Raw genomic sequence first — 56,565 nt, forward strand, 5'->3', positions numbered from 1 at the left:
TCGCATCTTGCTGGACCTGCATCTGGAAGCGTGACGCCGCCCCGACCTTGAACCGGGACGATTGAAGACCGGGCAGGGTCAGGTGAGACGCCGCTCCAGCAAGGGGCGGATATGAAGACGCGCGCCAAGTCTGGCGCCCAGCAGATACAGGCCGGCGACCTTGCGCTGAATGAACACGGCCATGGGGTGTGGCGTGCGCGCATAGCCTAGCGCGCGCAACCTGAAGCCGCCTTCGCGCAAGGGCGTGACCAGCGCGGAGGCGTCAAAGTCAAAAGCCTCGCTTCTGAACAGTGGCGCGAGGGCCAGATCCGTCATCTCCAGCAGCAGGGCGCGTTGATCCGGGGGCGTCGTCTCTGACAGGTAGCCAAGATCGGTCAGGGCCCGTTCACGCTCCGCAGCATCCGCCTCAAGCCCTGCGATCAGCAGTCGCCGCCCAGCCTGACGAACCGTATCGGGGATGTCCTGAACGGCCCCGAAATCCAGAAGGCCGATCCGGCCCGTCTCGGGTTGATACCGATAATTGGCGAAGTTGGGATCACTCTGGATCGCGCCGAACTCGAAGACTTCCCGCAAGACCAGTTCGGCAAGGTCCGCGATTATCCGGTTGCGGATGTCCGGGGCGGCGTCAGCGGCGGTTTCAATCGGCGCGCCAGCCACATACGTCATAGCCAGCACATCGGTTGTGGTCAGGTCCTCGTCCAGAACCGGCATGACGAACGCGTCCGAATCCGCGAGCCATTCGGCGTAGCGGGTCATCATCCGCCCCTCGCGCGTGTAGTCGGCCTCATCGCGCAGCTGGCGCTTCACTTCATCCAGCATGGGCTGGAGGTCGAGCCCGCGCGGCGCCAGGCCGGACAGCGCAATCAGGCTCGCGAGATTGTCCACATCGCTGTCTATGCTGTTGCGCACGCCCGGATACTGAACCTTGATCGCCAGTTCCTGTTCGTTTCTGGTGCGGGCGCGGTGGACCTGACCGATCGAGGCGGCCGCCATGGGGCGAGAGTCGAAGCGCTCAAACCGGCTCAGCCAGTCGGGGCCCCAATTGCGGGTCAGAACGCGCTTGAGCTGATGGGGCGGCATGGGCTGGGCGCTGTCCCGCAATCGCGCCAGGACTTCGGTCAATTCGCGCGGCAGCAGATCGCCGGCATCCATGGACAGCATCTGGCCCATCTTCATGGCGGCGCCGCGCAGATGCGCCAGCTCATCCGCCATGCGTCGCGCGTTCGACGGGGTCAGGATGAGGCGGGAAGGGTCAAGGGTTTCGCCGCGCGCCAGGGCCTGAATCGAATTGCCGAGGGCTTCGCTCGCGGTCCCGGCCGCCAGTCGTCCGAACCGGCCCAGCCGGCTTAGCCGCCCCCTTGGCACGGCTCTGCCCCGATTGTCGCGTCTGTCAGTCATGCTTCATCCTCTTTGGAGGAGGAAGCTAGATCATGGAGCGCTCAAGTCCCGGTCAGGCGCTGAACCTGATAACGGGATCGCCCGCCTGGACCTGTCCGATCTGTGCCGCCGCGTCATGGCCATGTCGGCGGAAGGTCTCCAGGACTGTTGGGGCGGCGTCCGGCGTGCAGGCCACCAGCAGACCGCCGCTGGTCTGCGGGTCGCAGAGCATGTCGCGATCTGCGTCCGTCCAGTTCTCAGGACAGTGCACATGAAGTTGAACGGCGCTCCAGTTGCGCCCGGAGGCGCCGGTTCGCACGCCCTCGGCCAAGAGGCGGCGGGCCCCGTCGAAAACGGGCAGTGCTGTGCGATCCACCTTCGCCGAAACGCGCGAGCCGCGGCACATTTCCGACAAATGTCCGAGCAGCCCGAAGCCTGTGACATCGGTGATTGCATGAACGCCGTCGAGCTCGGCGAGATCCGCGCCGGGCGTGTTGAGCCGCGTCGTGGAGGCGATCATCGCCTCGTAATCAGACGCATCCAGCAGGCCGCGCTTCTGGGCGGCGCTGAACACGCCGATCCCAAGGGACTTGCCCAGGATCAGGACGTCGCCGGGTTGAGCGCCGGCATTGGTGAGGATCCGGTCGGGATGGGCCAGACCCAATGCCACAAGGCCATAAAAGGGCTCTGCGGCGTCAATGGAGTGTCCGCCCGCCACCGGCGCGCCGACGCTTTCGGCCACGGTGCGACCGCCGTCCAGAATCAGACGGATGGTTTCGGGCGACAGCACGTTGATCGGCATGCCCAGCACCGCCAGGCAGAAAATGGGCTTGGCGCCCATCGCGTAGATGTCGGACAGGGCGTTGGTCGCGGCGATGCGACCGAAGTCGAAAGGGTCATCCACAACCGGCGCAAAGAAGTCCGTCGTGGCGACGAGCGCGGTTTCGTCATTGACCCGGTAGACCGCCGCATCATCCCGCGTGGCGGCGTCCACAAGCAAGGCGGGATTGAGCGGCAGCGGCGGGCTGTCCGCCAGGATGCGGTCGAGAAAGGCCGGGTCGAGCTTGCAACCGCAGCCGCCGCCGCGCGCGAGACTGGTCAGGGATGGCGCAGGAGCGGAAGAGGCGTCAGACATGGGTCGCATCCGTTAGGTTCGATTCTGGCTTAAACGGCACTATAAGGCGCGCATGATACGTTACGAGACCCTGGCCGATGTCAGTGCAGCGCGGCTTCAGCGCCATGACATGATCATTGATGTGCGCTCCCCGTCCGAATTCGCGCTGGATCACCTGCCGGGCGCTGTCAACCTTCCCGTGCTGGACGATCGTGAACGGGCCGAGATCGGCACGACCTATGTGCAGGTCTCGGCGTTCGAGGCGCGCCGCGCCGGCGCGGCGCTGGTGGCGCGGAATGCGGCTCATCACTTGCAGACCGCCCTTGCAGACAAACCCAAACGCTTTCGACCACTGGTCTATTGCTGGCGCGGGGGAATGCGCTCGAACTCCATGGCGACGATCCTGGCGGCTGTGGGCTGGCCAGTCGCCGTGCTGGAAGGCGGATACCAGACCTGGCGACGCGCAGTCATCGCCGGCCTTGATGCAGCTTGTCCCGCGCTCGACTTGATGCTCATCGACGGTCAGACAGGGAGCGCGAAGACAGCGCTGCTTCAGGTGTTGCGCGAGAAGGGGGCGCAGATACTCGACCTCGAAGGGCTGGCCCGGCATCGCGGCTCGGCTTTTGGGGGCTTCCGGGATGCTCCACAACCCAGTCAGAAGGCTTTCGAGACGGACCTGTGGCGGGAGGTCGAACGCCTGGATCCAGCGCGTCCGGTCTATGTCGAAGCGGAATCCGCCCGTATCGGAGCAATCCGGCTTCCCGCGACCCTCTGGACGCGCATGAAGCGATCGCCGCGCCTCGAGATTGTCGCGCCTCTGGAGGAACGGGCTCGTTTTCTGGCGAAGACTTACGCTGATATCGTTGAGGATCCTGAGCGCGCTTCCGAGGCGCTGGACCTTATCAGCCCGTTTCATCCGCGCGACCGTATCGCGCACTGGCGCGAGCTGGCGCAAGAGGGGCGCCCTGAAACCCTGGCCATGGATCTCATGCAGGCTCATTACGACCCCGCCTATGACCGCTCCCGCCTCAAGCGCATGAAACAGAGCGTCGCAACTCTGCAGACAGAGCGGCTGGACGCCGGGGCGCTGGATGACCTTGCCGACAGGATCCTGTCACTCACCGACGCGCCCTAGACCGAGAGGACCCGGTCGAAGAAGGCGAGGGTGCGCGACCAGGCGAGGGCGGCCTGTTCCGGGTCGAAGCGCGCCGTGGTGTCATTGTGGAAGCCGTGCTGGGCGCCTTCATACATGAAGAGCTCATAGGGCGCGCCGGCCTCATTGAGCGCATCACGCCAGTCAGGCCACCCGGCATTGACCCGATCATCCAGTTCCGCGAGATGGATCTGGAGCGGCGCGCGAACCGCTTGCGCGTCCGCCGGATCGGGCCAGCCGCCGTAATAGGGCACTGCCCCGGCCAGCCAGTCGAGGCGCACCGCAAGTTCATTCGCGACTGCGCCGCCATAACAGAAGCCCACGGCGGCCACGCGACCTGTACAGGCGGGATGGTCCCGCAGGACCTGCGCTGCGGCGATGAAGTCCTCCAGCATTTCACCCCTGTCGCGCTGGCGCTGAAGGGTGCGGCCCTCATCATCCGTGCCGGGATAACCGCCCAGCGGATGCAAGGCGTCGGGTGCGAAAGCGACATATCCCGCCAGCGCCGCGCGTCGGGCGACATCGCGGATATGCGGATTCAGGCCGCGATTTTCATGAATGACCAGGACGCCGCCGCGAGGAGCTGCCTCGCCCGCCGGGCGGACCAGATAGCCGCTCATCTCGCCCGCGCCCTCCGGCGAGGCGTAGAGCAAGTCCGCCTCGATCAGGCGCGGATCGCCCGTTTCAGTCTGTTGGGCGTTGGCGTAATCGGGCAGGAGCGCGCCCGCCAGCGCGCTGACGGTCAGCCCGCCTATGGCGTAAGTCCTCAACCCCTCCAGGAAGTCACGTCGCGATAGATCGCCATGGGCGTAAGCGTCGTAGAGCTTGAACGCGCCTGGTGCGATCTGAGGATCCGACCGTTTCATCCATTCTCTCCCCGTGATGTCGACCATCAAAGCTAGCGCATCAGTTTCGGGCAGCAAGCTGAACCGTTTCATCCGGCCAGCGGCGTGAAAGCGTCAGATGACGTCGGCTTCACTTGCTCTCTGCGGTGCGCAACGTACTCTACGCGATAACAAAACGGGGAGAGAACCATGTCCATTAACTCAAGACTGCTGATGCACTCCGCCCTGCTGGCGCTGGCGACCGGTCTGGCCGTGAATGCGACGGCAGCCGCGCAAAACGCACCGATCGTTCAACCGGGTGCGCCGGGAGAGGATGTGCGTGCGATCAGCGCGGAAGAGGCGGTCGAGATCGCAGCCAACCGCTTCTCGGTCGACGATGTCCGCTTCATGCAGGACATGATTGTGCACCACTACCAGGCCGTGGAGATGGCGGAGCTGGTGTCAGACCGGACCAGCACAGAGGAGATCGTCGCGGTCGCCGGGCGCATCAACGCCAGCCAGGCTGACGAGATCGCCTTCATGCAGAACTGGTTGAACGAGCGGGGCCAGCATGCGCCGGACCCGGCCAGCGCCGACCATTCCATGGATCATGAAGGCGGGCATGAGGGCCATCATGGCGCGCATGCGACCATGCAGGGCATGGCGACGCCCGAGCAGATGGCGGAACTGGCGGCCTCCAATGGCGGCGACTTCGACGCGCTGTTCCTTGAACTGATGATCGCCCATCATGAGGGCGCGGTGGACATGGTCGATGCGCTCCTGCGTCAGCGTGGTTCGGCCTACGACCCGGTGCTCTATGATTTCGTCAATGATGTCCGCAGCGAGCAGGCTGCTGAAATCCGCCGGATGAACACGGTCCTGTCCTCCTTGTCCGAGGATCCCCGGAACGGACTCGCAGCAGGCTTCCGGGATGCCGGGCAGGCCATTTCCAATCTCGAACTTCTGGCCAGCCTGCCCAAGCCGACAGGGTTCTTTGATTCTGAGAACCCGGCCGGACTGCCGCCTGAAATCCAGCCGGAAGACACCGATGAAGAGGTGGAGCGCCGGTTCGGCCAACGTGCGCCCTTCCTGAGCTTTTCCAATACGGACATGGCGTTTGCCGGCGATCTGCTCGCCGTGGGCAATTACCATGGCTTCAACCTCTACCGGCTCGGGGATGAGTCGCCGGAGCTGATCAGCTCGGTCGTGTGTCCGGGGGGGCAGGGGGATGTCTCCATTGTGGGCGATCTCCTGCTGATGTCCGTGCAGGATACGCGCGCCCGCGTGGATTGCGGCCGTCAGGGCGTGAGCGAGGAAGTGAGCGAGGAGCGTTTCCGCGGCCTTCGGATCTTTGACATCAGCAATCCTCTGGCCCCGCGCCAGGTGGGCCAGGTGCAGACCTGCCGCGGCTCTCACACGCATTCGGTCGTCTCCAGCAATGAAGAGCGGATCGTCGTCTACAATTCCGGCACGAGCTCCATCCGCTCCGAAGAGGAGCTGGCGGGTTGCGTTGAAGGGCTGCCTGGAGATGAGGACACGGCGCTGTTCAGCATTGATGTCATCGAGATCCCGCTCGCCGATCCGTCCCAGTCGCGCATCGTCGACAGCCCGCGCGTGTTCGCCGATGATGAAACGGGCCGTATCGCCGGACTGTGGAGCGGCGGCGATCATGGCGAAGGCACCCAGCGGACCAGCCGCACGGACCAGTGCCATGACATCACGGTTTTCCCGTCCCTGAACCTCGCCGCAGGCGCATGCTCGGGCAATGGCATCATTCTCGACATCAGCGATCCGCGCGCGCCGCGCCGCATTGACGCCGTGATCGATCAGGGCTTCGCCTACTGGCACTCCGCCACGTTCAGCAATGACGGCACGAAAGTGCTGTTCACGGATGAATGGGGCGGCGGCGGCCGTCCGCGCTGCCGGGCTCAGGATCCCGCCGACTGGGGCGCAGACGCGATCTACACGATCAATGACGGCCAGCTGGAATTCGGGGGCTATTACAAGCTGCCTTCCGCCCAGTCCGAGGAAGAGAACTGCGTCGCCCATAACGGCTCGATCATTCCGGTGCCGGGCCGCGATGTCTTCGTTCAGGCCTGGTACCAGGGCGGACTGTCGATTCTGGACTTCACCGATCCCGCAAACGCCTACGAGATCGCCTATTTCGATCGCGGTCCGATCGATCCCGACGTGATGGTGCTGGGCGGGTACTGGTCCACCTACTGGTATGACGGCCGGATTTACGGCACCGAGATCGTGCGCGGGCTCGATGTGTTCGAGCTCATGCCCAGCGATTATCTGAGCGAGAACGAAATCGCGGCGGCGCGTCTGGCCGATCAGGGGCAGACCTTCAATCCGCAGCAGCAATATCCGGTGAGCTGGCCCGAGCACCCTGTGGTCGGTCTGGCGTATCTGGATCAGCTGATGCGCGATGAGGCCCTGCCGGCGGAGCAGGCTGAAGCGCTTTACGCCGCGCTTGGTCAGGCCGCAGATGCGGTGGATGCCGGCGAGGACAACGCCGCTCTCTCGCGCGAGTTGCGTCAGCTGCGTCGCGACCTTTCGGGCGTGTCTGTGCAGGGGGAAGCGTCTGTGCGTCGCCTGTCCGCGCTGCAGGATGTCATCGAAGGCGTGTCGGCGTCGCTGCGCTAGAGCGTTCTTCCGGACTCAACGGATGGAGCCGGGCCGCAAATGGCCCGGCTCTTTTTTACTATCAGCTCAAGAGCTTGGCGAATTGTCTTGAAAGACGCGTTTCTGGGATACGTCTGAGCTGGGGACGAGGTAGGCGCGCACTGCGCTCGGCGAGGCCAGAAGGCTGGCGGAGACGATGGGATTCGAACCCACGATACCCTTTTGAGGTATACTCCCTTAGCAGGGGAGCGCCTTCGACCACTCGGCCACGTCTCCACTAACCGGTGTAGCCGCGCTTGCGCCTGCCGATCAAGTCGCTCGGGCGTCTGAGCTGCAGTTTATACTGCAAACGGATGGGAATAAGCGCGGATGGCTTTGCGTTCAGGACAGGGCTCGCCTATTTCAGCGTCATGAACGATATCGTGCTTGATGCTCTCGCCTCGGTGGCCGATCCGGCCAGCGGCGCGCCCCTGAACCGGTCCGGTCGCATTGATGGCGCGGATCTGCGCGACGGCGTCGCGACGCTCGTGCTCAAGCCGGGCGCGGATGGCGAGGATACAGGCGCCTTGCGCGCGGCGATCCAGGCGGCCCTGACCGCCCATCCGGAGATCGAGCGCGCTCGCGTCATCATCGAGGCGGCGCTGAACACGAAGGCCAAGGCTGCAAAACCCGACACTGCGGGAACGGGCGCGCGCGGCAAACCGCCCGCCAAGGCGATCATTGCCGTTGCATCCGGCAAGGGCGGGGTGGGCAAATCCACGACAGCGGCCAATCTGGCGGCGGCGTGCGTGAAGATGGGCTTGTCCGTCGGGTTGATGGACGCTGACGTCTATGGCCCGTCTGCACCGCGAATCTTTGGCTTGAATGACATCTCGGGCCTTCAGAAGTCCGAACACGGCATCGAGCCGCTGGAAGCGCATGGCGTGAAACTCGTCTCCATGGGATTTTTGGTCGGTGAGCGTGACCCGGTGGTCTGGCGCGGCCCGATGGTGACCGGCGCGATCCGTCAGTTCCTCAACGAGGTGAACTGGGGTGATCTGGATGTGCTGATCATCGACATGCCGCCGGGCACGGGCGACGCCCAGCTCGCCATCGCTCAGGGCGCGCTCATCTCGGGCGTCGTGATCGTCTCCACCCCTCAGACCCTGGCGCTGGATGATGCGCGCAAGGCGGTGTCGCTGTTTGATCGCACCGCGATTCCGATCCTGGGCATCGTCGAGAACATGAGCTTTTTCCTCTGCCCGTCCTGTGGCGAGGGGACCGAGATCTTCGGCCGGGGTGGCGCCCGCGCCGAGGCCGAGCTTCTGGGCGTGCCCTTCCTGGGCGAGATCCCGCTCCATCCCGAATTGCGTCAGGCCAGCGATGAGGGCCGACTGGTGGGCTCCGGTGACGGACCTGTCGCCAAGGCGTTCCAGCGGGCCGCCGCCGGCATGCTGCACGCGCTTGAAAGCGCGCATCGTCCCGCACCAGAAATCGTGTTCGAGGACTAGAGCTCCACGACCGGGACGAAAGCGCCGAAAATCATGCGCTTGCCGTCGAACGGCATTTCGCCCAGCGCCTGCATGCGCGGGTCTTCCATGATCTTGCCCCAGCCCACATCGCGCGTGGTCTTGTCGGGCCAGATCATCCAGGAAAAGACGACGCTTTCGCCTAGCTGCAGTTTGACGGCCTTTGGAAAGGATGTCAGTTCGCCGTCCGGCACCTCATCCGCCCAGCACTCCACAAGGGTTTCAAGCCCGTATTCCTTGAAAATCTCGCCTGATCGTCTGGAGAACTCGACATAGGCGTCCTTGTTGGCGTCGGGTACGGCGGTCACTGTTCCTTCGACATAGGCCATCGGCGTTTCCCCCTGCTGGACCGGGCGTCAGAGTATCATCCTTCTTCCGATCCCGGAGACGCAGAATGGCGCGCGCTTGAAAAACAGACGCGGGGCTTGTGCCAAGGCTCAAACTTGTCAGAATTGATAATTGATAGCGGGCGGACATGTCTCGCCCGGCGCTACTCTGAGAGAATGAACATGGAAAACTGGTCCCCCGAACAGGTCGACGCCGCCCTCAAAGCCGGTGAAATCATCCTGGTGGATGTGCGCGAGCCGGGTGAGTACGAGAACGAACGTATCCCGGGCGCGCTCCTCTTGCCGCTCTCCACCTTCGATCCGGCCGCCTTGCCGACAGGACAGGGCCGCAAGGTGGTCTTGCATTGCGCAGCGGGGGGGCGCTCTGGCAAGGCACTGCAGGCGTGCGCCGCCGCGGGTGCGGATGTCACGGCGCATATGGCGGGCGGCATGGGCGCCTGGAAGGCCGCCGGTCTGGGCTATTATCGGGTCGAACCGTCAACCGGCCAGATGGTGCTGCAAGCCTGATCCATTCAGGCGCTGAATGCAAAAAGGGCGCGCAAGTCATTGCGCGCCCTTTTTTATTTCGGATTCAGGCGTCGGTTATTCCGCGAGGAAGCCCTCGACGAGGGCCGCCGTCTCCACGGGCCATTCCTCCATCGGCACATGGCCGGTGTTCTGCATCAGCACGAGGCGGGAACTGGGAATGGCCGCGTCAAAGCGCGGGCCGTGAGTCGCCGGGATCATGGCGTCGCTGTCCCCCCAGAGGATCAAGGTGGGCGCAGAGATGCGGGCGAGATCCGGATTGGGGTCTGGCAGGGTGAACTGTTCGATCCGCTCGATCAGCGCCTGACCATTGCCTTCAACCCGCATCATGGCGCGAATGCGCTCAAGCTGTTCCGGCGTCACCCTCGAGGGATCCGCGTACAGTGTCGAGGTTGCGTATTGCACGCCCGCTTCCGGTGCGAGGGTCAGATAGGCGCGCATGGCGTCGGGGATGGGCGCAGGTTCGTCGCCCACGCCCAGATTGGGGTAACCGCCCGGGTCCATGAGAACCAGATGCGTGACGCGGTCCGGGTGGTCCGCCGCATAGCGCCAAGCGATCAGGCCGCCGAGCGAATTTCCGCCGAGGGCGAAGCTTTCCGGGGCGATGTCGTCGAGCAGGGCGCTGACCTGGGCAACCGTATCCGGCACCGCATAGGCCTTGTCATCGCGCGGCCCGGTCAAACCGTGTCCAGGCAGGTCAAACCGGATGATCCGGTAACGGTCATCAAGCTCGGCCGCCATCGCGTCCCAGCTTTCCAGCGAGTGGCTGAAGCCGTGAATGAGAACGAGGGCCGGGGCGTTCTCCGGACCTGTTTCGCGCACGCGCCAGTCCTCACCCGCAATGGTGACGAACCGGTCCGCCTCCGTCATCCATTGAGACTGAACCGCTCCGGCGTCCAGCGGACGCAGGGTCCAGGCGAAGAATGCGATCACCAGGACCGCCAGCAGGATCACCCCGCCCAGAATACGCAGCAACATGGTCGTTATCCTCTAAGGCGTTCAGTCGAGACGGTTCAGGAAGGCCTTGATCGGTTCCAGCGCTTCAGGCTCGGTCAGCAAGGGCGCATGCCCCACATCGGGTACTTGCGCCAGCTCCATATCGCCATGGCGGCGTGACATTTCTTCAACGCAGTCCATCGCCAGAAGGTCGCTGATCGCGCCTCTGACCAGGAGCAGGGGGATGCCTTCTAGGCCTTCAAAGAAGGGCCAGAGGTCCGGCGGCGCCACATCGCCGTCCTTGACCGGTTTTGAGATGTTCGCGTCGTAGTCGAGAACGATTTCGCCGGTGTCCAGCGCCCGGCAGGTGCGCTTGGCGAAGGCGATCCAGAAGTCCGCGCCGGTCTCTCTGGGGAAGGCCACGCCATTGATCGCGCGCAGGGCCTCACCCGCTTCATCCCAGTTGGCGAATTTGCCCGCGCCGCCCACATAACCCTGGATGCGTTTGAGACCGGCAGGATCAAGTTCAGGGCCGATATCGTTCATGACGACGCCGGTCAGAAGTTTCGGACGCAGGGTGGAGAGAATCATCGTCATCAGTCCGCCCATCGAGGTCCCGATGGAGATGACCTGACTCCAGCCCAGCTCGTCCAGAACGCCGATGACGTCCTCGACGTATTTTGCGGGATTATAGTTCTCGATCTGGCTGTCATAGTCAGACCGGCCACGCCCTCGCACATCAAGTGCGATCACGCTGCGTCCTGATTCGGCGACAATCGGGGCGAGATCTTCAAAATCGCGGCTGTTGCGAGTCAGCCCGTGCAGGCACAGGACCGGCGTCTTGCCGCTGTCGCCCTGGGCGGGATAGCGCCGGTAATAGGTGCGTATGCCGTCAGGGGCGGTGTAGAAGTGCTCGGAGAACGGGGTCATCGGACAGTCTCTGTCGCTTGGGTCTTGCTGGACTGGCGTTGCGCCATGCGTTTGAAGCCGGCCGCGAGGAATTCTGGCATGCGCTCCGTAACGGCTTCCAGATCACTGGATTTGCACAGCCCGCCGGACAGCGCATCGATCCGTCCGGTGTCTGCAAAGGTCAGCACCAGCGCGCCGGACAGGAAGTGATAACTCCAGAACAATTCCTCTTCGGGCGCATCGGGCAGGGCGCGGCGCACCGCATCAAGAAAGCGCCTTACGATCGGGTCAAAGTATTTGGACATGATCGCAACGCCCCATTCGGGAGAGTTGGTGACCTGCCCGACCAGGGCGAAATAGCTTTTCCATCCGGGGCCGCCATTGGCGCTGCGATCCAGCAGGGGATGGGTGAAGGCGTGAATGATCGCTTCCAGCGTCGGGCCTTCGGGACCGGCATTGGCTTCGCAGGCGGCCAGTTCGGCCAAGCGAATCTCATTGAGCTCTTCCGCCCGACGCAGCAGGACAGCGTCAAACAGCTCGCGCTTGCCGCCGAAATAATAGGCGACGAGCGCGGGGTCGCTATCCGCCTGGCGGGCGATGGCGCGTACTGTGACGCCATGAAAGCCCTTTTCAGCAAAGAGACTTTCAGCAGCGTCGAGCAAGCGGGTGCGTGTACGCTCGCCCCGGCGCGTTCCTCCGGCGTCGGTCATTTTCCGGTCCTCCCTTGGGCTCCCTTTTAGAGCCCAAAGCCTTCAATTGGCCAGCCATAGCCTGTGTCTATCAGGTCTCAGCGGCCTTGTTGTTTATGACGGAAGTCCTAATCGCTATTGACTTTTCATTCAACGTTGAATTTACCTCATGCGAAAGCTCATAGAAGCTTCCGTTCACAGGGAGGGATTACCCCATGACTATGAAACGCACCATTCTGAGTGCGGCCGCACTGCTCGTCTCTGCGTCCGCCCTGCCGTTCGCCGCGTCCGCCGTGGCGCAAGACGCCGGCACATCCGCGGACACGGTTCGCGATGTCGTCACCGTGACGGCCCGCCGTCGCGAGGAAAGCCTGAAGGACGTCCCGGTGGCCGTGTCCGCCCTGTCAGCGGACCAGCTCGACCAGATCGGGGCCCAAGACATCACCACCTTGCAGGCGATCACCCCGAACGCCACCGTGCAGGTCGCTCGCGGCTCGAACTCCACCCTGATCAGCTTCATCCGCGGCGTGGGTCAGCAGGATCCGCTCTGGGGCTTTGAGCCGGGCGTGGGTCTGTACATCGACGACGTCTATGTGGCGCGTCCTCAAGGCGCCGTGCTCGACATCTTCGACATCGAGCGTATCGAGGTTCTGCGCGGCCCGCAGGGCACGCTCTACGGCCGCAACACCATTGGCGGCGCGATCAAGTATGTCACAGCCCGCATGGATGGCGACCCGACGCTGATGGCGCGCGTGTCCGGCGGCTCCTATAATCAGCTCGACTACATGGTGTCGGCATCCACGCCGCTGTCAGACACTTTCGCTGTTGGCGGCGCCTATGCGCGCTACACCCGTGACGGTTACGGCGAGAACCTGACCACGGGTCAGGATCACTACAACAAGGATGTCACGGCTTTCCGCCTCAGCGCGGAATGGACCCCGACAGACGATCTGTTCTTCCGCCTTGCGTATGACCGCGTCGAGGATGATTCCAATCCGCGTCATGGTTCGCGGATCCTGCCGGGGGCTCTGCCGGGCTCCACGCCGCTGGACGACATCTATGACACCCGCGCCGGACTTGTGGGCGAGAACTCGGTCTCGACCGAAGGCCTGTCCCTGACGGCGGAGTGGAATTTCAGCGACACGCTGACCTTCAAGTCGATCACCGCCTATCGCGAGGGCGATACCGACACCATCATCGATTTTGACAACACGCCGACCCCGGTTCTGGACATCCCGGCCTATTACGCCGACGACCAGTTCACCCAGGAATTCCAGCTGGCCTATGAAGGCGAGCGGATGCAGGGCGTTGTCGGCGTCTACTATCTCGACAGCACGGCCGAGGGCGCGTTCGACACCGTGGCGGGCCTTCTGGGCATCACCATCGGGACCGGCGGCAGCGTGGACACCGAGAGCTACGCCATCTTCGGCGACTTCAGCTATGACGTGACCGATCGTCTGCGCGTCTCGCTGGGCGCTCGCTACACTGAAGACAAGAAGACCGGCGACGTCTTCCGCGCCAACTATTTGGGCGTCGGCCGCACGCCGCTGACCGGCGGTCCGGCGGCGACCCCGATCCTGCTGCGCACCGATTACACCAGCGAGCGCAGCTTCGATCAGTTCACCCCGCGCCTGTCGGTCTCCTATGATCTCAATGATCAACTGACCGGCTACGCCTCCTACAGCCAGGGCTTCAAGTCCGGCGGTTTCGACATGCGCGGCGACGCCATCCTGACGCCGGACACCGTGAACGGCTATGAGCCGGAAACCGTGGACAGCTTCGAGCTGGGCCTGAAGGGCGAGAATATCGGCGGCGTGCTGAACTTCAGTTCCGCCCTGTTCTGGTCTGACTATCAGGATCAGCAGGTGACCACCCAGGTCCCGACCGCGACCGGCATCGCCAGCTTCGTGGACAATGTGGGCCAGTCCACCATCTACGGCGCCGAGCTGGAAGGGTCGCTCTTCCTGACGGAAAACCTGACCGCCAACTTTGCTCTGGGTTGGCTGCAGGCGGAGTTCGATGAATTCCTGCGTTATGACCTCGTGGCTCAAGCCTATGTGGACATTTCCGACCAGGTCGTGTTCCAGAATTCGCCCGAATGGAGCGGCTATCTGGGGCTGACCTACACCGCGGAAGCCTTCGGGGGCGACCTGGCGGTTACGCCGTCGATCTCCTACCGTGACAGCTACAGCCAGTTCGAATTCCCGAACCCGCTGCTGGATGAAGACGGCTACACTCTGGTGGACCTGTCCGCCGTCTGGAGCGCGCCGAACGAACATTGGGAAATCGGTCTTCATGGCCGCAACCTGACCGATGAGGAGTATCGCATCGGCGGTTACAACTTCCCGGGCGCCATCTTCGACGACTCGGTTGTGGCCTTCTATGGCCCGCCGCGGACCTTCACCGCGACCCTGACCTACCGCTATTAATCGCGTGTGACGAGGAAACGCCGCCAACCTTGCCGGGTTGGCGGCGTTTTTTCTTTGCCTTTTGAAGGTTTACGCCTTCAGTATGTGGTCAGCGCCGCCAAGGCGGAGCACAACACAAAAGACCAGGGGAGAGATATGTCGACTCAAACCGAGGCGAAGCCCGGAGCTCCACTCGCGCCGCCCAGCAAGGGGTATGGCGCCTGGGTCCTGGCCATGCTGTTCATCGTCTACGCGTTCAACTTCCTGGACCGTCAGATCATTTCCATTCTGGCCATTCCGATCCAGCAGGAGCTGGATCTGTCGGACCGACAGCTCGGATTGCTTGGCGGCATCGCTTTTGCGCTTCTTTATTCGACGCTGGGCGTACCGATCGCCTGGCTGGCGGACCGCACCAAGCGCACCTGGATCATCACAATCTCCCTGGCGATCTGGTCTGGCTTTACCGCCATCTGCGGGCTGGCCACCAATTTCGTCCAGCTGTTCCTCGCTCGCGTCGGCGTTGGCGTGGGGGAGGCGGGGGGTGTCGCTCCGTCCTACTCGCTGATCGCGGATTATTTCCCGCCGCAAAGCCGGGCGCGAGCGCTGGCCATCTATTCGCTGGGCATCCCCATCGGGTCCGCCTTCGGCGTCGTCGCCGGAGCCCAGATCGCAGGCGGCGCGGTGAGCGAGAATCTCGACTGGCGGGCGGCCTTCATCATCGTGGGCGTGCTCGGCCTGGTGATTGCGCCGATCTTCAAGCTGACCGTGCGCGAGCCCAAGCGGGGTGGTCTTGATGCGCCCCAGCGGCCGGCCGTGGACGCCAATCTGGCGGAGAACGAAGCCGTCGCCGGTGAGCCTGCGGTCACACAGGACAAGCCGGGCATCTTCAAGGTGCTGTCGGTCCTGGCGAAGAAGCCGAGCTTCTGGTTCCTAACCCTGGGCGCGTCCTGCAGCTCGATGATGGGCTATGGCGTCTTCTTCTGGGTGCCCAGCTTCTTCCGTCGCAGCTTCTTCTCCGATCTCGGTCTTCAGGATGCGATCATCCAGTCAGGCTGGCTGTTCGGCGCCATCCTGTTCGTCGGCGGCTCTCTGGGGATCATTCTCGGCGGCGTGCTGGGCGACTTGATGGGCAAGGGCTCCAAGCGCATGTACGCGATCGTTCCGGCGGTGGCCTTCTTTGTCACCTATCCGTTCTACATTGCGGGCGTGCTGGCGCCGTCGCCGTTGATGGCGGTCCTTCTGTTCATGATCCCGACGGGGCTGGGCCTGGCCTGGCTTGGCCCGACGCTGTCGGCCTTCCAGCATCTGGTGCCGCCCAACATGCGCGCCATGGCCTCGGCCGTGTTCCTGCTGATCAACAACCTGCTGGGTATCGGCGTCGGGGTTTACGCCCTCGGTGAGCTTTCGACTCTTCTGACGCCGAGCTTCGGTGAAGAGGCCCTGCGCTATTCGATCATGATCGGCGCGACCCTTTATCTTGTGGCCGGCGCCCTGTTCCTGATCGGGTCGCGGACCATCGCCAAGGACTGGGAAGAGGCCTAGCCGGAGTGCCCCGTCCTGAAACGAAAAACGCCCCGGCCATCGGCCGGGGCGTTGTCGTCGGAACTGTCCGCCAGGATCAGGCTGCTTCGGCCGTCATGGACATCGTCTTGATGAACAGGCTGCGCGCATCGGCGCGCGCGTCATCGCCATCCGCGGCGAACAGATCACCCTTGAGCGCCAGAACGGCGTCGGATTTGGGATCAGCGGTCTCCGCGATCTCTGCGACCAGCGCCACAGCTTCGCCCAGCGCACACATGGGAGCGCCGGCGCGCAGGAAATCCGCGATCAACAGGCGCGCATCCTGATCATTGCGCAGCCGCTCGATGCTGGCCGCGCCCGCAGGCAGCACCAGACCAGTAAACGCGCTTGCAGCCTTTTCGCCCGGTTGGGCGTCGACCACGAAATTCATTTCGTCACCGCCCTGGGGGCGGCCAGTGATCAGGCCTTTTTTCGGGCTGATCATGATCGTCCGGTATCCGGCGCGTTCCGCGGAGCCGGCGATGTCAGTCAGGTCACCCGCGTCAAATCCGTCAACAGCGAGAACCGCGATGTCGCCGGAGGCGCCAAGGTGATTGAGATCGATTCGGTTTTGACGTGCATTGGGTTTGGAAAAAGCCACATGTCCTCCTGCCGCTGTCAGCGGCGCTAAATGAACGAAATAGGGATCGAGAGTATTAGATAGGAAGTCGGTGCTGTGGGTCAAGCTGATATGCAGGAAAGCGCATATATCGGGAATTTATAATGTGCCTTTGCTTTCGATGTTAATCGGGATCTGACTTTTCCGAATAAGGGCTTTTTACGGGGTATAACTGGCAATTTGCCAATATCATTATTGATTTCGTGGCGACCTATATTGATAAGAAGGGCTCTTGATTGAGCTGGGGCGTTCGGTCGCGTCGTGGGCCTTGCCTTGGCGTGATTAAAGCGGCATCGCGTTCACCCAAGTCTCAAGGGAACCAGCATGACGGAAATCGTGATCCGAACCGCCTCGTCAAGACAGGCGGATATCGCGCGACGCGCGCGGAGCATGGGTGTGGATCAGGCTTTTGTGTCTGATCTGGTTGAGGCGTTCTATGCGCGCGTCCGCCAGCATGACGTGCTCGGGCCGGTGTTTGAAGCGGCGATCGGTGAGGACTGGGCCCCGCATCTGATCACGATGAAGCAGTTCTGGGGCTCGATCGCCCTGAATGAAGCGTCCTATGGCGGGCGGCCCATCCCCGCTCATCACAAGCATCTCGACAAGATCAGGCCGGAGCACTTCGCCATCTGGCTCACACTGTTTTCCGAAACGCTTGAGGATCTCGCTCCATCCTCCGAAGCGGCGGCCTTCTTCCTGGAGCGTGCAGAGCGAATAGGTGAGAACTTTCAAAAGATTCTCTTCAAGTAGCGAAATCTGCACCCGCACCATTGTTTTATCACGCTAACACGCTATAACGTCCTCCGAACTCTGGAGGCGAGCGATGGCTGAATCTGTGACTGAGCCCCGTGTCGGCGGCCCCGAAGACGTCATGGCGCTGTGTGAAGCGCTGCTGACCCTGCGCGATGGCGAGGAAATGCGGCGCTTCTTGCGGGATCTGACGACGCCGGGCGAAATGCAGGCGCTGGCGGAGCGCTGGCGTGTGGCGCGGCTTCTGGCGGAGGGAGAGAAATCCTACCGCGAGATCAGCGCCGATACCGGCGTCAGCACCACGACGGTGACGCGCGTCGCCCGTTTCCTCACCCAGGAAGAACATCAGGGATACCGGCTGGTGCTGGATCGTTTGAAGGAGCAAGGCTGATGACCGAGAACCGTTTGACGCTGGCGGTCCAGAAGAAGGGGCGCCTGGCTGAAGGGGGGCTGGATCTGCTCAAGCGGGCAGGGGTGAAGCTCGCCTATGGGCGGGACGATCTGCTGCGCCGTTCGGAGAACGAGCCCATCGACCTGATGCTGATCCGCGATGATGACATTCCGAGCTTTGTCGCGTCGGGCGCTTGCGATTACGGCATTGTGGGCGAGAACGTGCTGTACGAAGCGCAGAACAAGTCCAGCCGCATGGCCGATCTGGAAATCGCGCTGAAGCTGGGGTTTGCGCGCTGCACCCTGAAGCTCGCCTCGCCGCGGGACGGCGACATCAAGAGCGTGAGTGATCTGGAAGGAAAGACGATCGCCACGAGCTATCCTGCGCTTACTGCAGCCTATCTCAAGGATCGCGGCGTGACCGCCGAGATCGTGGAAATGGGCGGCAGCGTCGAGGTCGCCCCGCGCATGGGCGTTGCGGACGCCATTTGCGATCTGGTCTCGACCGGCGCGACCCTTGAAGCGAACGGTCTCGCCGCCTTCGAAACCGTTCTCGAAAGCGAAGCCGTGCTTGTACGCCGCAAGACGTCCTCAAGCGGGATCATCGCTGAAACCGCAGAACGTCTGATCGAACGCTTCAAGGGCGTCATCGCCTCGCGTCAGACCAAGTATATCTTGCTCAATGCGCCGCGAGACCGACTCGAAGAGGTGCGCGCCATCCTGCCCGGAACCGATGCGCCGACCGTCGCTCCGGTGGTCGGTCGTGAAGATGTCGTCGCTGTTCATGCTGTGTGCACAGAGGCCGTGTTCTGGTCGACGCTCGAACAGCTGAAGGCTGTTGGCGCGCGATCCATTCTCGTGATGCCGATTGAAAAGATGATGGCCTGACATGTTGACCCGAATTGAGTGGAGCCAGGCGGAAGCGCAAACGCGTCGGCGTCTGTTCGAGCGACCGTCTCTGGGTTCCGACGCCGTGGCGGTGGCGCAGTCCATCCTGAATGACGTGCGCGAACGCGGGGATCAGGCGGTTCGCGAGTATGCCGAGCGTCTGGATGGCTGGGCGCCTGAGACGGGCTTTCAGGTTCCGACATCGGAGCTGAAGGCGGCGGCGGATGCGCTGTCGGACGCGGACCGCGAGGCGATCCTGGCCGCTGCGGACGCCGTGCGGACGTTTCACGCCGAGCAGGGGTATCGCGCCTATGAGGTGCAGACCTGGCCCGGCGCACGCGCGGGTCGGCGGGTCACGCCTCTGGATGTGGCGGGACTTTATGTCCCCGCCGGCACGGCCCCGCTCGTCTCCACCCTGATCATGCTGGCGGTTCCCGCTCAGCTGGCCGGCGTGCCTCGGATCGCGGTGATCGCTCCCCCGCGCAAGGGGAGCGGCGTGGAGCCGACCGTCCTGGCAGCGGCGTTCTTGCTGGGGGTCGAGGAAGTCTATGCGATTGGCGGCGCTCATGGCGTTGCTGCGCTTGGCCTGGGCGTCGCCGGTCTGCCCAAGGCTGACAAGATATTCGGCCCGGGCAATGCCTATGTGGCCGCCGCCAAGGCGCTGTTGGCGCAAAGCCCGGATGGCGCGGCGGCTGATTTGCCTGCGGGCCCGAGCGAAGTGATGGTGATTGCGGACGACGCCGCTGATGCTGAGCTTGTGGCGATCGATCTCCTGAGTCAGGCTGAGCATGACGTACTGGCCCAGGTTGTCCTCGTCGCGTACTCGGAAGCGTTCGCCAGCCGGGTTGAGGCCGAGATCGAACGCCTGCTGGGGATTCTGCCCCGCGCCGACACGGCCCGCGCCGCGCTCGCCAACTCCCGTGTCGTTCTGGTCGGAACGGACGATGAAGCCGCGGAGGCGGCGAACGCCTATGCCAGTGAACACCTGATCATACAGACACGGGATCCGCGCGGGCTGGCGACCAGGGTGCGTCACGCCGGTTCGATCTTTCTGGGGCCCTGGACGCCGGAAGCGGCGGGCGACTACGCCGCCGGGCCCAATCACGCGCTCCCGACGGCGGGCGCGGCGCGCGCCTATGGGGGCGTGACCGTCGAGATGTTCCAGAAAACGACGACCATGCTGGAGTTGACCCAGCAGTCGCTCGAGACCCTGGGGCCTGTGGTGGAAGGGCTGGCCGCCCTTGAAGGTCTGGATGCGCACCGCCTCGCCATGGCGCTGCGCCGAAAGAGGAAGATTGACGGATGAGCGGCGTTTTTGACCTGTCCCATCGCCCGGAAGACATGCGGGCCATGGGCGAAGCCTTGTTGCTCGACCGCCTTGAGAGTCTGTTGGAAATTCCTCAGGCCAATCTGGCGCTCGCCTCCAGTACGGATGAGGCTCGACAAGCGGTTTGGAGCAGTGATCTGACGCTGGCCCACGATTTTGGGGCGGATGGCGTGATCGCACTGGACGAACCCGCCCAGCCAGGGCTCACGCTCTATCGGATCGGCGGTCAGCAGACCCCCATCACCGTGCTCTGCGCCATGGACGCCGAGCAGGCTGCGCTATTGCGCACCAAGCTGAATGCCGTGCCGTGCTGCCTGCTGGAAGTTGGCATGACGCAGCTGAGCCCCGGCGCGCGTCTGGCGGCGCGCAAGGATCGCGAAGAGCGCGACGCCATTCTGGCTGATATCGCCCAGGCCCTGTCCGAAGAACTGGGCGAGGTCGGACAGGTGACGCCTCGGGGACTGGTCTATGAACATTCCAATCCCATGACGCTCAAGCGTCTGGGGCTGGTCCTCGCGGAAGACGGCGAGGGGCTGGTGGGGCATGTCCGCGACGCCCAGACGGCGCGCGATCTGCGGGACTTCCTGGGTTACAAGGCCCAGAGGCGGATCGCGACCGTGCGCCGGGTCACCAAGGAGACCGAAATCACCCTGAGCGTGGATCTGGATCGCGAAGGCGCCGAGATCGAGACCGGCAACGCCTTCTTTGATCACATGCTCGAGCAGATCGCGCGCCATGGCGGCATCGCGCTGAGCGTTTCGTGCCAGGGCGATCTCGAGGTCGACGCGCACCACACGATCGAGGATGTGTGTCTGGCGCTCGGCGAAGGCTTGCGCAAGGCGCTCGGCGACAAGCGCGGCATTGGCCGGTTCGGTTTCGAACTGCCCATGGACGAGACGCGCGCGGGCGTCTGGATTGATCTGTCAGGCCGGCCCTATGCCGTCTTCGAGGGCGAGATTCCCGGCGAACGCGTCGGGGACTTCCCAGTCGAGATGTGTCCGCACGCCTTCCGCTCGATCGCGGAGAGTCTCAAGGCGGCCCTGCATGTGAAAGTCGAAGGCGAGAATGCGCACCACATGATTGAAAGCACCTTCAAGGCCTTCGGGCGTGCACTGCGCATGGCGGTTCGGGTTGAAGGCGACGCCTTGCCATCCACCAAGGGGGTGTTGTGATGACGACCGCCATTATCGACACCTCCACGGCCAACATCGCCTCGGTGCGCTATGCGCTTGAGCGGCTGGGCGCGCGCTATCGGCTGACGGAAACACCGGAGGAGGCGCAGGAGTGCGACCGCATCATCCTGCCCGGCGTGGGCGCTGCGGGGCCCGCCATGAAGCGGCTGATCGCGACGGGTTGGGCGCAGGCGCTCAGGAAAGACCAGCGTCCTCTTCTGGGAGTCTGCCTGGGCATGCAATTGCTGTATGACTACTCGGCCGAGAGCGATTGCGAGATGCTGGGACTGATCCCCGGACGGATTGAACGGCTGGATCCGGGCGCGGACGGACCCTGGCCGCACATGGGCTGGAATACGCTGACGCCGGTCAAATCGGACGAGCCCCTGCTCGAGGGGGTTCCCGCCGGGGCTCATGTCTATTTCGTGCACGGTTTCTATGCGCCGATCGGGGCGCATACCGCCGCCTCGACGCAATACGGAACAGGCATCACCGCCATCGCTCGCAAGGGCCATGTGGCCGGATGCCAGTTCCACCCCGAGCGCTCGGCCAAGACCGGCGCTCAGATCCTGACCAATTTTGTAAAGGGCGCGGCATGATCCTCTATCCCGCCATTGATGTTCTTGACGGGCGTGTCGTGCGCCTGGCCAAGGGCGATTTCGACGCCGTCACCGAATATGGCGATAATCCGGTCGCAGTGGCCGAGCTGTTCAAGGCTGCGGGTGCGGACTGGCTGCATCTGGTCGACCTGTCTGGCGCGCGTGACGGCGCGCGGCGACAGCAGGATCTGGTCCGCGCCATCGCCGATGTGGGGCTGAAGGTGCAGACCGGCGGCGGCGTGCGCACGCGAGAAGACGTACACGCCATCCTCAAGGCCGGCGCCAGCCGCGCCGTCATTGGCAGCCTCGCGGTAAGCGAGCCTCAGACCGTCATCGGCTGGATCGCGGAGTTCGGTTCTGAACATATTGCGGCGGCTTTCGATGTGAAGATCGCCGATAACGGGGTGGCCTATCCCACCCTGCGCGGATGGACCGAGCAATCGGTCACCCCGCTCGCGGATCTGTTGTCCGAGTATCGTCTGGGCGGTTTGAGCCACGCTCTGGCGACGGATGTGGCGCGAGACGGCATGCTCGAAGGCCCCAATCTGGAGCTTTATCAGGACCTCGCACACATTCGGGCTGACATGAACTGGCAGGCGTCGGGCGGCGTGTCCTCCCTTGACGACCTGCGCGCCCTGAAGGCGCAAGGCCTCTCCGGCGTCATCATCGGGCGCGCCCTGTTCGAGGGCCGCTTCACGCTCGAGGAGGCGCTGGCATGCTAGCGCGTCGGATCATTCCCTGCCTTGATGTGCGCGACGGTCGCGTGGTGAAGGGCGTGCGGTTCCAGAACCATGAGGATGTGGGCGGAATCGAGGAGCTGGCCCAGCGTTACGCCCATGAAGGGGCGGACGAGCTGGTCTTCTACGATATCAGCGCCAGCCCGGCGGGACGAACGGTCGAGCCTGAATGGGTGGGCCGAGTGGCGAAGGCCATCGACATTCCCTTCTGTGTCGCGGGCGGCATTCGCTCGCTTGAGCATGCCCGCGCGCGGTTGTTTGGCGGGGCGGACAAGATCTCGATCAATACGCCCGCTCTGGAAAATCCCGATCTCATCGACGCCATGGCGAAGGAATTCGGCTCCCAATGCGTCGTGGTCGGAATTGACAGCCGGGTGATCGATGGTGACTGGCGCTGTCACAAGAATACCGGTGATCCCTCCCGGACCTCGACCGAACATCGCAAGACGCTCGACTGGATCCGCGAGGTGATTGATCGCGGCGCCGGCGAGATCGTGCTCAACTGCATGGATCAGGACGGGGTGCGCGAAGGTTATGACATTGAGCAGCTGGCGGCCGCTCGCGAGGTCTGTTCCGTACCGCTCATCGCCTCGGGCGGCGCAGGCGCCATGGAGCATTTCCGCGACGTCTTTCAGCAGGCGGATGTGGATGGCGCACTTGCCGCGAGCGTGTTTCATAAGGCTGTCATCGCCATACCGGACCTTAAGGCCTGGTTGTCCGATGAAGGCGTGGAGATACGGGTATGAGCCTGCAGATCGACTGGAAGAAGGGCGGGGGGCTGGCTCCGGCCATTGTGCAGCACGCCGATACCGGCGAAGTGCTGATGCTGGGCTACATGAACGCCAAGGCGCTCGACGAGACCCAGGAAAAGGGGTTGGTCACCTTCTGGTCGCGCTCCAAGGAGCGGCTGTGGACGAAGGGGGAAACCTCCGGCAACACGCTGACCCTGGTGTCAGTAGCAACCGATTGTGACGCCGACGCGATCCTGGTGCAGGCGCGCCCGGCCGGACCGACCTGCCATACGGGCAGCCATACCTGTTTCGGAGAAGCGCCGGGGCCGGAGATCGGCTTTCTGGGCGAGTTGCAGCAGGTGATCGAGACCCGCGCCAAGGAGGCTCCCAAGGACAGCTATACCGCCAAGCTCCTGTCCAAGGGCGTTCTGAAATGCGCCCAGAAAGTGGGCGAGGAGGGCGTGGAGACGGCGCTTGCAGCCGCTGCTGAGGACGATGAAGCCTTGCTGGGAGAGGCCGCGGACCTCGTCTTCCACCTGATGGTGACGCTGAAGGCGCGCGGCTTGTCGCTCTCGGATGTGGTGGGCGTTCTGGAGCAGAGACACGCCGGCAAGCGCTGAGACTGTCGTCGCAGACTTGGAAAAAAAAGGCCCGGTCCGGAGACCGGGCCTTTTCCTCTCTAACCGTCGGTTCGACGGTAGGCGTTCCGGAAGTCATTCCCGAAGAAGATGGCGTTCATCATAAGACGCGCCGTGCCGCGATAATACGCCCGGTAATAGGGATCATCAGCAAACAGGATGACCGATCCCGAGCCGCGGCGTTCGGCGTATAGCGCGCCCTGGCCTGACAGTGCGCGCCGCAGCTCCTCGGAGGCATACCCGCTCAGGATCGGATCCTCGGGGGCGTAGCGAACCGGCAGGGCGAGCGGGTTGTCGCCGACAGCAAACGCCAGATCACTGGAGCGATGGCTCGGCAGACGATCATCGCGGAACCCGAACGCCAGCGGATGGCTGGTGTCGATCCGAGTGTCGAAGATGGCGCCCGAGATCTGCATTTCCGCATCCCAAGCGGCGATGTCCTCATAACGGGGCGCCGGCGCCGCGTCCGCTTCCGGGGTCTCGAGCTCGGCGATGGTCGCGCCGGAAAGCTCGTGGTCGATCGCCCACCGGGCGGCGTTGCCGGTTGCGATCAGCGTGCCGCCGCTGCGCACCCAGCGTCCCAGAGCTTCAGGAAAGTCATCGCTCAACCGGTTCAGTCGGCCATGGGGCAGGATGATATGCGTGTACCGGCTCAGATCAGCGCCGCCGAGTTCGGACTGATCGATCATGCTGACCGGCATATGCATGTCATGATCGAGGAGGTGCCAGACTTCCCCGGCATCGCCAGGGCTGATGCCGCGCCCCGTCACCAGCAGCACTTCGGGCTTCTCCACATTGGAGAGGGCGAAGCCGCCAAGGTCTGATCCCCGGCTGGTGCTGCCCGAGGTGACCGCATGCACCTTCACGCCGTCCTCTAGCGCGGCGCGGGTCAACAGGGCGTGGATGTCCTGTGCGTTCAACGGCTGGCGGCGCAACTCGATCATCACCGCGCCGCGTCCGATCTCCTGATCGCCGCGGGTGGTGCGGATCGTGGTCTCATCCGGAATGACACGGGCGCGAACGCCGGCATCCAGCAGTCGGTAAAGAGCGCGCGGGGCGTAGTAATTGTCCCACTCCATCACATAGCCGAGTGCGCTGGTGTCGGGCGCGGCTTCCGCCATCTCGAACCCCGTGACCACGTCACCCGTGAGCTGGCTGCGGAACTGGCCGCCGCGCAGCTCTGCATAGTCAAGATCGTAGGCGAGTGGCTGGGTCCAGCCCGACACATCGTAGAATTCGACCTTGTTGGTGATCACGCGGGTCTCGAAGAGGGCGCGCACCGTGCGGTACTGATCCTGTCGCAAGGGTACGATGAACGCCTCGCCGGGACGATACTCATGGCCCTGATGGGTAAAGCTCTGCGCCAGCTCTCTCACCTCGATGCGATGCGTCGCCAGCATGTCGATGAAGTCCGACAGACGACCGCGATCGGACGAGCCGAACACATAGGCGCGAACCGCATCGGAATTCGCCATTTGCCGGGTTTCGCCAAAGAATTCGCGCATATGGCCTTGCAGTTCAGCGCGATGGTCGTGGGCCGAGCGGATCAGGGCGATCGCCGTGCGGGCTTGCTGGGCGATCTTGTCGTCATAGCGCTGAACCCCGTACTCGGTCTCCTGGACGATGCCGCGCACTGAGCTCTGCTCGAACAGATAGGGGATCGAACCGATCAGCCCCGGATAGCTCGAGCCATATCCCAGATAGAAGTCATCAAAGAGCTCCTCACTGACATAGACCGCCCCTTCTTCATCCAGTTGGGTGTTCAGGGTCTGGTTGAGTTCAAGATTGAGGTCGAAACCGGACTGGCTCAAAAGCGGGTGAAGCCCTTCGCGCGGTCCCGGCGAGATGAAGAAGCTGGAGTTCTCGCCCATCTCGTGAAGGTCGGCGGCGACATTGGGGCGCCAGTCCTGGGTCGCGCTGACAAGTGCGCGCGCTTCGGGCTGGGTGACAGGCAGCCACTGGCGGTTGATGTCGAACCAGTAATGGTTGGTGCGGCCCCAGGGCCATTCGTAATAGTGCTCGCGATGCTGCGGATCGGCCACGGGGACATTGGCGTGATGCATGTTCGTCCACTGGGCGAACCGGTTGGCGCCATCGGGATTGATCATCACGATCTGGTGGATGACGGTCTCGTCCAGAAGCGTCTCGATCTCGGCGCCTTGCGCCGCGGCTAGGTGATAGAGAATGAGCGGCGCGGAATCATAGCCAGAGGATTCCGAGCCGTGCACGCCGTGGGTGAACTGGACAACGACCGGCTGATCTTCCGGGATCTGAGCGTTGGGCTCGCTCAGGGTGAGCTGGGTCTGGCGGATCTCTTCAAGCCGAGCCTGATTGGCGGGCGAGGTGATGGTGACGCGCAGGATGGGGCGGCCGAAATGACTGCGCCCGATGGTCTGTACGCTAACGCGGTCCGACGCGGCGGCGACAGCCTGGATGTAGGCTGCATGCATTTCAGGCGTGAAAATGATCTCGCCGCTCTGATACCCCAGAACCGCTTCGGGTGTCGGGATCGCCGCATCATAGCGGGCGTCAAAATCCAGCAGGTCCGCAATAGGTTTGGGCGTGTAGTCCGGCTCGAAATAGGCCGATGCGGCGCCAGCCGTGGGCAAGGCCAGGGCCAGCGATAGTGCAAGCGCGCGCAGCATGAGTGCAGCTCCCCTTATTGTTGTTAATTTGTAACGGTATAGAGGCCACGCCCGTGGTCAAGCATGTCTGAATGTCTTTCCGCTCTATGTTGAGGCGCGCGCCTGCCCTAGAGCAGGTCCGATCACGTCCGCCGTCCAGGGATTGTTCGCCATGCCCCGCCTTGTCCTCACGCATCTGCTTGGTTCTGTCGCCGGTCTGGCCTGGGTGTCCGGGAGCGGTTTTGCTGCGGATGCTCAGGATAGCGGGAGCCTTCGTGATGTGGTCGTGGTGACGGGGACCCGCAGCGAAGCGCTGCAAAGCCAGTCCCCGCTGGCGACTGCAGTGCTGGATCGTGAAGAGATCCAGCAGATCGGCGCTCATCATGTCAGCGAGGCGCTCAATCGCCTGCCGGGCGTCAATCTGCATCGCGGGAACGGCGCCGAGCATCTCACTGCGATCCGCTCGCCTGTCCTTACAGGCAGCCAGGGGGCTGGCAGTTTTCTCTATCTTGAGGACGGGGTGCCGCTGCGCGCCGCTGGCTTCGCCAATATCAATGGTCTGTTTGAAGCCGCCGACAGCCTGGCGGGCCGCATCGAGGTCGTCCGCGGTCCCGGCTCTGCGGCATACGGGTCCAATGCGCTGCATGGTCTTGTGAATGTCCTTACGCCCGAGCCGGAAACCGCGGGGCGCACAGTGTCTCTTGAGGCTGGTTCATACGGCCGTGCCGGCCTGCGCGCTTCACTGGGCGGCGACACCCGCTTCGGATCGGGCTGGCTGGGGTTGGGGCTGCGTCATGAAGATGGCTGGCGCGATGACGCCGCCCTGGACCGTCGGGTACTGCAGGCGCGTCTGGATGGCCGCTCTGCTCAGACCGACTGGTCATTGCGGGTCTCGGCTGTGGATCTCGAGCAGGAGACCGCGACCTTCGTCAACGGATTCCGGGCCTATGAGGATGAAGGCGCGTCACGTCGGAACGCCGACCCGGAAGCCTTCCGCAACGCTTATGCCTTGCGGGCGGCGCTGCATCTCGAACGCTCGCTGTCCGAGACGCTCAGCGCGCAGACAGTGCTTTTCGCACGCAGCAACGACATGCAGTTCAGAATGCATTTCCTGCCGTCCGAAGCGCTGGAAGACAGCGGTCACGATTCCGTTGGGATTCAGTCCGCACTGGTCTGGACGCTGGATCGCAGCGTGATCCGTCTCGGGGTTGATGCAGATTTGACGGAGGGCGTTCTGAGCGAAATCCAGACCCGTCCAACTCTCGGGCCGTTTGTTCAGGGCGTTCACTATGATTACGAGGTCAGCGCCCGGACTCTTGCAAGCTTCCTGATGGCCGAGCTGCAGGTGACGCCCCGCTTGCGGCTCGACGCTGGCGTGCGGTGGGAAGGCACGCGCTATGACTACGCCAATGCTGCCCCGGATGGCGTGGTCGGTCGTTATCTTCGGCTTCCGGATCGGCAGGATTCCTTTGACACATTGGCTCCCCATGCCGGCTGGATCTATACGGTCAATGACGTGGTCTCCGTGTTCGGGCGCGCCGCGCGAGGCGTCCGCGCCCCCCAGACCGCAGAGCTCTACCGGCTTCAACCCGGTCAGAGCGTTGAAGGCATCGAGCCTGAAACCCTGGACAGCCTGGAGAGCGGCATTCGCCTCAATTCGACGAGCGGGCGTTACCGGGTGGAGCTGACGGGGTATGTCATGCGCAAGGACAATGTCATTCTCCGTGATGCGGACGGTTTGACTGTTACGGGTGCGAAGACCCGTCATCACGGCGTCGAGCTTGAAGCAGGGGTTTCGCTGACCGATCAAATCCGTCTGCAAGGCGCAGTCAGCTGGGCCGTGCATGAATATGATTTCAATGGCGGGGCCAGTGCAGGATCAGAGCAGATCCGCAAGGGGGCGCGGATCGATACGGCGCCGGAATGGCTGTCAAACCTGCGTCTGATCTGGGATGCGACAGACCGGCTCCGCTTCGAGACCGAATGGGTGCATGTGGGCGAGTATTTTGCGGATGCTGGCAATACCGCGCTCTATGACGGCCACGATCTGTTGCATGTCAGGGCTGCTGTGGAAGTGCGGGACAATCTGTCAGTATATCTCGCAGCAAGAAATGTTCTGGATGAACGATATGCAGAGCGCGCCGATTTTGCTTTTGGGCAATACAGATATTTCCCGGGTGAGCCTCTGACCTTGAATCTGGGTGTCCGTTACGGGTTTTGATCGCTCTTTCTGGCAATGAATTCAATAAATAATGATGCGTTAACAGACTCGCTCTGAACTCTCCGGGCATACGGCTCCGGGATACAGAACCATGCTGAAGAATGCATCCATTGGTCAGAAGCTCTATCTTGCGGGCGCCGTCATGGCGTGTTTGCTCGTCGCCCTGACGACTGTGAGCGCCGTGGAGCTTAGGCGCGGAATACTTCATGAAGTTGATCAGTCACTTAGCGATATCATAGAAATCGCATCGACAACGATGAACTCCTATCAGGCCCGCGTGGACTCCGGAGAGATGTCGCAGCCTGAAGCGCAAGCCGCCGCCATGCGGGTCCTGGGCGATATGCGGTTTGAGGGCGACAATTACTACTTCGTCTTTGATCTGGACCACGTGATGGTGATGCACGCTGTGCGTCCCGATCTCAACGGCCAGTCCATGTATGGCAATAAGGACCCGAACGGCCTGTATCTGTTCCGCGAGATGGCGCAGGTCGCCCGGGCGGACGGCGCCGGTTATGTGGATTATGGCTGGCCGCGCGCAGGGTCTGATGCGCCGGTGCCCAAGCGCAGCTATGTCGAGCTGTTCGAGCCCTGGGGGCTGATTGTCGGGGCCGGAGTCTATGTGGATGATGTCCAGGCGCGGATCTGGTCCAACATCATGGTGCTGGCGGTCGGCAATCTGGTCGTGATCCTTCTTCTGTTTGCCGGCGCCTTTCTGCTCAACCGTTCCATTCAGCGACCCGTGGCGCGTCTCTGCGGCGCCGTGGAGCGGCTGGCGCAAGGTGATACGGACACGGCTCTGCCCGAGCCGGATGGCAAGGAAGTGACGGACCTCACGAGATCGGTCAAAGTCCTGCAGGCCTCCGCGCAGGAGCGTGAACGGCTGGAAGCCGAGGCCAAGGCGGCTCGGGAGGCGCAACTTCGCCGGGCGGAGCAGATCGAGGCGCTGGTTTCCGAATTCGACAATAGCGCTGCGCTGGCGATTTCGGCCTTTGAGGCGGCGGGCGAATAACTGCGCGCCTCGTCTGATGGCATGAAGTCCAATGCGGGCGCGACCGCCGATGGAGCGCGCGTTCTGGATGGCGCTGCGCAAACCTCGGCCGAGAGCGTCGAGGTTGTGGCGGCGGCGGCTGAGGAGCTGACGGCGGCGATCAGTGAGATCAACCAGCAATCGCTGCGCTCCTCCGAGGTCTCGAAGGCTGCCGTGGAGCAAGCGGATCTGACCCGCGCCGACGTGCAGAAGCTGGCGGAGGCGGCTCAGAAGATCGATGGCATTATCCAGTTGATCGCCGACGTCACCGAACAGACCAATCTTCTGGCGCTCAACGCCACCATCGAGGCCGCGCGCGCCGGCGAGGCCGGCAAGGGGTTTGCCGTGGTGGCCAGCGAAGTGAAGGCGCTTGCCGAGCAGACTGCGCACGCCACCGAGAGTATTTCCACCGAGATCAAGGGCATTCAGAACGCGACCGAAGCCTCGGTCGCCGCCATCGAAAAGATTACCGGCGTCATTGGCGAGACCTATGAGATCGCCACCGCCATTTCCGCCGCCATGGAAGAGCAGCGGGCGGCGGCCGCGGAAATCTCAAGCTCCGCGCAGAACGCCGCAGCAGCCACAGGCGAAGTGCGCTCTGAGGTCAGTCAGGCGCAGCAAAGGGCCGATCAGGCGAGCCAGGGCGCGCGGGATCTCGATCAGGCCAGCGTCGCCGTCGCCGGTGAAGCCCAGGGTCTGAAGGCGACGATCGAGCGCTTCCTCGCTGGCGTGCGCGCCGCCTGACGCTTGCCTTGCACCGCCGGTGCGCGTTAGCAGATCGGGTCAACAATCCTGGAGACCCACATCATGCCTTCCCGCACCGGCGCCCAGCACCTTATCGACGCCTTGTCCGCCAATGGCGTTGAACGGATTTTCGGTGTTCCGGGAGAGAGTTACCTGGCGGCTCTTGATGCATTGGTGGATGCAGGCATCCCTTTCATTCAATGTCGTCACGAGGCGGGCGCCGCCAACATGGCCGAAGCCTATGGCAAGCTGACCGGCAGGCCGGGCATCTGTTTCGTCACGCGCGGACCAGGCGCCACCCAGGCCGCTGTGGGCGTACACACCGCGCTTCAGGACTCCACGCCCATGATCCTTCTCGTCGGTCAGGTCCGGCGCGAGGATGAGGGCCGCGAGGCGTTCCAGGAGCTTGATTACGGGCAGGCCTTCGCCGGTCTCGCCAAGGCGGCGTTCGAGATCCGTGATCCCGCCCGCGTGCCCGAAATGATGATGCGCGCCTTCTCGCTCGCCATGAATGGTCGTCCGGGCCCGGTGGTTGTCGGCTTGCCTGAAGACATGCTGACCGAGATTGCGAACGCGCCTGCTGCGGCGGCCTTGTCGATGGCGCGCAGTGAAGTGTCCGCTAGCACTGCCTCCGAAATCGCCCAGATGATCGATGCGGCGGATCGCCCGGTCGTGATGGTCGGCGGGCCGGGCTGGCGCGATGAAGACCGGACGGCTCTGCACGCATTTGCCGAGCAGATGAATTGCCCCGTCATAACAAGTTTCCGCGTCAAGCACCTGTTTGATAACAAGCATTCCCATTATGGCGGTGAGGCGGGCATTGGCGCTTGCCCCGCTGTCGTGGGGGCGCTGCGTGAGGCGGACCTGATCGTCGCCATTGGTCCTCGCCTCGGCGAGATGACCACCCAGAGCTATGATCTGTTCGATGTGCCCGAAGGCGTGGCGGACCGTCTGGTCCATATCCATCCGGGCGGAGAAGAGCTGGGGCGGGTCTACCGGCCGAAGCTCGCAGTCACCGCCCAGGCTGGCCCCGCGCTGAGCAATATCCACGCGGCCTCCAGGCCAGAGCGCGCCGCCACGCGCAGCCAGTGGGTCAAGCAGTGCCGCGCCGCCTATGACGCCTGGATCGAGCCGGTCGAGGTGACCGGCGATGTGAACCCGTCAATCATCTGGCGTGAAACGTCCGAGAAGCTTGGCGGTCAAGCGATCATGACCAATGGCGCAGGGAACTTCGCCGCCTGGCTGCATCGTTTCTGGGTGCACCAGTGCTGCCCCAGCCAGCTCGCCCCGACCTCGGGCGCGATGGGCTATGGCCTGCCGGCGGCGATCGCCGCCAAGTTGCATTGCCCCGACCGTCCGGTGATCGCGGTGTGCGGGGATGGCGATTTCATGATGGCCGCGCCGGAGCTCGCCACCGCCGTTCAGCACGGCGCGAACATTGTCGTTTGCGTCTTTGACAATGGCGCCTATGGCACCATTCGCATGCACCAGGAGCGCGCTTATCCGGGGCGGGTCAGCGGTACGGATCTGGCCAATCCCGACTTCAAGCTGATGGCGGAAGCGTGTGGCTGTGCGGGTTTTTTCGTCGACAAAACCGAAGACTTCGCTGCGGCCCTCGATCAAGCGCTCAATGCCGGCAAGCCCGCTCTGATCCATGTCAAGCAGAGCCTCGCGGACATCGCGCCGGGCAAGACGCTGTCGCTGAGCTAGATTGCTTTCCAGTTTCGATCTTTGAAGGGAGTCCACCCATGTCCCAGAGTTTTTACGACCGCCTGACCGAGACCCTGTCCGAGATCGAAGCGGAGGGTCTCTACAAGCGCGAACGCACCATCACTTCGCAGCAATTCTCCGAGATCGATGTGCGCGGAACCGATGGCGCCGAGCGCCATGTGCTGAACTTCTGCGCCAACAATTACCTGGGCCTCGCCAACCGGCCCGAGCTGATCGAGGCGGCGAAGACTGCGCTGGATCGCTATGGCTATGGCGTGGCGTCCGTGCGCTTCATCTGCGGTGCGCAGGAGGTCCATAAAGAGCTTGAGGCGGCGATCGCCGACTTCACCGGCCAGGAAGACGCGATCCTTTATGCCGCCGCGTTTGACGCCAATGGCGGCGTGTTCGAACCGCTGCTGGGCCCGGAAGACGCGATCATCTCCGACGCGCTGAACCACGCCTCCATCATCGATGGCGTGCGCCTGTGCAAGGCCAAGCGCTATCGCTACGCCAACTCGGACATGAATGATCTCGAGGCCCAGCTCAAGCAGGCCCGCGAGGATGGCGCGCGCACCATTCTGGTGGTCACCGATGGCGTGTTCTCGATGGATGGCTATATCGCCAATCTCAAGGACATCTGTGATCTGGCGGATAAGTATGACGCGCTGACCATGGTCGATGATTGTCACGCCCACGGCTTCATGGGCCCGAACGGTCGCGGCTCGGTCGAACATTGCGGCGTAATGGGTCGGGTGGACATCATCACCGGCACGCTGGGCAAGGCGCTTGGCGGCGCCATGGGCGGTTTCACCGCCGCAAAGAAGCCGGTCATCGACATTCTGCGCCAGCGTTCGCGTCCCTATCTGTTCTCGAACTCTCTGGCCCCGGCCATTGCGGGCGCGAGCCTCAAGGCGCTCGAAATGGTGCGTGAGGGCGATGATCTGCGCGCCCGCCTGTTTGACAACGCCAAACGCTTCCGCACCGGCATGACCGAAGCGGGATTTGACCTGCTGCCGGGCGAACACCCGATTATCCCGGTGATGCTGGGCGATGCGTCGCTGAGCCAGAAGATGGCCGACAAGCTCATGGAGGAGGGCGTCTATGTGATCGGCTTCTTCTATCCCGTTGTGCCCAAGGGCCAGGCCCGTATCCGCACCCAGATGAGCGCCGCCCACACCCCCGAAATGATCGACCGCGCCGTCGCCGCCTTCACCAAGGTGGGCAAGGAGCTGGGGGTTATCTGACCCAAATTTAATCCTGACCTGACATCTGTCAGGCTTCTCAGCCGATTTGACGTGATGTAAACCCCGGCTCAAATCGGGAGTTTACATCATGTCAATTGCTGCGCTCTCTCTTGCGCTTCTCACCGCTCAGGCGGTTCCGTCTGATGATCTCGTCATTCGCAATGTCACGATCGCCAGCCCGGAACGCGATGCGGTCCTGGCGGATCAGTCTGTAAGGATTCGCGATGGCCGGATCGTCGAGATCAGCGAGCAGCTGCTTGAGCCGCAAGGCGAGGAAATGCTGCTGGACGGGCAGGGGCGTTATCTGGCGCCCGGCCTGACGGACAGCCACCACCACGTCTCCTTCGTGCCGGGCATGGGCGCGGCGGGACTGCCGCCAGCAAATGAGCATCCTGCTCTGGTCGCAGCTTATATGACGCAACAGCCGCGCAGCCTGCTCTATCATGGCGTGACGCAAGTGCTCGACCCGGCCCCGCTGACGGGCTGGGAGGTCTTTACCGATCAGCCGCATCATCCCGATTTGCTGCGCTGTGGCGAGGTTCCGGGGCCGCATGACGGCTATCCGGTCAACCAGCGCGCGGGCGAAAACCCGGAAGGCGCCTATCCCTATGATATCGATACGCCCGAAGACGCCGCATCGGTGATCGAGCGCATGCAGACTGACGGCGCAATATGCGTGAAGGTCTATCTCGAGGACGGATTTGGGGCCGCCAATGATTGGCCCTTGATGAGTGGGGAGACGCTCGACGCCATCAAGGCCGAAGCGGATGCCCGCACCATGCCGGTTCTCGTGCACGCCAACGCCATCGACATGTACGAGATCGCGCTTGATCACGGCTTGGGTGTGATGGCGCATGGCCTGTGGAATTGGCAATGGCCCGAGGGCGATCCGCCAGTAGTGGAGACTCTCGACCGGGTTGTCGCGGGTCATGTGGGCTATATGCCGACCCTGCGCGTGATGGGCGGCCTTTCTGACCATGTGCGCCCCGGCGCACTGGACAATCCTGACCTTGTATCCGTGACGCCGTCTGACCTGATGATCTTCTATCGTCAGGGCGGGGCGGACTGGTTCGCCGATGAGCTGGCGTCTGATTTCCCCGCCGACATGCCGCGCGAGGAAATCGCCGGCATTTTCGGCTTCGGCGTGCAGCGCGGTCAGCGCGCGCTCGCCTATCTGCACGGCCAGGGCCATAAGGTGATGCTGGCGAGCGACTGCCCCGGCAGCCCCACCGCGATCAATCAGCCCGGGCTTTGCACGCTTCTGGAAATGGAAGCCATGGCCGCGGCGGGCATGAGCGCGACCGATATCTTCCGCTCCGGCACGCTGACCATTGCCAACCAGTTCGGTCTTGAAACCGAGTACGGCCAGATCGCACCGGGCTTCATCGCCAATCTGGTGCTTTTGAAGGAGAACCCGTTCGAGAGCGTGAGCGCCTGGCGCAGCATTGACGCAGTTATCCTGCATGGCGAAGTCATCGAGCGCGACAGCCTGCGAGCGCCCTGATCAGGGGAATGCGTACGGTTTAAGGTGCGCTTTGCGTGTGCGCGTGTCAGTCTGGCGTTGATGCAAGTCAGGCAGGGGGACGCCATGACCGAAACTCAGACTGCAGCGATTGCGGCCGATGAAGGCGCCGCCAACAGCGCGCGACCGGGCGATGAGATGCTGCCCTTTCTCAATAACTTCCACGACATCTTCACAACCATTGGCGTGGTGATCCTGTTCACGGGACTGAGCCTGGGCGGCGCGCAATTTCATGAATCCCTGAGACTGGAAGCGGGCTCGCTCAGTTCTCATGCCGCCGCCATCACGCTGCTGGCGCTGATCGGTCTCATGGCCTGGAGCTTGTCGGCGCTCCTCGTCGGACGCCAGCGCCGCATCCTTCCCGGCATTGTCCTGTGCTGCGTGTTTGTGGTGTTCGCAAGTCTTGCCCTGAGCTGGATCTATATCCGGCTGATCATGGCGCAGTTTGACTCCGCCGCCTTTGATGCGGCGGTCGACAGCATCACCAGCACGAGCGCGCTGTCGCGGGAGGCGTTCGACGCCATGCTGGCGGATCTGCCCTGGACGATTCGTCTGATGCCCATTGTGTTTGGCGGATCGGCGCTGGTCGTCAGCGCCTTTTACTATTCAAGCTTCCGTCTGCCGTTTGCGGGCGGTTTGACCGGACTGGCGCTTGTCAGCTTCGCCATGCTGGCCTGGCTGGTGATCGACCCCTATACGGTTGTGCGGTTCAATCCGCTGATCAATCTCCTGATGGGGCTGGCGCTGTTCCTGAGCGGCATCGCCTTCGATGCGCGGGACCCGGCGCGGACAACGCGATTGTCGGGAACGGGGTTCTGGCTGCACTTCTTTGCCGCCCCGATGCTGCTATCGGCCGCTGTCACCCTGGCGATTACGGGTGCGCAGGCGGACGGCGCGTCGCCTCTGGGGACAGGGCCTGTATTCATGCCCATGACCGAGGATGGATATGCGCTGCGCGCCGCCATTGTCTCCCTGGTCGTCATCGCCGTCTTTGCGCTCATCTCCCTCCTGATCAACAGGCGGGCCCTGATCGTCTCGGGTCTGCTGACGACCGGCGTGGCGCTGGCTGTGCTGGTCAATCAGCTGGGCCTTGATGGCGCGGGCGTGGCTGCCGTGACGCTGCTGGTGCTGGGCGGCATTGTGGTGCTCCTGGGGGTCGCCTGGACGCCGGTGCGCGGCGTTCTGACGGCGCCGTTCCCCAACTCTGGCGTGATTGCGCGGATCATTCCGCCGGTCGCGCACGGGCATGAGGGCTGATCCGGAAGCACATCAATGAGGGGCGCTCTTTTCTTTCCGCGCGGGGCGTGATCAAACCGAGCCGAGACGTCCACCTCTCAATCCGGGAGCCCCCTCATGAAAGCCCTCGTCAAAGCCAAAGCCGAAGAAGGTCTGTGGTTGCAGGAGGTCGACAAGCCGGTCGTGGGACCGGACGATGTCCTGATCCGCGTGCACAATACCGCCATCTGCGGCACCGATGTGCACATCTACAACTGGGATAGCTGGGCGCAGAAGAACGTGCCGGTGCCCATGGTTGTGGGCCATGAATTCGGCGGCGTGATCGAAGAGGTCGGCGCGGACGTGACCCGGGTCAGCCCCGGCATGCGCGTGTCCGGCGAAGGCCATGTGGTAGGCCAGAAATCGCGCGCTGTGCGCGCGGGGCGCTTCCACCTCGATCCCGACACCAAGGGTATTGGCGTGAACATGCCCGGCGCCTTCGCCGAATACCTCGTCATCCCGGCCTTCAACGTTGTGCCGCTGCCCGATGAAGTCGCGATGGAGCAGGCGGCCTTCCTGGATCCGCTGGGCAATGCGGTTCACACCGCCACCGCCTTTGATCTTGTGGGCGAGGACGTGCTGATCACGGGCGCAGGCCCGATCGGCATCATGGCCGCCGCGGTGGCGCGTCATTGCGGCGCGCGCCATATCGCGGTGACCGACATCAATCCGGATCGTCTGGCGCTTCTGGAAAAGGTCTGCCCTACGGCTGTTCCGGTGAACACCACCAAGGATGATCTCAAGGATGTGCGCGCGCGTCTGAAAATGACCGAGGGCTTTGACGTCGGGCTGGAGATGTCGGGCGCGGAGCCGGCCTTCACCCAGATGGTCGAGAACATGGTGATGGGTGGCAAGATCGCCATGCTGGGCCTGCCCGGCAAGCCGTTCAATCTTGATATGGGCAGCCTGATCATGCGCGCGATCACCTTCAAGGGCATCTATGGCCGGGAAATGTTCGAGACCTGGCACAAGATGCTGGCCATGCTGCAATCCGGCCTCGACGTCAGCCAGCTCATCACCCATCGCCTGCCGGCGACCGACTTCCAGACCGGCTTTGACGCCATGCGCTCGGGCAAGGCAGGCAAGGTGATCCTCGACTGGACGCAGGTGTAGTTCATTCGTGAATGGCGTCCGGGCGCATTCGCGATAAGAATGCGCCCATGACCCATCCCGTGACCCCGCTTGAATTTTCCGAACTGCCCGAAGCCGAAATGCGCGCGCGGGCGGAGGCGTTCTACAGCACCATGCGTCAGCGGCGCACGGTGCGCGATTTCTCCGACCGCTCCGTCCCGCGTGAGATCATCGAGACGGCGATCCTGACCGCCGGCACCGCGCCCAATGGCGCCAATCACCAGCCCTGGCATTTCACCGTTCTGGGGCAGGGCCCTTTGAGGACGCAATTGCGCGAAGCGGCGGAAGCGGAAGAACGCGCCTTCTATGAGGGCAAGGCCAGCGCGGAATGGCTTGAGGCGCTGGAGCCTTTGGGCACCGACGCCAGCAAGCCGTTTCTGGAAACCGCGCCCTGGATCATCGCCGTGTTCGCCCAACGCCGCGGCGGACCGAAGCCGGGCGATGACCGGAAGAATTATTATGTCTCTGAAAGCGTCGGCATCGCCTGCGGCCTGCTGATCGCCAGCCTGCACCAGGCGGGCCTGGCGACCCTGACCCATACGCCCAATCCGATGGGCTTCCTGACCGAGATCTGCGAACGCCCTGCATCTGAGAAGCCAATGATGCTGATCGTCTGCGGCTATCCCAAGGAGGGTGCGCAAGTCCCGCTTCACGCGCTTCAGAAAAAGGCGCTCTCCGAAATCAGCGATTTTCGTTAGCGGACAAGACGCGGGCGGCGGATTGCTCCGCCGCACGTGATGGTTCAGAACCGGGAAGCGTCAGGACGCCTTGCTGACCGTATCGGCGCTCAGCTCGCCAATAAGCCGGTCGAGCGTCTTGATCACCTCTTCGGAAGCCGCTTCCATTTCTTCAACGGCCGCTTCGGCGCCGGCGTAATCGCCTTGGGCGCACAGGCGCGCGGCGCGCTTGCCGCATTCATGCGCCCTGGCGTGCGGCGCCTCGATCGCCTGGAAGGCCGGGATGCGGCCATATTCGGAGCGGGCGGATTCATACCATTTGCCCAGACGGCAGGAGCGGTGATCTGAGAGTTCGCTCTCGCTGAGTTTCGTGGCCCCGACCAGCATGCTGTTGAGCCGCTTCTTCCAGAGCAGATGGTCGGACTTGGCGCAGTGCAGGACGAAGTTGTCGATATTGCGCTCGCTCAGGGCCGCCAGGGTCTGGCCGATCGTGGATTCGGTGCCGGCGCTGGCCTCCACCACATGTTCAACACGCTCGCGCGCGCGGGTGGCGCCGCTGGCGATCTCGCTGACAGAACTCGACAGGTTCGTGGTGGCGCTCGACTGTTCGGTGATCAGCTGGGCGATTTCCGAGACGATCCGCGCACTCTCGCGCATGGTGTCCGTCACCGAGTTTACGGCGTTTTCTGAGGCGTTCGCTGCATTGATCCCTTCCTGAACAGAACCGGAGGAATTGGAGACGGCTTCGGTGATGGCGGCCACCTGCTGCTGCAGATGATCCATGCGCTGGCGAATATCCTCGGTCGCTTTCGCGGTCTGGCCCGAGAGCGCCTTCACCTCGCCCGCAACGACTGCAAAGCCACGTCCGGCTTCACCGGCGCGTGCGGCTTCGATCGTGGCGTTCAGGGCCAGAAGATTGGTCTGGTCGGCGATGGCGGCGATCGTGTCGACGATTTCCGCGATCTGGCGCGAGGCCTGTTCAAGATCGGTGACCCGCCCGGTGATGGTTTCGAAGGCGCCGCCCAGCTGCTCGGTTTCCGAGCGGGTCAGACGCACGGCCTCAAGAGCGGTCTGGGATTGCTCAACGCAGGCGCTGAGAGAGTCGGCGCCGGTATTGGCCAGCTTGGTGATCGAGTGAATGGAGAAGTCCAGCTCCTCCACCGCCGTGGACATGCCCGACACATGGGTGTCCATCTTGCGCACTTCACCTGTCGCGCGGGCGACGGCGGCCATGGCTTCCGAGTTTTGAACCGAGGCGTTGACCGTGCGCTCAAGCTCGGCGGCGTTTCGCGCCCTGAGCTCCTGATGCAGCTCGGCGAGGGCGCTCGCCGCTTGCGGCGGCAAGCCGCTCAGCTCGGGCGAGCGACCGCATCGTATCTCGCGGATCGCCGTCGACAGGGCGTTGGCCCAGTCAGGTGCAGGCGCGTTCGCCGGTGTGGCCGTTCCGAGAGTGGCCGACGCGTTCGCGTCAGGTTTGCGACCGAAGCTGAGCATGAATTTCCCCGTGTGTTCAATATCACAGGGGTAATACTCAGATGGTAAACGCCTCGTTTATACTCTTACGCCCGGACCGGCCGCGCCACTGCGGTGAAGGACCAGATCAGGGCGATGATCCAGCCGACAACAGTCCAGCCCAGCAACAGGTTTGTCAGAAAGATCGCAAAGCTGTTGTGATGACCGCGCAAGAGCGCAATCACCGTGGGCAGAAAATTCAGCACCACCAGCAGAATCAGAACGTCCATGACCAACCTCCTTATTGTTTGTCGATAAATGTGGGGGTGGCGGGTCCGGACTTCAAGTGACGATCCCGTAAGGTCCCGGACACGAAAAACCCCGGCCTGGCAGGACCGGGGTTTCACGTCTTGCGAAAGGACGCGTGCTATTCAGGGAAGGTGTAGTCCTTGAACATCTCGCGCAGCTTGGTCTTGAGGATCTTGCCCGTTGCGCCGATCGGCATTTCATCAATGAACTCGACGCCGTCCGGCAGCCACCATTTCGGGACGCGGGTCGCCAGATAGTCGCGAATGGAATCCGCGGTCGGATTGGTGTTCGGCTTGGGCTGCACGATCAGGAGCGGGCGCTCCTGCCACTTGGGATGCGGCATGCCGATCGCGGCGGCCATCGCCACATCGGGATGGCCCATGGCCGCGTTCTCCAGATCGATGGAGCTGACCCATTCGCCGCCGGACTTGATCACGTCCTTGGAGCGGTCGGTGATGGTCATGTAGCCGTCCTGGTCAATATGGCCGACATCGCCGGTCTTGAACCAGCCGTCATCGGTGAAGCTGTCCGGGCCGGCGCCGCGATAATAGCTGTCGATGATCCACGGGCCGCGGACATGGATGTGACCGGCGGACTGGCCGTCGCGCGGCAGCACATTGCCGTCATCATCCACGGTGCGCATCTCGACGCCGAACAGGAGACGGCCCTGCTTGAGCTTGATGCCGACCTTCTCGTCCTCGGTCAGGTCCTCGTGCTTGGGCAGCAGCTTGCCGACCGTGCCCAGCGGGCTCATCTCGGTCATGCCCCAGCCTTGCTGCATCTCGACGCCATACTCGTCCTGATAGGCGCGCATCAGGGCTTCGGGCATGGCCGAGCCGCCCATCAGCACCTTCTGGACGCAATCGATGCGTTTGCCGCTATCACGCAGATATTGCAGAAGACCCAGCCAGACCGTGGGCACGCCCAGCACCTGGTTGACGGTCTCGCCCTCGATCAGGGATTGCAGGCTTTCGCCATCAAGCTGCGCGCCCGGCATCACCAGCTTGGCGCCGGCCATGGCGGCGGCATAGGGCACGCCCCAGGCGTTCACGTGGAACATGGGGACGACCGGCATCACCACGCCGTCCGCGCCCACGCCGATGGCGTCGACGCTGCAGCACGCCATGGCGTGCAGAACCGTTGAGCGGTGCGAATAGAGCGCGCCCTTGGGATCGCCCGTGGTGCCAGAGGTGTAGCACAGGCCCGCTGCGGCGTTCTCGTCAAACTCGGGGAAGTCGTAATGATCGTCTGCATTGGACAGAAGGGTCTCATAGACGTCGATCTTGGTCTTGGTTTCCGGCTTGGTCGCTTCGCCGGTCATGGCGACCCAGCGCTTCACCGTCTTGCAATGCTTGGCGACGGCGTCGACCAGCGGGGCGAAGGTCACGTCAAAGAAGACATGCTTGGCCTTGGCGTGATCGATGATCCAGGCGAGCTGCTCCGGGCTCAGGCGCGGATTGGCGGTGTGCACCACGGCCCCGATGCCGGAGACCGCGTAATACAGCTCCATATGCCGGTGCGTGTTCCAGGCGATGGTGGTGATCCGGTCGCCGGGCTTCACTTTCAAAGGGCCTGTCAGGACGTTGGCGAGTTGCTGGGTGCGCTTGTAGCAATCGGCATACCCGTAGCGATGGATCTCTCCGGTATCGGGAAGCCGGGACACGATCTCGCGTTGACCGTGGTTGAAGGCAGCATGGCGCAAGATGTCCGCAATCATCAGCGGACGGTTCATCATCTGACCGCGTAGCACGTCGTAGTCCTCCCCTGTCACCTGATGCGCGAGGCCGCGCATCGGCTCGTTTTGTTGTTGGCTCTATCAAAAGGCCCGAAAGCGCACTACGCAATCCCTTTCACATCAGTTTCTTGCAGCTGCACAACTCCGCGAAAGGCTTTGTGACCATGACCCATCCGCTTCCCGTGTTCGAAGATGTCCGTGCAGCTGCCGCACGCCTGAAAGATCAGGCGGTTCAGACGCCGCTCCTGATGAACCACGCCCTGAATGAACGCATGGGCGGACGCATATTTTTAAAAGCGGAATGCCTGCAGCGCACCGGCACCTTCAAGTTTCGCGGGGCCTTCAACGCCCTTGCGCGACTGGATGATTCGCAAAGACAGGCCGGGGTCGTGGCGTTTTCTTCCGGCAATCACGCCCAGGGCGTGGCCGAAGCCGCTCGCATTCTGGGGATCAAGGCGATCATTGTGATGCCTGAAGACGCGCCCGAGGTGAAAAAGGCGGGCGTGCTGGCGCGGGGTGCGGAAATCCGCGCCTATGACCGTGAAACCGAGAGCCGGGTCGAGATCGCGCAGGCGCTCTGCGAGACAAGCGGCGCGGCTCTGATCCCGTCCTTTGATCACCCCGATGTCATCGCCGGGCAGGGCACGTGCGGGCTGGAAATCTTCGAGACCATGAAAGCCCGGGGCGAGACGGCCGATCAGCTTGTCTGTTGTGTCGGGGGCGGCGGTCTGATTGGCGGCATCAATCTGGCGGCGGAGGCGCTCTCGCCCCGGACGCGCGTCTTCGGCGCCGAACCCGAAGGCTTTGATGATCATGCGCGCTCTCTGGATAGCGGCAAGAAGGTCGTGAATGCCCGCAAGGGCGGATCGCTGTGCGACGCGCTGCTCACCGAAACGCCGGGCGAGCTGACCTATGCGATCAACCAGCCGCGGCTGGCAGGCGTGGGCGTCATTAGCGATCTCGAAGCGCTGCATGCCGTTCGCTACGGGTTTGACACGCTCAAACTGGTTCTGGAGCCGGGTGGCGCGGCCGCGCTGGCCGCGGTCCTGTCGGGCAAGATCGACGTGAAGGACAAGACAACGGTTGTCGTTCTCACGGGCGGCAATGTGGACAGCGCCGTCTTTCAACAGGCGCTGTCCAGCTAGCCCTAGCGACGGTCTGCGCCGCCATCTTCACCGGTTTCCGGCCCGGTCAGAACCGGGGCGTCCGGGCCTTGTTCGACCTGGGCTTCTTCCATCGCGGCTTCTGCGGCCTGGGCTTCGCGCAGGGCGGCGACGAAGTCGTCGGGCAGGGCCGGCAGATCCCGGGCGAACTGGCCGGCCATATCCTCTGTGATGTTGAGCGGCGTGGTCTGCCCCTCGTTCAGACGGGCCCGATAGACCTGCAGGTTCTCGATGATGCGCTGAACGTAGTTGCGGGTTTCGGAGAAGGGGATGGACTCTACCCAGTCGATCGGGTCGATGTCGTCGGTGCGCGGATCGCCATAATTGTCGACCCAGCGCCGAACGCGATGGCCGCCCGCATTATAGGCGGCGAGCGCCATCACCAGCGACCCCTCATAATCGGTGACCACCTCCTGAAGGTGCGCCATGCCGAGGGTGAGGTTGTAGCTGGGATCATCGGTCAGCCAGTGAAAGCTGTAGGGCAGATCGAGCTGACGCGCGGTCTGACGGGCCGTCGCCGGCATCATCTGCATCAGGCCCCGGGCGCCCGCGCCGGAAATCGCCTGCGGGTCGAACTCGGTCTCCTGACGGATGACAGAATAGGTCAGCGCGGCTTCGGGCGCGACGGGCGCGGTGTCCGGCAGGTCGATCACCGGATAGGCGCGTTCGGCCAGGATCATGCCCTGCAGGCGTCCGGCCTTGGCGGCGCGCACCGCCTGGCGGATCTGCAGGTATTCCAGCGCGATATCGGTGATCATCGCCTGTTCTTCCGGCGTCTGCATCTCGTCGTCGAAATGGTACATGAAGACCCGGAACAGATAGTCCGCATCGACCTCGGCCAGAAGGCGCAGGGCCTGGATTTCGGGCCGGGCGTTGAACGCGGCGCGCTCCTCCTCGCTGGGCTGGGGGTCCGGCGGCAAATCGAGCTGCGCCGCGTCCGGACCCAGGGCGAGAATGGCGAGCTGGCCATAGTATGCGGTCGGATAGCCCGCCGCGGCGGCGAAACGCTCTGACGCCAGATCCAGCTCGCCCGAGGCTTCTGCAGCCCGTCCTTGCCAGTAGAGGGCGCGCGAGGTGGAGACGGGGGTCGTCACGCCCTCTTCAAGCCGTTCGAAATGGGCGAAAGCGACGCCGGGCTGGTCCAGCTTGGTGAGCGCCAGCCATCCGGCCAGGAATTCGGCGTCGGCGAAATCCACGCCCCGCTCCATGCCGTTGGCGGCGGCCAGCTCATAGGCGGTTTCGAAGTCACGATCCCGGATCAGGTCCAGGATCATCAGCTTGCGCTCGGTCCACATGGATTCAAGCGCGGCGTCGTTGTCATAGCTGTCGGGCAGTTCGAGCAGCAGCTCGAGCGAGGTGTCGAGCCCGCGCTGCCGGCGCCAGCGGGCGCGCTCATACACAAGACCGGGCGCCGTGCTCAGCGAATCCGGAACGGCGGCCACCGCACTGTCCACGCCATAGGACCGGCTGGCGAGGCTGATGCGGGCTTCGGCCAGACGGCGTTCGCCTGCGGACAGCTCCGGCAACAACCGGCTCGCGGCCGTGCGCTGCCCGGCCCAAAGCAGAAAATCCACCCGTGCCGCGTGGTCTTCACCGGCCAGAAGGTCGCCATGTTCGCGCAGCACCTGGTTCTGATTGGACAGTCTCAGGGTCTGGGTGCGCCAGGCGGTGCGGATCTGCTCGGCGCCTTCTTCGGCCCGACCCAGCTCGATCAGGGCTTCGCCCAGGGCCACACGGCCTTCGCCGGTGACCGGTTCGCGATCCTCGAACCAGGCCGCGATCAGGGCCGGGCTGAGACCGGAATCCTCGATCTTCCATTCCGCCTCGCGCCGGATGGAGTCATGCCGCGGCCAGCCCTCCAGCTCGTCGATGGCGCGATCCAGATCGGAAAAGGGCGCTCGGGCATCACTGACCGCGACCCGCCAGAGCAGGATATTGTCCGCGACCGGGTTGTCGATCGTGAGGATGGCCTGGCGCACCGCGTCCCAGTCATCATCATCGGCGTCGCGCATGCCATGACGGAAAGCCGTGAAGTCCGCATCGTCGAGCAACAGGGAATGGTTGGGAACAGGGGGCTTCAGGCGCGGGGACGGCGTTTGCGCGTCCGCAGCGGAAACGGGCAGGGCCAGGGCGAGCATGAGCAGCGCGGCGCGGTACGAGGTCACGGCTAACGTCCTATATTGAGGCCAGATGAGGATCAGGGTGAGGCAAGTGCAAGCGGCTGTCCATGGTTGTCCTCTGCACTTGGCGCAAAACAATGGCGCGCGTATGGTCCGCGCCCGAATTTGAAGTTCCGATGAAGGTTAGCCCCATGTTCAAAGGCTCCATGACAGCGCTGGTCACTCCGTTCAAGAATGGCGCCGTTGACGAGAAGGCCTTCGCTGCCCTGGTCGAGCGCCAGATCGCAGCGGGAACCCATGCGCTCGTACCAGCCGGAACAACCGGTGAAACGCCTGCGCTCACGCTCGAGGAGCGTCTGAGCGTTGTCGAGCTCTGCATAGAGGTGTCGGGCGGCCGCGTTCCCGTGATTGCGGGCACTGGCGTGAACGCCACGGCGGCTTCCATCCAGCTGCAGCAACACGCCAAGGAAAAGGGCGCGGACGCCGGACTGGTCGTGGCCCCGTACTACAACAAACCGTCCCAGGCCGGGATTCTGGCGCATTTCACCGCCATTGCGGACGCCGTCGCCCTGCCCATCTTCGTCTATAACATTCCCGGACGGTCCATCGTCGACATCACGCCTGAAACCATGGCGGAGATGGCGCGCCATCCCAATGTCATCGGGGTCAAGGATGCCACGGGCGACATGTCCCGCGTCACCCGTCATCGCAACCTGATTGGCGACGCCTTCATCCAGCTATCCGGCGATGACGCCACGGCGCTTGGCTATAACGCCCATGGCGGACAGGGCGCCATATCGGTGACCTCCAATGTCGCGCCGGATCTGTGCGCCCGTTTCCAGAACGCCTGTCTGGACGGTCGCTGGGATGAGGCGAGGATGTTGAACGATCAGCTGCAGCCCCTGCATGAAGCGCTCTTCTCCGCACCGAGCCCGGGGCCTAGCAAATATGCCCTCTCGCTGCTGGGATTGTGCGAGGAGGAAGTCCGACTGCCGCTGGTGGAGTGCCCGGATCCGGTGAAGCAAAAAGTGCGCGCGGCGATGGAAGGCTGTGGTCTGCTATGAGCAAGAAGAAAGAGGATGCCGGGTTGGTCGCCGTCAATCGGCGCGCCCGTTTCGACTATGAAATCGAGGAGACTTTCGAGGCCGGCATCCAGCTTGTGGGCACCGAGGTGAAATCCCTGCGCGCAGGCAAGGCCAATATCGCCGAGTCCTATGTCAGCCCGGAAGATGGCGAGGTGTATCTGATCAATTCGGACATTCCGCCCTATGATCATGGCAACCGTTTCAACCACGCGCCGCGCCGGCGCCGGAAGCTCCTTCTGAAGAAGAAGGAAATCAACAAGATCGCGGGGTCTGTCGCCCGCGAAGGACGCACGGTCGTGCCCCTGCGCATGTATTTCAACGAGCGTGGCATCGCCAAGCTCCAGATCGCCCTCGCCAAGGGCAAGAAGACCGTGGACAAGCGCGAAACCAAGAAAGAGCGTGACTGGCAGCGCCAGAAATCGCGCCTGATGAAGACTTTCGGCTAGCGCGTGGACCGTCTAGCGCGAGTCCAGATGGGCGCGGGCGTCGCGGAATACGTCGTGGAACATGGCTTCAGTCAGCCGCCCGGTATTCGTGTTGTAGCGCGAGCAGTGATAGCTGTCGAACAGCGCCAGAGGCCCGTTCGGCCCGTCCACATCATGGCGCGCGCCATGGGCGAACTTGAAGGCGGACTGTTTATACCCGAGGGCCTTGAGCGTGTTCTCGTGTGAGACGCGTCCCAGACAGATCAGGGTCGTCAGACGGGGCAGGGCGTCCATGCGCGACGCCAGGAATGGCCGGCAATTGTTCATTTCCGCGCCAATGGGCTTGTTCTGGGGCGGCACGCAGCGCACGGCGTTGGTGATCATGGCGTCCACCAGTCGCAGATCGTCATTCCCGTCTGGATCAAAACGGCCTTTGGAAAAGCCGAATGCCTCAAGCGTCGGGTAGAGAAGATCACCTGCCCAGTCGCCTGTGAACGGCCGCGCCGTGCGGTTGGCGCCGCCGCGGCCGGGCGCGAGCCCGACCACCAGAAGACGCGCCTGCTCATCGCCGAAACTTGGAACCGCGCCGTTGAACCAGTCCGGTTCCGCGGCGACATTCTCAAGGCGATACGCGACAAGGCGGGGGCAGAGCGCGCAATCAGCCGCGGGCTCCGCCGGGATGGTCCTATTCGTCATCGTCGGAATCGGAGTCGTCATAATCGCGCTGACGGCGTTCGCGACCGACCAGCTTGCCCAGATCCTGAAGCTCGATGAAGGTGTCGGCCTGACGACGCAGGTCGTCCGCCGCCATGGGCGGGGAGGATTTCAGCGTCGAGACGACGGAGACCCGCACGCCCTTGCGCTGGACGGCCTCGACCACCTTCTTGAAATCGCCATCGCCAGAGAACAGGACGATGTGATCGAGATAATCCGCAGCTTCCATGACATCGATGGCGAGATCGACATCCATGTCGCCCTTGATGCGGCGGCGTCCGGAGTCGTCGGTGTATTCCTTGGCCGCCTTCGTGATGACCTTGAAGCCGTTATAATCAAGCCAGTCGATCAGGGGGCGGATGGGGGTGTACTCTTCGCTTTCAATCAAAGCGGTGTAGTAGTTGGCGCGAATGAGGCGACCGCGTTTGCGGAACTCCTCCAGCAAGCGCTTGTAATCGATGTCGAAATCAAGGTTTCGCGCAGCTGAATACAAGTTTGCGCCATCGATGAAGAGTCCGAGCTTCTCGTTCGGGTAGAAGGTCATTTCTATGCCTTTCCAAAAATCACTGAGTGGGAATGAGGCCCGACCGGGCATATTCGTCGCCCTGGGAGCCAACCAACCCTACCGCCGTTGCACGGCCTTTGAAAACCTGCGTCGTGCATTGCAGCTGTTGAGTCACGAAGGCGTTGAAGTCCGGTCATGCTCGCGACCCTGGCGCACGCCGGCCTGGCCGGATCCGGACCAGCCTCCTTTCCTCAACGCAGCGGCCCAGATTGACTGGCCAGAGGATGATCCTGAGCGTCTCCTGCAGATCCTGCACGGTGTGGAAACGGCTTGCGGCCGGGTGCGTTCCACTCCGAATGCGCCCAGAACACTGGATCTGGACCTGATTGACTTCAGGGCAAGCCTCCGCACGCCGGAATCATCTGACGGACTGGTTCTGCCGCACCCGCGCGCAACCACGCGCGCCTTTGTGCTCTTGCCTCTGCGGGAAATTGCGCCACACTGGCGCTGTCCGGTTTCAGCCGATCCGATCGATCGTCTTATCGGACGGCTCAGCTGGGAGGACCGCAAGGGCTGCCGCCCTGCGGGCGGGGTGTTGCATGCTGCGACGCACAGGTTGAAGCGCGCGTCCAGTTAAGCTATCAGCATTCTTTCAACTCTTACGTATTCAAGGAGCGCCCCCCGGCATGGCTCGCGTTACCGTCGAAGATTGCATTGACAAGGTCGATAACCGGTTCCGTCTGGTTCTTCTGGCCGCGCATCGCGCCCGTAACATCTCCGCCGGCGCGGAGCTGACCCTGGATCGCGACAACGACAAGAACCCGGTCGTCGCCCTGCGTGAGATTGCTGACGAGAAGCTGGACCTTGAGACCCTGGGCGAAAGCCTGGTGTCCGGTCTGCAGCGCGTCATCCCCTCTGACGATGACGAGGGCGGCATCGAGGAACGCGTGCCGCAAACCGAAGCGCCCGCTGCTCCGGCTCTCCCGGCGCCGGAGATGGACGAAACCGCCATGCTCAAGGCGCTGCAGTCTGACCGTGACGGTCCGGCCGACGGCCGACTTTAAGCCTCATGAGTGCGCTGGCGTCTCCGTCTGCGCTCGCTTCCGCCGACGCAATCCCGAGCGCCGACGATCTGGTTGCGCGCGTTCAGGCGTATTATCCTCAGGCTGACGCGGATCTGATCCGTCGCGCCTACGATTTTGCGCGCGACAGCCATGAGGGTCAGACGCGCCAGTCCGGGCAGCCCTACTATTCCCACGTCGTCGCTGTCGCCATGTTGCTGGCGGAGCTGCGCCTTGACGTGGCGACGGTGTGCACGGGGCTCCTGCACGACACGGTCGAGGACACGCTGGCGACGCTTGAGGACATCGAGCGTCTTTTCGGATCCGATGTGGCCAAGCTGGTCGACGGCGTCACCAAGCTGGGGCAGATGGAGCTCGCCTCCAAGCGCACCAAGCAGGCTGAAAACCTCCAGAAGCTGGTCGTGGCGATCACCCGTGATGTCCGGGTGCTTCTCGTCAAGCTGTGCGACCGCCTGCACAACATGCGTACGCTGCATTATGTGCCCAAGCCGGAAAAGCGTGAGCGCATCGCGCTGGAGACCCTTGAAATCTATGCGCCCCTTGCGCGACGCATTGGTGTGAACCGGGTCTGCGTCGAGCTCGAGAACCTGTCCTTCAAGAACGTCAATCCGGCCGCCTATGAGTCTGTCACCCGCCGCCTGACCGAATTGCGCGAAACCCGCGCGGATGCTGTGGCCATCGTGTCCTCGACGCTGTCAGAGCGACTGACCGAGGCGGGCATCGAATGCCGCGTCTTCGGCCGTGAGAAACGGCCCTATTCGATCTGGCGAAAGCTTGAGAAGAAGGGCGTCTCCTTCGACGATATCGCCGACATCTACGCCTTCCGGATCCTCACCGAGACCCCGGAAGACTGTTACGCCGCTCTCGGCGTGGTGCACCGGACCTGGCGCTGCGTGCCCGAGCGTTTCCACGATTACATCTCCACGCCCAAACCCAACAATTACCGCTCGCTGCACACCACGATCATCGGGCCGGGCAATATTCGCGTCGAACTTCAGATCCGCACCGAGGAGATGGAGCGTGTCGCTGATACGGGCGTTGCGGCGCATTGGCGCTACAAGACCGAAAACGGCTATGCCTATGATCCCAAGGCGGCGCGCGAGGCAGGCGGCGATCCGCTGGATCGCCTGCGTCCCTTCGTCGAGATCCTGGAGCAGGGCGGGGACCCGGATGAATTTCTCGAGCACGCCAAGCTCGAGATGTTTTCCGACCAGGTCTATTGCTTCACGCCCAAGGGCCGCCTGATCGCGCTGCCAAGCGGAGCGACCCCGCTCGATTTCGCCTTCGCCGTGCATACCGAGCTCGGCTACACCGCCATCGGCGCCCGCATCAATGGTCGCGAACGCCCGCTGCGCCAGCGCCTGTCCAATGGCGATGTGGTGGAGATCGTCAAAGGGGGCGAGCGCCAGCCGCCTGCGGGCTGGGAGGAGGTGGCCGTTACAGGGCGCGCCCGCGCCGCCATCCGCAAGCTGATCCGCGAGTCCGAGAGCGAGGAGTTCGCTCGTATCGGACGGGTCATCGCCGAGCACGCCTTCGCCCGTGAAGGCAAGGAATTCCGCGAGAACGCCCTGGGCGACGCCCTGAAGCGGCTGGAGCTTGAAACGCCGGAGGCCCTGCTGATCGCTTTGGGGCGCGGCACTGTCAGTTCATCGGAAATGCTCGACGCGGTCTTCCCAGGCCAGCGCGAGCATCGCGGCGACAGCGTTTCGGATCGCGAACTGATCGAGGACGAGAAGGGCGCCCTGTTTGTCCATGGCCGCGGCTTGACGCCGGGCGTGTCCCTGCATTTCGCCGAATGCTGCTCCCCCATGCCGGGAGACCGGATTGTGGGCGTGTTGCAGCCGGGCCGCGGCGTGCAGGTGCATGTGATTGATTGCGAGCGTCTGGCCGCCTGGGAAGATGAGGCCAGTCTTGCCAACTGGATCGATCTCAAATGGACGCCGGAGGCGGATACGCGCGGCGTCTCGGTGGGGCGGATCCACGCCACGGTCCGCAACGAGCCGGGCGTGCTGGCGGAGATCGCCGGCGTTGTGGGCGATGCGCGCGGCAATATCACGGATGTGAAGACGCTGACCCGCACGCGAGATTTCTTCGAGATGGCGTTTGACGTCGAGGTCTTTGACGCGCGCCACCTGAACAATATCGTATCGGCGCTGAAGACCAGCGACCGTGTCGTCTCGGCCGAGCGTGCGCGCCTGTCCGAAGACCCTGCCTTAAAGGAGACCGCATGACCACCGAGGACGTGCTGGCGGAGTTCAAGGAGGCGGGCGCCCTTCTTGAAGGTCATTTCATTCTCTCGTCCGGGCTGCGCAGTCCGGTCTTTTTGCAAAAGGCCCTGGTGTTTCGCGATGCGGCGCGAACCGAACGCCTGTGCAAGGCGCTGGCCGAGGCGTTGAAGGCGGCAGGTCATGGCCCATTCACCGCTATCGTCTCGCCCGCCATGGGCGGGATCATCCCGGGCTATGAAACCAGCCGTCACATGGCGTTGCCCTTCATGTTCGTCGAACGCGAAAATGGCGAATTCGCCCTGCGTCGCGGCTTCGAGCTCACGGCGGCGGATCGGGTGTTGGTGATCGAGGATATTGTCACCACCGGGCTCAGCTCGCGCGAATGCATCGCCGCCATCGAGAAATCGGGCGCCAAGGTTGTCGCTGAAGGCTGTCTCGTGGACCGTTCGGGCGGCAAGGCCGATGTGGGCGTGCCTCTGGTGGCGCTCGCAACCGTGAACTTCCCGGCCTATCCCGCAGACGATCTGCCTGAAGAGCTGGAACGGATACCGGCCATCAAGCCGGGCAGCCGGGGACTTGCCTGATGAGCGCGCCGCGCCAGCGACTGGGACTGAATATCGACCACGTGGCGACCATCAGGAACGCCCGCGGCGGTCTGCATCCCGACCCCGCACGCGCGGCGGCCATGGCCCAGGCGGCCGGCGCCGACGGTCTGACAATCCATTTGCGCGAAGACCGGCGGCATATCCAGGACGCGGATCTTCAGCAGGTGCGACAAGCCTCTGATTTGCCCATCAATCTTGAAATGGCGGCGACTGAAGAGATGACCGCGATTGCGGTCGGCTTCAAGCCACATGCGGCCTGCATCGTTCCTGAAAAGCGGGAAGAGCGGACCACGGAAGGCGGACTCGATGTCGCCGGTCTGCATCACCAGATCGCGCCCGTGGTCCGCCAGCTCTCAGACGCAGGCTGCCGGGTCTCTCTCTTCATCGAACCCGACCCGGTGCAGGTCGCTGTGGCGGAAGTTCTTGGCGCGCCGGTGGTGGAGCTGCATACGGGCCGCTATGCCGAGCTCTGGCTCGAAGGCGGTCAGGATGCCGCGGCGGCAGAGCTTGAGCGCATCCGGATGGCGGCCGTCGAGGCGCGCAAGCGGGGGCTTGAGCCTCATGCCGGTCATGGTCTGACGTTTGACAATGTGAAACCGGTCGCAGCCATTGCCGAGATCGCCGAGCTCAATATTGGCCATTTCCTGATCGGCGAGGCGATCTTCACCGGACTCGACGCGGCCGTGAAACGCATGCGCGCGCTGATGGACGAGGCGCGCGCGGAGAGCGCCCTGTGATTCTGGGCGTCGGATCCGACCTGACCGATATTCGCCGGATCGAGCGTGCGATCGAGCGGTTCGGCGCGCGGTTTCTCGATCGGATCTATACCAGGGCCGAGCAGGCCCGCGCGGAAGGGCGTCCGGGCCGGATCAACACCTACGCCAAGCGGTTCGCCGCCAAGGAAGCCTGCGCAAAGGCCATTGGGGGCGGTCTGTGGCGCGGGGTCAGCTTCACCGATATCGAGGTGCTGAACCTGAAGGGCGGCAGACCGGTGATCACCCTGACCGGTGAAGCGCAGGCCCAGCTGGCGGCGCGCATCCCGCAAGACCGCGCCGCCCGGTTTCACCTGACCATGAGTGATGAGCCGCCCTATGCGCAGGCCTTTGTGGTGATTGAAGCGGTTGACCCGGGGCCGGCTTGAGAGAATGAAGCCCGTATCATGAGTGATCGTATCAAAGATTTTGAAGCGCGCATCAACTACCGGTTCAAGGACCGGGAGCTTCTCGAGCGTGCGCTGACCCATGCCTCGCACGGCGATGGCCGCTCTCGGGCGGCCTCCAACGAGCGTCTTGAGTTTCTCGGAGACCGCGTGCTGGGGCTGATGGCGAGCCAGCGCCTGTATGAGACCTTTCCCAACCTCGAAGAGGGTGGTCTCGCCCAGCGTCTCAATGCGGTCGTCAACAAGTCCGCCTGCGCACGCGCCGCACGGCGCTGCGATCTGGGCGAAGGGCTTCGGCTGTCCGCTGCCGAGGAACGCCTGGGCGGACGCGAGAAGGAATCCATCATCGCCGATGCGTGTGAAGCGGTGATCGGGGCGTTGTATCTTGATGGCGGGCTGGACGCCGCCTGGGCGTTCTTCACGACCTTCTGGGCGGATGAGATTGACCAGCTGACCCGCCGCCCCAAGGACGCCAAGTCCCAGCTTCAGGAATGGGCGGCGCAAAAAGGCTATGGCGTGCCGGTCTATGAGACTGTGGCGCGCAAGGGGCCGGACCATCGTCCGGTCTTTGAAATTGAAGTCCGGCTCGACGGCGTCGCGCCGGCGCGCGGCGAGGGCGGGTCCAAACAGGACGCCCAACGCGCCGCGGCCTCGGAAATGCTCAAACGGGAGGCCGCAGATGGCTGATCAGAATGCGACGCGCGCCGGCTTTGTCGCCATCATTGGCGCGCCGAACGCCGGAAAATCCACCCTTGTGAACGCGCTGGTGGGCCGCAAGGTCTCCATCGTCACCCCCAAGGTCCAGACCACGCGCTTCCAGGTGCGCGGCGTCATGATGCACGGCTCCGCCCAGCTGGTGCTTGTGGACACGCCCGGCGTGTTCGCGCCGCGTCGGCGTCTGGATCGCGCCATGGTGGCCAGCGCCTGGGAGGGCGCGGATGATGCGGACGCGATTGTCCATGTAGTCGACGCGGCCGCCCAGCTGAGCCAGGCGCGCCGCACCGTCGAGGATGTGGAGCGTGTGATCGACGGCCTCAAAGCGCATGAGCTGAAGGCCGTTCTGGTGCTCAACAAGATCGACCTGATCAAACGCGAAGAGCTTCTGGATCTATCTCAAAAGCTCTACGAAACAGGTGTTTACAGCGATGTCTTCATGATCAGCGCCAGCAATGGCGATCGGATCAAGGACCTGGCGGACTTCCTCGTCACCCTGATGCCGGAAAGCCCGTACCTCTATCCCGAGGACCAGATTGCAGACTTGTCCGAGCGCATGCTGGCCGCTGAAGTCACACGCGAAAAGCTCTATCTGCGCGTTCATGACGAGCTGCCCTACGGGCTGACAGTGGAGACCGACAGCTGGAAGGACAACAAGGACGGCTCGGTCCGGATCGAGCAGACCGTTTATGTCGAGCGCGAAGGCCACAAGCCGATCATTCTGGGCAAGGGCGGACAGACCATCAAATGGGTCTCCACCGCCGCGCGCACCGATCTTGAAGAGCAGCTTGATCGCAAGGTGCACCTCTTCCTGTTCGTTAAGGTGCGCCCGAACTGGGGCGATGAGCGCGCCCGCTTCAACGCGCTCGGGCTCGATTTCGACGCCTGATGGAATGGACCGCCTCAGGCCGGATCGTCGCCGTGCGCCCCCATGGGGAGACGAGCGCGGTGATCGAGGTGCTGACGGCGGAGCATGGCCGTCATGCCGGTCTGGTGCGCGGCGGTCGGTCCAAGGCCATGCGGCCCATATTGCAACCGGGCAATCGCATCCGCGCGGTCTGGCGCGCCCGACTGGAAAGCCATCTGGGCGGGTTTGCGGTCGAGGCTGAAGACCTGTCCGCCGGCGTCCTCATGGAAGACCCCCTGGCGCTTTCAGGGCTGAACGCCGCCTGCGCCATGGCCTCGATCTGCCTGCCCGAACGTGAAGAGCACCCGGCCGTCGCCGACGCGTTTGAAGTGCTGATCAGCGCGCTGGAAGACCCTGATCTCTGGCCTGCGCTCTATGTGCGATGGGAGGCCGGGCTTCTGGCGGATCTGGGATATGGCCTCGATCTGCGGCGTTGCGCGGCGACAGGCGTTGAGACCGGGCTGGTCTATGTCAGCCCCAAATCCGGGCGGGCGGTCAGCGCCGAGGCGGGCGAGCCCTACAGGGACCGCATGCTGGCGCTGCCGGGCTTCATGAAGGGCGGCGGGCAGGTGTCCGAGGGCGATGTGGGGGCAGGGCTGAAACTGACCGCCCATTTCATCGAACGCCGCGTGCTCTGGCCCGCTGATCGCATGCTGCCGGACGCCCGCACGCGGATGATCGAACGGCTAGAGGCTGTCGGGCGGCTTTGAGTCCGAAGCAACAACTGTTGAAAAGCCTGCGCCCTGACCTGCCCTGACAGGGCGATCCGCTCCATACTGGGGTGTGATCGAATCACTTGGATGACCTGAGGGGATCTGGATGGGCGAGCAATTTCCCGGCGATGGCGGCCGTATCTTCGATGAGAGCTTCAATGACGCGCTCTCCTCGCGCTATCTCGCCTATGCGCTCTCCACCATCACCCAGCGGGCCTTGCCCGATGCGCGCGACGGTCTGAAGCCGGTTCACCGCCGTCTTCTCTACGCCATGCGGCTTCTCAAGCTGTCGCCCGACACCGCCTTCAAGAAATGCGCCCGCGTGGTCGGCGACGTTATCGGCCGGTTCCATCCCCATGGCGATCAGGCGGTGTATGAGGCGCTGGTGCGTCTGGCGCAGGATTTCGCCTCGCGCTATCCGCTGGTCGAAGGTCAGGGCAATTTCGGCAATGTGGACGGCGATGGCGCCGCGGCCATGCGATACACCGAAGCGCGTCTGACCGAAGCCGCGATCCTCATCCTGCAGGATTATGACGAAGGCACGGTCGATTTTCGCGAGACCTATGACGGCGAGGACAAGGAGCCGCTGGTCCTGCCTGCGGCCTTCCCGAACTTGCTCGCGAATGGTTCCGCCGGCATCGCGGTGGGCATGGCGACCAATATCCCGCCTCACAACGCCGCCGAGCTATGTGACGCCGCCCGTCATCTGATCAAGACGCCGGGCGCCGCCACCGAGACCCTTCTGAACTATGTGCAGGGCCCGGATTTCCCCACGGGCGGTGTGTGCGTGGAGACGCGCGAGAACATCCTCGAGGCCTATGAGACAGGCCGGGGCGGCTTCCGCCTGCGCGCCCGCTGGGAGGTCGAGGAGCTGGGCCGCGGCCAGTGGCAGATCGTCGTCACCGAGATTCCGTATCTCGTGCAGAAGGCCAAGCTAATCGAGCGCATCGCCGCGCTTCTGGACCAGAAGAAACTGCCGCTGCTCGCCGATGTCATGGATGAGAGCGCCGAGGATGTGCGCCTGATCCTGGAGCCCAAATCGCGCACGATTGATCCCGCGCTCCTGATGGAGTCCGTGTTCAAGCTCACTGATCTCGAGGTCCGCTTCGCGCTGAACCTGAACGTGCTGGACCCCACAGGCGCGCCGCGCGTGGTGGGTCTGAAGGAGGCGCTGCAGATCTGGCTCGACCACCGCCGGGTTGTGGTGGTGCGCCGCGCGACGACGCGCCTTGAGCATGTGGAAGACCGGTTGGAAGTCCTGTCGGGCTTCATGGTCGCCTATCTCAATCTCGATGAGGTCATCCGGATTATCCGGTTCGAGGATCATCCCAAGGATGAACTGATCAAGACCTTCTCCCTGACCGACCGTCAGGCCGAGGCCATCCTCAACATGCGTCTGCGCAGCTTGCGCAAGCTCGAGGAAATGGAAATCCGTGACGAGCAGTCCCGTCTGGAAGGCGAGCGCGACGAGCTCAATGCGCTGATTGCCGATGAAAGCCTGCAGTGGAAGAAGGTCGACAGCGAAGTCGCGGACGTGAAGAAGCGCTTCGGCCCGAACACCGAGCTGGGCAAGCGCCGCACGACCTTTGCAGACGCCCCGGCGGCCGACCTCGCCGACATGGTCGAGGAAGCGCTGATCCCGCGC

The 56,565-nt window shown here is 63.5% G+C and carries 52 protein-coding genes and 1 tRNA gene (1 of these 53 only partly in view); 37 read left to right on the forward strand and 16 right to left on the reverse strand.

All coding sequences use genetic code 11. The features are described 5' to 3' along the window. Window positions 1-78: 78 nt before the first annotated feature. Entirely contained in the window at window positions 79-1,398 is a 1,320-nt protein-coding gene (locus tag OA2633_RS01575; RefSeq protein WP_009800719.1) for an AarF/ABC1/UbiB kinase family protein, read from the reverse strand. Between the two features lie 52 nt (window positions 1,399-1,450). Beyond that, window positions 1,451-2,512, reverse strand: a complete 1,062-nt coding sequence (gene selD, locus OA2633_RS01580) for a selenide, water dikinase SelD (protein ID WP_009800720.1) — start codon at window positions 2,510-2,512, stop codon at window positions 1,451-1,453. Between the two features lie 52 nt (window positions 2,513-2,564). Between selD and mnmH the strand changes: the two genes are divergently transcribed. After that, complete coding sequence (mnmH, locus tag OA2633_RS01585) at window positions 2,565-3,626, forward strand: tRNA 2-selenouridine(34) synthase MnmH (RefSeq protein WP_009800721.1); 1,062 nt, start codon at window positions 2,565-2,567, stop codon at window positions 3,624-3,626. Here the strand turns inward: mnmH and OA2633_RS01590 are convergent. Beyond that, window positions 3,623-4,510, reverse strand: coding sequence for a dienelactone hydrolase family protein (locus tag OA2633_RS01590; protein WP_009800722.1), 888 nt, complete (start codon window positions 4,508-4,510; stop codon window positions 3,623-3,625). The two genes, mnmH and OA2633_RS01590, sit on opposite strands and share 4 nt — an antisense overlap. Window positions 4,511-4,678: 168 nt before the next feature. On the opposite strand from OA2633_RS01590, the gene OA2633_RS01595 reads away from it, so the two are divergent. Continuing rightward, window positions 4,679-7,117, forward strand: coding sequence for a DUF305 domain-containing protein (locus OA2633_RS01595; protein WP_040612352.1), 2,439 nt, complete (start codon window positions 4,679-4,681; stop codon window positions 7,115-7,117). A gap of 164 nt (window positions 7,118-7,281) precedes the next feature. Here the strand turns inward: OA2633_RS01595 and OA2633_RS01600 are convergent. Beyond that, a tRNA-Ser gene (locus tag OA2633_RS01600) sits at window positions 7,282-7,372 on the reverse strand. A 146-nt stretch (window positions 7,373-7,518) separates the two neighbouring features. Between OA2633_RS01600 and OA2633_RS01605 the strand changes: the two genes are divergently transcribed. Continuing rightward, on the forward strand, window positions 7,519-8,586 hold the full coding sequence (locus OA2633_RS01605) for an Mrp/NBP35 family ATP-binding protein (protein WP_241760681.1): 1,068 nt from the start codon (window positions 7,519-7,521) through the stop codon (window positions 8,584-8,586). Here the strand turns inward: OA2633_RS01605 and OA2633_RS01610 are convergent. Beyond that, window positions 8,583-8,933, reverse strand: a complete 351-nt coding sequence (locus tag OA2633_RS01610) for a DUF1428 domain-containing protein (protein ID WP_009800725.1) — start codon at window positions 8,931-8,933, stop codon at window positions 8,583-8,585. The genes OA2633_RS01605 and OA2633_RS01610 overlap by 4 nt on opposite strands. 180 nt (window positions 8,934-9,113) lie before the next feature. Here OA2633_RS01610 and OA2633_RS01615 point away from each other — a divergent pair, with 180 nt between their 5' ends. Next, a complete protein-coding gene (locus tag OA2633_RS01615) occupies window positions 9,114-9,458 on the forward strand; it encodes a rhodanese-like domain-containing protein (protein WP_009800726.1) in 345 nt (114 codons plus the stop codon). Window positions 9,459-9,533: 75 nt separating this feature from the next. On the opposite strand, the gene OA2633_RS01620 is transcribed toward OA2633_RS01615, so the two are convergent. The 3 genes from OA2633_RS01620 to OA2633_RS01630 are packed head-to-tail and all read right to left on the reverse strand — an operon-like array spanning window position 9,534 to window position 12,031. Then, the gene (locus tag OA2633_RS01620; protein WP_009800727.1) at window positions 9,534-10,454 is read right to left on the reverse strand and encodes an alpha/beta fold hydrolase; all 921 of its coding nucleotides are present in this window, start codon (window positions 10,452-10,454) and stop codon (window positions 9,534-9,536) included. A 21-nt stretch (window positions 10,455-10,475) separates the two neighbouring features. Then, complete coding sequence (locus tag OA2633_RS01625; protein ID WP_009800728.1) at window positions 10,476-11,342, reverse strand: alpha/beta fold hydrolase; 867 nt, start codon at window positions 11,340-11,342, stop codon at window positions 10,476-10,478. Next, window positions 11,339-12,031 (reverse strand): TetR/AcrR family transcriptional regulator, encoded by a 693-nt coding sequence (locus OA2633_RS01630; protein WP_009800729.1) that lies wholly within the window; start codon window positions 12,029-12,031, stop codon window positions 11,339-11,341. Before OA2633_RS01630 ends, OA2633_RS01625 begins: the two co-directional genes overlap by 4 nt. A 200-nt stretch (window positions 12,032-12,231) precedes the next feature. Here OA2633_RS01630 and OA2633_RS01635 point away from each other — a divergent pair, with 200 nt between their 5' ends. Both OA2633_RS01635 and OA2633_RS01640 read left to right on the forward strand, forming a co-directional pair. After that, complete coding sequence (locus OA2633_RS01635) at window positions 12,232-14,439, forward strand: TonB-dependent receptor (RefSeq protein WP_009800730.1); 2,208 nt, start codon at window positions 12,232-12,234, stop codon at window positions 14,437-14,439. 135 nt (window positions 14,440-14,574) lie between these two features. Then, a complete protein-coding gene (locus tag OA2633_RS01640; RefSeq protein WP_009800731.1) occupies window positions 14,575-15,960 on the forward strand; it encodes an MFS transporter in 1,386 nt (461 codons plus the stop codon). Between the two features lie 76 nt (window positions 15,961-16,036). Here OA2633_RS01640 and OA2633_RS01645 read toward each other — a convergent pair whose 3' ends face one another. Next, window positions 16,037-16,579: a DJ-1/PfpI family protein gene (locus tag OA2633_RS01645; protein ID WP_009800732.1), complete on the reverse strand. Its 543-nt coding sequence runs from the start codon at window positions 16,577-16,579 to the stop codon at window positions 16,037-16,039. Window positions 16,580-16,987: 408 nt separating this feature from the next. Between OA2633_RS01645 and OA2633_RS01650 the strand changes: the two genes are divergently transcribed. The 9 genes from OA2633_RS01650 to hisIE all read left to right on the forward strand — a co-directional run bounded on the left by OA2633_RS01650 (window position 16,988) and on the right by hisIE (window position 23,811). After that, window positions 16,988-17,347 (forward strand): group III truncated hemoglobin, encoded by a 360-nt coding sequence (locus tag OA2633_RS01650; RefSeq protein WP_206740518.1) that lies wholly within the window; start codon window positions 16,988-16,990, stop codon window positions 17,345-17,347. 73 nt (window positions 17,348-17,420) lie between these two features. After that, on the forward strand, window positions 17,421-17,738 hold the full coding sequence (locus tag OA2633_RS01655; protein ID WP_009800734.1) for a YerC/YecD family TrpR-related protein: 318 nt from the start codon (window positions 17,421-17,423) through the stop codon (window positions 17,736-17,738). After that, window positions 17,738-18,625 carry an ATP phosphoribosyltransferase gene (gene hisG, locus OA2633_RS01660; RefSeq protein ID WP_009800735.1) on the forward strand — a complete coding sequence of 296 codons (888 nt, stop codon included), beginning with the start codon at window positions 17,738-17,740 and terminating at the stop codon, window positions 18,623-18,625. The genes OA2633_RS01655 and hisG overlap by 1 nt, the downstream gene beginning before the upstream one ends. 1 nt (window position 18,626) lies before the next feature. Further along, complete coding sequence (gene hisD / locus OA2633_RS01665) at window positions 18,627-19,931, forward strand: histidinol dehydrogenase (protein WP_009800736.1); 1,305 nt, start codon at window positions 18,627-18,629, stop codon at window positions 19,929-19,931. Further along, complete coding sequence (gene hisB, locus OA2633_RS15090; RefSeq protein ID WP_009800737.1) at window positions 19,928-21,124, forward strand: imidazoleglycerol-phosphate dehydratase HisB; 1,197 nt, start codon at window positions 19,928-19,930, stop codon at window positions 21,122-21,124. Before hisD ends, hisB begins: the two co-directional genes overlap by 4 nt. Then, window positions 21,124-21,723, forward strand: a complete 600-nt coding sequence (gene hisH, locus OA2633_RS01675) for an imidazole glycerol phosphate synthase subunit HisH (protein WP_009800738.1) — start codon at window positions 21,124-21,126, stop codon at window positions 21,721-21,723. Before hisB ends, hisH begins: the two co-directional genes overlap by 1 nt. After that, the gene (gene hisA, locus OA2633_RS01680; protein WP_009800739.1) at window positions 21,720-22,445 is read left to right on the forward strand and encodes a 1-(5-phosphoribosyl)-5-[(5-phosphoribosylamino)methylideneamino]imidazole-4-carboxamide isomerase; all 726 of its coding nucleotides are present in this window, start codon (window positions 21,720-21,722) and stop codon (window positions 22,443-22,445) included. The genes hisH and hisA overlap by 4 nt, the downstream gene beginning before the upstream one ends. Continuing rightward, window positions 22,439-23,206 carry an imidazole glycerol phosphate synthase subunit HisF gene (gene hisF, locus OA2633_RS01685; RefSeq protein WP_009800740.1) on the forward strand — a complete coding sequence of 256 codons (768 nt, stop codon included), beginning with the start codon at window positions 22,439-22,441 and terminating at the stop codon, window positions 23,204-23,206. Before hisA ends, hisF begins: the two co-directional genes overlap by 7 nt. Further along, window positions 23,203-23,811, forward strand: a complete 609-nt coding sequence (gene hisIE / locus OA2633_RS01690) for a bifunctional phosphoribosyl-AMP cyclohydrolase/phosphoribosyl-ATP diphosphatase HisIE (RefSeq protein WP_009800741.1) — start codon at window positions 23,203-23,205, stop codon at window positions 23,809-23,811. Before hisF ends, hisIE begins: the two co-directional genes overlap by 4 nt. Before the next feature lie 59 nt (window positions 23,812-23,870). Here the strand turns inward: hisIE and OA2633_RS01695 are convergent, their stop codons facing one another. Then, a complete protein-coding gene (locus OA2633_RS01695; RefSeq protein WP_009800742.1) occupies window positions 23,871-26,474 on the reverse strand; it encodes a M14 family metallopeptidase in 2,604 nt (867 codons plus the stop codon). A gap of 151 nt (window positions 26,475-26,625) precedes the next feature. Between OA2633_RS01695 and OA2633_RS01700 the strand changes: the two genes are divergently transcribed. From OA2633_RS01700 to OA2633_RS01735, 9 genes are all read left to right on the forward strand, one after another. After that, window positions 26,626-28,674, forward strand: a complete 2,049-nt coding sequence (locus tag OA2633_RS01700) for a TonB-dependent receptor (RefSeq protein ID WP_009800743.1) — start codon at window positions 26,626-26,628, stop codon at window positions 28,672-28,674. 91 nt (window positions 28,675-28,765) lie between these two features. Next, a complete protein-coding gene (locus OA2633_RS15095; RefSeq protein ID WP_009800744.1) occupies window positions 28,766-29,683 on the forward strand; it encodes a cache domain-containing protein in 918 nt (305 codons plus the stop codon). Window positions 29,684-29,704: 21 nt separating this feature from the next. After that, window positions 29,705-30,445 (forward strand): methyl-accepting chemotaxis protein, encoded by a 741-nt coding sequence (locus OA2633_RS15100; protein ID WP_009800745.1) that lies wholly within the window; start codon window positions 29,705-29,707, stop codon window positions 30,443-30,445. A gap of 63 nt (window positions 30,446-30,508) precedes the next feature. After that, window positions 30,509-32,155 carry a thiamine pyrophosphate-dependent enzyme gene (locus OA2633_RS01710; RefSeq protein ID WP_009800746.1) on the forward strand — a complete coding sequence of 549 codons (1,647 nt, stop codon included), beginning with the start codon at window positions 30,509-30,511 and terminating at the stop codon, window positions 32,153-32,155. Between the two features lie 38 nt (window positions 32,156-32,193). Then, window positions 32,194-33,399, forward strand: a complete 1,206-nt coding sequence (locus tag OA2633_RS01715) for a glycine C-acetyltransferase (protein WP_009800747.1) — start codon at window positions 32,194-32,196, stop codon at window positions 33,397-33,399. 88 nt (window positions 33,400-33,487) lie between these two features. Next, a complete protein-coding gene (locus tag OA2633_RS01720; RefSeq protein ID WP_009800748.1) occupies window positions 33,488-34,903 on the forward strand; it encodes an amidohydrolase family protein in 1,416 nt (471 codons plus the stop codon). An 84-nt stretch (window positions 34,904-34,987) separates the two neighbouring features. Next, entirely contained in the window at window positions 34,988-36,178 is a 1,191-nt protein-coding gene (locus OA2633_RS01725) for a hypothetical protein (protein WP_009800749.1), read from the forward strand. 96 nt (window positions 36,179-36,274) lie between these two features. Next, window positions 36,275-37,309: an L-threonine 3-dehydrogenase gene (gene tdh / locus OA2633_RS01730; protein WP_009800750.1), complete on the forward strand. Its 1,035-nt coding sequence runs from the start codon at window positions 36,275-36,277 to the stop codon at window positions 37,307-37,309. A 47-nt stretch (window positions 37,310-37,356) separates the two neighbouring features. Beyond that, entirely contained in the window at window positions 37,357-38,025 is a 669-nt protein-coding gene (locus tag OA2633_RS01735; protein ID WP_009800751.1) for a nitroreductase family protein, read from the forward strand. A gap of 60 nt (window positions 38,026-38,085) precedes the next feature. On the opposite strand, the gene OA2633_RS01740 is transcribed toward OA2633_RS01735, so the two are convergent. The 3 genes from OA2633_RS01740 to OA2633_RS01750 all read right to left on the reverse strand — a co-directional run bounded on the left by OA2633_RS01740 (window position 38,086) and on the right by OA2633_RS01750 (window position 41,557). After that, a complete protein-coding gene (locus tag OA2633_RS01740) occupies window positions 38,086-39,498 on the reverse strand; it encodes a methyl-accepting chemotaxis protein (RefSeq protein ID WP_009800752.1) in 1,413 nt (470 codons plus the stop codon). A 65-nt stretch (window positions 39,499-39,563) separates the two neighbouring features. Beyond that, window positions 39,564-39,746: a superinfection immunity protein gene (locus OA2633_RS01745; protein ID WP_009800753.1), complete on the reverse strand. Its 183-nt coding sequence runs from the start codon at window positions 39,744-39,746 to the stop codon at window positions 39,564-39,566. 137 nt (window positions 39,747-39,883) lie between these two features. Beyond that, a complete protein-coding gene (locus OA2633_RS01750) occupies window positions 39,884-41,557 on the reverse strand; it encodes a long-chain-fatty-acid--CoA ligase (protein WP_009800754.1) in 1,674 nt (557 codons plus the stop codon). Window positions 41,558-41,664: 107 nt separating this feature from the next. Here OA2633_RS01750 and OA2633_RS01755 point away from each other — a divergent pair, with 107 nt between their 5' ends. Then, window positions 41,665-42,645 carry a threonine/serine dehydratase gene (locus OA2633_RS01755; protein WP_040612897.1) on the forward strand — a complete coding sequence of 327 codons (981 nt, stop codon included), beginning with the start codon at window positions 41,665-41,667 and terminating at the stop codon, window positions 42,643-42,645. Between the two features lie 2 nt (window positions 42,646-42,647). Here the strand turns inward: OA2633_RS01755 and OA2633_RS01760 are convergent, their stop codons facing one another. Continuing rightward, a complete protein-coding gene (locus OA2633_RS01760; protein ID WP_009800756.1) occupies window positions 42,648-44,828 on the reverse strand; it encodes a lytic transglycosylase domain-containing protein in 2,181 nt (726 codons plus the stop codon). A gap of 146 nt (window positions 44,829-44,974) precedes the next feature. On the opposite strand from OA2633_RS01760, the gene dapA reads away from it, so the two are divergent. Continuing rightward, complete coding sequence (gene dapA / locus OA2633_RS01765) at window positions 44,975-45,847, forward strand: 4-hydroxy-tetrahydrodipicolinate synthase (RefSeq protein ID WP_009800757.1); 873 nt, start codon at window positions 44,975-44,977, stop codon at window positions 45,845-45,847. After that, the gene (gene smpB, locus OA2633_RS01770; RefSeq protein ID WP_009800758.1) at window positions 45,844-46,314 is read left to right on the forward strand and encodes an SsrA-binding protein SmpB; all 471 of its coding nucleotides are present in this window, start codon (window positions 45,844-45,846) and stop codon (window positions 46,312-46,314) included. Before dapA ends, smpB begins: the two co-directional genes overlap by 4 nt. 12 nt (window positions 46,315-46,326) lie before the next feature. Here smpB and OA2633_RS01775 read toward each other — a convergent pair whose 3' ends face one another. Together OA2633_RS01775 and OA2633_RS01780 are read right to left on the reverse strand one after the other, a co-directional pair. Next, entirely contained in the window at window positions 46,327-46,989 is a 663-nt protein-coding gene (locus OA2633_RS01775) for a uracil-DNA glycosylase (RefSeq protein ID WP_009800759.1), read from the reverse strand. Continuing rightward, window positions 46,979-47,551 (reverse strand): NYN domain-containing protein, encoded by a 573-nt coding sequence (locus tag OA2633_RS01780; protein ID WP_009800760.1) that lies wholly within the window; start codon window positions 47,549-47,551, stop codon window positions 46,979-46,981. Before OA2633_RS01780 ends, OA2633_RS01775 begins: the two co-directional genes overlap by 11 nt. Before the next feature lie 4 nt (window positions 47,552-47,555). Here OA2633_RS01780 and folK point away from each other — a divergent pair, with 4 nt between their 5' ends. The 10 genes from folK to parC form a co-directional block, all read left to right on the forward strand. After that, the gene (folK, locus tag OA2633_RS16665) at window positions 47,556-48,149 is read left to right on the forward strand and encodes a 2-amino-4-hydroxy-6-hydroxymethyldihydropteridine diphosphokinase (protein ID WP_083783163.1); all 594 of its coding nucleotides are present in this window, start codon (window positions 47,556-47,558) and stop codon (window positions 48,147-48,149) included. Window positions 48,150-48,198: 49 nt separating this feature from the next. Beyond that, on the forward strand, window positions 48,199-48,576 hold the full coding sequence (gene rpoZ, locus OA2633_RS01785) for a DNA-directed RNA polymerase subunit omega (RefSeq protein ID WP_009800762.1): 378 nt from the start codon (window positions 48,199-48,201) through the stop codon (window positions 48,574-48,576). Window positions 48,577-48,581: 5 nt separating this feature from the next. Further along, complete coding sequence (locus tag OA2633_RS01790) at window positions 48,582-50,825, forward strand: bifunctional (p)ppGpp synthetase/guanosine-3',5'-bis(diphosphate) 3'-pyrophosphohydrolase (RefSeq protein WP_009800763.1); 2,244 nt, start codon at window positions 48,582-48,584, stop codon at window positions 50,823-50,825. Beyond that, window positions 50,822-51,406, forward strand: a complete 585-nt coding sequence (pyrE, locus tag OA2633_RS01795; protein ID WP_009800764.1) for an orotate phosphoribosyltransferase — start codon at window positions 50,822-50,824, stop codon at window positions 51,404-51,406. The genes OA2633_RS01790 and pyrE overlap by 4 nt, the downstream gene beginning before the upstream one ends. Further along, window positions 51,406-52,164, forward strand: a complete 759-nt coding sequence (locus OA2633_RS01800; RefSeq protein ID WP_009800765.1) for a pyridoxine 5'-phosphate synthase — start codon at window positions 51,406-51,408, stop codon at window positions 52,162-52,164. The genes pyrE and OA2633_RS01800 overlap by 1 nt, the downstream gene beginning before the upstream one ends. Then, window positions 52,161-52,568: a holo-ACP synthase gene (gene acpS, locus OA2633_RS01805; RefSeq protein ID WP_009800766.1), complete on the forward strand. Its 408-nt coding sequence runs from the start codon at window positions 52,161-52,163 to the stop codon at window positions 52,566-52,568. Before OA2633_RS01800 ends, acpS begins: the two co-directional genes overlap by 4 nt. A gap of 18 nt (window positions 52,569-52,586) precedes the next feature. Then, window positions 52,587-53,273: a ribonuclease III gene (rnc, locus tag OA2633_RS01810; RefSeq protein ID WP_009800767.1), complete on the forward strand. Its 687-nt coding sequence runs from the start codon at window positions 52,587-52,589 to the stop codon at window positions 53,271-53,273. Further along, window positions 53,266-54,189 (forward strand): GTPase Era, encoded by a 924-nt coding sequence (gene era / locus OA2633_RS01815; protein ID WP_009800768.1) that lies wholly within the window; start codon window positions 53,266-53,268, stop codon window positions 54,187-54,189. The genes rnc and era overlap by 8 nt, the downstream gene beginning before the upstream one ends. Continuing rightward, window positions 54,189-54,917 carry a DNA repair protein RecO gene (gene recO / locus OA2633_RS01820; protein ID WP_009800769.1) on the forward strand — a complete coding sequence of 243 codons (729 nt, stop codon included), beginning with the start codon at window positions 54,189-54,191 and terminating at the stop codon, window positions 54,915-54,917. The genes era and recO overlap by 1 nt, the downstream gene beginning before the upstream one ends. 109 nt (window positions 54,918-55,026) lie before the next feature. Beyond that, window positions 55,027-56,565, forward strand: the 5' portion of a protein-coding gene (gene parC, locus OA2633_RS01825; RefSeq protein WP_009800770.1) for a DNA topoisomerase IV subunit A. The gene runs 702 nt beyond the window's last position; the window shows 1,539 of its 2,241 coding nt (coding positions 1-1,539); it begins with the start codon at window positions 55,027-55,029; the stop codon falls past the right edge of the window.

It is taken from the genome of Oceanicaulis sp. HTCC2633 (genome assembly GCF_000152745.1).
Lineage (GTDB): Bacteria > Pseudomonadota > Alphaproteobacteria > Caulobacterales > Maricaulaceae > Oceanicaulis.

Bases quoted from the DNA above. Each gene is read 5' to 3' on its own strand.
- OA2633_RS01575 (WP_009800719.1), bottom strand. From the start codon at position 1,398: ATGACTGACAGACGCGACAATCGGGGCAGAGCCGTGCCAAGGGGGCGG.
- selD (WP_009800720.1), bottom strand. From the start codon at position 2,512: ATGTCTGACGCCTCTTCCGCTCCTGCGCCATCCCTGACCAGTCTCGCG.
- mnmH (WP_009800721.1), top strand. From the start codon at position 2,565: ATGATACGTTACGAGACCCTGGCCGATGTCAGTGCAGCGCGGCTTCAG.
- OA2633_RS01590 (WP_009800722.1), bottom strand. From the start codon at position 4,510: ATGAAACGGTCGGATCCTCAGATCGCACCAGGCGCGTTCAAGCTCTAC.
- OA2633_RS01595 (WP_040612352.1), top strand. From the start codon at position 4,679: ATGTCCATTAACTCAAGACTGCTGATGCACTCCGCCCTGCTGGCGCTG.
- OA2633_RS01610 (WP_009800725.1), bottom strand. From the start codon at position 8,933: ATGGCCTATGTCGAAGGAACAGTGACCGCCGTACCCGACGCCAACAAG.
- OA2633_RS01615 (WP_009800726.1), top strand. From the start codon at position 9,114: ATGGAAAACTGGTCCCCCGAACAGGTCGACGCCGCCCTCAAAGCCGGT.
- OA2633_RS01620 (WP_009800727.1), bottom strand. From the start codon at position 10,454: ATGTTGCTGCGTATTCTGGGCGGGGTGATCCTGCTGGCGGTCCTGGTG.
- OA2633_RS01625 (WP_009800728.1), bottom strand. From the start codon at position 11,342: ATGACCCCGTTCTCCGAGCACTTCTACACCGCCCCTGACGGCATACGC.
- OA2633_RS01630 (WP_009800729.1), bottom strand. From the start codon at position 12,031: ATGACCGACGCCGGAGGAACGCGCCGGGGCGAGCGTACACGCACCCGC.
- OA2633_RS01635 (WP_009800730.1), top strand. From the start codon at position 12,232: ATGAAACGCACCATTCTGAGTGCGGCCGCACTGCTCGTCTCTGCGTCC.
- OA2633_RS01640 (WP_009800731.1), top strand. From the start codon at position 14,575: ATGTCGACTCAAACCGAGGCGAAGCCCGGAGCTCCACTCGCGCCGCCC.
- OA2633_RS01650 (WP_206740518.1), top strand. From the start codon at position 16,988: ATGGGTGTGGATCAGGCTTTTGTGTCTGATCTGGTTGAGGCGTTCTAT.
- OA2633_RS01655 (WP_009800734.1), top strand. From the start codon at position 17,421: ATGGCTGAATCTGTGACTGAGCCCCGTGTCGGCGGCCCCGAAGACGTC.
- hisG (WP_009800735.1), top strand. From the start codon at position 17,738: ATGACCGAGAACCGTTTGACGCTGGCGGTCCAGAAGAAGGGGCGCCTG.
- hisD (WP_009800736.1), top strand. From the start codon at position 18,627: ATGTTGACCCGAATTGAGTGGAGCCAGGCGGAAGCGCAAACGCGTCGG.
- hisB (WP_009800737.1), top strand. From the start codon at position 19,928: ATGAGCGGCGTTTTTGACCTGTCCCATCGCCCGGAAGACATGCGGGCC.
- hisH (WP_009800738.1), top strand. From the start codon at position 21,124: ATGACGACCGCCATTATCGACACCTCCACGGCCAACATCGCCTCGGTG.
- hisA (WP_009800739.1), top strand. From the start codon at position 21,720: ATGATCCTCTATCCCGCCATTGATGTTCTTGACGGGCGTGTCGTGCGC.
- hisF (WP_009800740.1), top strand. From the start codon at position 22,439: ATGCTAGCGCGTCGGATCATTCCCTGCCTTGATGTGCGCGACGGTCGC.
- hisIE (WP_009800741.1), top strand. From the start codon at position 23,203: ATGAGCCTGCAGATCGACTGGAAGAAGGGCGGGGGGCTGGCTCCGGCC.
- OA2633_RS01695 (WP_009800742.1), bottom strand. From the start codon at position 26,474: ATGCTGCGCGCGCTTGCACTATCGCTGGCCCTGGCCTTGCCCACGGCT.
- OA2633_RS01700 (WP_009800743.1), top strand. From the start codon at position 26,626: ATGCCCCGCCTTGTCCTCACGCATCTGCTTGGTTCTGTCGCCGGTCTG.
- OA2633_RS15095 (WP_009800744.1), top strand. From the start codon at position 28,766: ATGCTGAAGAATGCATCCATTGGTCAGAAGCTCTATCTTGCGGGCGCC.
- OA2633_RS15100 (WP_009800745.1), top strand. From the start codon at position 29,705: ATGAAGTCCAATGCGGGCGCGACCGCCGATGGAGCGCGCGTTCTGGAT.
- OA2633_RS01710 (WP_009800746.1), top strand. From the start codon at position 30,509: ATGCCTTCCCGCACCGGCGCCCAGCACCTTATCGACGCCTTGTCCGCC.
- OA2633_RS01715 (WP_009800747.1), top strand. From the start codon at position 32,194: ATGTCCCAGAGTTTTTACGACCGCCTGACCGAGACCCTGTCCGAGATC.
- OA2633_RS01720 (WP_009800748.1), top strand. From the start codon at position 33,488: ATGTCAATTGCTGCGCTCTCTCTTGCGCTTCTCACCGCTCAGGCGGTT.
- OA2633_RS01725 (WP_009800749.1), top strand. From the start codon at position 34,988: ATGACCGAAACTCAGACTGCAGCGATTGCGGCCGATGAAGGCGCCGCC.
- tdh (WP_009800750.1), top strand. From the start codon at position 36,275: ATGAAAGCCCTCGTCAAAGCCAAAGCCGAAGAAGGTCTGTGGTTGCAG.
- OA2633_RS01735 (WP_009800751.1), top strand. From the start codon at position 37,357: ATGACCCATCCCGTGACCCCGCTTGAATTTTCCGAACTGCCCGAAGCC.
- OA2633_RS01740 (WP_009800752.1), bottom strand. From the start codon at position 39,498: ATGCTCAGCTTCGGTCGCAAACCTGACGCGAACGCGTCGGCCACTCTC.
- OA2633_RS01745 (WP_009800753.1), bottom strand. From the start codon at position 39,746: ATGGACGTTCTGATTCTGCTGGTGGTGCTGAATTTTCTGCCCACGGTG.
- OA2633_RS01750 (WP_009800754.1), bottom strand. From the start codon at position 41,557: ATGCGCGGCCTCGCGCATCAGGTGACAGGGGAGGACTACGACGTGCTA.
- OA2633_RS01755 (WP_040612897.1), top strand. From the start codon at position 41,665: ATGACCCATCCGCTTCCCGTGTTCGAAGATGTCCGTGCAGCTGCCGCA.
- dapA (WP_009800757.1), top strand. From the start codon at position 44,975: ATGTTCAAAGGCTCCATGACAGCGCTGGTCACTCCGTTCAAGAATGGC.
- smpB (WP_009800758.1), top strand. From the start codon at position 45,844: ATGAGCAAGAAGAAAGAGGATGCCGGGTTGGTCGCCGTCAATCGGCGC.
- OA2633_RS01775 (WP_009800759.1), bottom strand. From the start codon at position 46,989: ATGACGAATAGGACCATCCCGGCGGAGCCCGCGGCTGATTGCGCGCTC.
- OA2633_RS01780 (WP_009800760.1), bottom strand. From the start codon at position 47,551: ATGACCTTCTACCCGAACGAGAAGCTCGGACTCTTCATCGATGGCGCA.
- folK (WP_083783163.1), top strand. From the start codon at position 47,556: ATGCCTTTCCAAAAATCACTGAGTGGGAATGAGGCCCGACCGGGCATA.
- rpoZ (WP_009800762.1), top strand. From the start codon at position 48,199: ATGGCTCGCGTTACCGTCGAAGATTGCATTGACAAGGTCGATAACCGG.
- OA2633_RS01790 (WP_009800763.1), top strand. From the start codon at position 48,582: ATGAGTGCGCTGGCGTCTCCGTCTGCGCTCGCTTCCGCCGACGCAATC.
- pyrE (WP_009800764.1), top strand. From the start codon at position 50,822: ATGACCACCGAGGACGTGCTGGCGGAGTTCAAGGAGGCGGGCGCCCTT.
- OA2633_RS01800 (WP_009800765.1), top strand. From the start codon at position 51,406: ATGAGCGCGCCGCGCCAGCGACTGGGACTGAATATCGACCACGTGGCG.
- rnc (WP_009800767.1), top strand. From the start codon at position 52,587: ATGAGTGATCGTATCAAAGATTTTGAAGCGCGCATCAACTACCGGTTC.
- era (WP_009800768.1), top strand. From the start codon at position 53,266: ATGGCTGATCAGAATGCGACGCGCGCCGGCTTTGTCGCCATCATTGGC.
- recO (WP_009800769.1), top strand. From the start codon at position 54,189: ATGGAATGGACCGCCTCAGGCCGGATCGTCGCCGTGCGCCCCCATGGG.